This is a genomic window from Cupriavidus sp. CP313, assembly GCF_054072015.1.
This window is the reverse complement of the sequence record NZ_JBSVZB010000010.1, coordinates 112293-168514: the sequence shown is the minus strand read 5'-3', so window position 1 is coordinate 168514 and position 56222 is coordinate 112293. Positions and strand designations below refer to the sequence as shown.

The 56222-nt window shown below is 61.9% G+C and carries 53 protein-coding genes (1 of these 53 only partly in view); 14 read left to right on the top strand and 39 right to left on the bottom strand.

Annotation, left to right across the window (positions count from 1 at the left end; genetic code table 11):
* Nucleotides 1–23 precede the first annotated feature (23 nt).
* The 5 genes from ACW4E8_RS16300 to ACW4E8_RS16280 all read right to left on the bottom strand — a co-directional run bounded on the left by ACW4E8_RS16300 (nucleotide 24) and on the right by ACW4E8_RS16280 (nucleotide 5782).
* Nucleotides 24–263 carry a hypothetical protein gene (locus tag ACW4E8_RS16300; RefSeq protein ID WP_456805451.1) on the bottom strand — a complete coding sequence of 80 codons (240 nt, stop codon included), beginning with the start codon at nucleotides 261–263 and terminating at the stop codon, nucleotides 24–26.
* 17 nt (nucleotides 264–280) lie between these two features.
* Nucleotides 281–829, bottom strand: coding sequence for a hypothetical protein (locus ACW4E8_RS16295; protein ID WP_456805450.1), 549 nt, complete (start codon nucleotides 827–829; stop codon nucleotides 281–283).
* An 11-nt stretch (nucleotides 830–840) separates the two neighbouring features.
* Entirely contained in the window at nucleotides 841–2547 is a 1707-nt protein-coding gene (locus tag ACW4E8_RS16290) for a hypothetical protein (protein ID WP_456805449.1), read from the bottom strand.
* 141 nt (nucleotides 2548–2688) lie between these two features.
* A complete protein-coding gene (locus ACW4E8_RS16285; protein WP_456805448.1) occupies nucleotides 2689–3675 on the bottom strand; it encodes a hypothetical protein in 987 nt (328 codons plus the stop codon).
* 79 nt (nucleotides 3676–3754) lie between these two features.
* On the bottom strand, nucleotides 3755–5782 hold the full coding sequence (locus tag ACW4E8_RS16280; protein WP_456805447.1) for a UvrD-helicase domain-containing protein: 2028 nt from the start codon (nucleotides 5780–5782) through the stop codon (nucleotides 3755–3757).
* 330 nt (nucleotides 5783–6112) lie between these two features.
* On the opposite strand from ACW4E8_RS16280, the gene ACW4E8_RS16275 reads away from it, so the two are divergent.
* Complete coding sequence (locus ACW4E8_RS16275) at nucleotides 6113–6571, top strand: DUF6884 domain-containing protein (protein ID WP_456805446.1); 459 nt, start codon at nucleotides 6113–6115, stop codon at nucleotides 6569–6571.
* Between the two features lie 119 nt (nucleotides 6572–6690).
* Here ACW4E8_RS16275 and ACW4E8_RS16270 read toward each other — a convergent pair whose 3' ends face one another.
* The 12 genes from ACW4E8_RS16270 to ACW4E8_RS16215 all read right to left on the bottom strand — a co-directional run bounded on the left by ACW4E8_RS16270 (nucleotide 6691) and on the right by ACW4E8_RS16215 (nucleotide 15942).
* Nucleotides 6691–7710, bottom strand: a complete 1020-nt coding sequence (locus ACW4E8_RS16270; protein ID WP_456805445.1) for a hypothetical protein — start codon at nucleotides 7708–7710, stop codon at nucleotides 6691–6693.
* A 163-nt stretch (nucleotides 7711–7873) separates the two neighbouring features.
* Nucleotides 7874–8236 carry a hypothetical protein gene (locus ACW4E8_RS16265; protein WP_456805444.1) on the bottom strand — a complete coding sequence of 121 codons (363 nt, stop codon included), beginning with the start codon at nucleotides 8234–8236 and terminating at the stop codon, nucleotides 7874–7876.
* 273 nt (nucleotides 8237–8509) lie between these two features.
* Nucleotides 8510–10138: a DNA sulfur modification protein DndB gene (locus ACW4E8_RS16260; RefSeq protein WP_456805443.1), complete on the bottom strand. Its 1629-nt coding sequence runs from the start codon at nucleotides 10136–10138 to the stop codon at nucleotides 8510–8512.
* A gap of 37 nt (nucleotides 10139–10175) precedes the next feature.
* Nucleotides 10176–10610 carry a hypothetical protein gene (locus ACW4E8_RS16255; RefSeq protein ID WP_456805442.1) on the bottom strand — a complete coding sequence of 145 codons (435 nt, stop codon included), beginning with the start codon at nucleotides 10608–10610 and terminating at the stop codon, nucleotides 10176–10178.
* A gap of 143 nt (nucleotides 10611–10753) precedes the next feature.
* The gene (locus ACW4E8_RS16250) at nucleotides 10754–12784 is read right to left on the bottom strand and encodes an H-NS family nucleoid-associated regulatory protein (protein WP_456805441.1); all 2031 of its coding nucleotides are present in this window, start codon (nucleotides 12782–12784) and stop codon (nucleotides 10754–10756) included.
* Between the two features lie 52 nt (nucleotides 12785–12836).
* Complete coding sequence (locus tag ACW4E8_RS16245; protein WP_456805440.1) at nucleotides 12837–13229, bottom strand: DUF551 domain-containing protein; 393 nt, start codon at nucleotides 13227–13229, stop codon at nucleotides 12837–12839.
* A gap of 98 nt (nucleotides 13230–13327) precedes the next feature.
* Entirely contained in the window at nucleotides 13328–13603 is a 276-nt protein-coding gene (locus ACW4E8_RS16240) for a hypothetical protein (protein ID WP_456805439.1), read from the bottom strand.
* A 212-nt stretch (nucleotides 13604–13815) separates the two neighbouring features.
* Nucleotides 13816–14022: a hypothetical protein gene (locus ACW4E8_RS16235; protein WP_456805438.1), complete on the bottom strand. Its 207-nt coding sequence runs from the start codon at nucleotides 14020–14022 to the stop codon at nucleotides 13816–13818.
* Complete coding sequence (locus ACW4E8_RS16230; RefSeq protein WP_456805437.1) at nucleotides 14012–14539, bottom strand: hypothetical protein; 528 nt, start codon at nucleotides 14537–14539, stop codon at nucleotides 14012–14014. Before ACW4E8_RS16230 ends, ACW4E8_RS16235 begins: the two co-directional genes overlap by 11 nt.
* Nucleotides 14524–15264, bottom strand: a complete 741-nt coding sequence (locus ACW4E8_RS16225; protein WP_456805436.1) for a hypothetical protein — start codon at nucleotides 15262–15264, stop codon at nucleotides 14524–14526. The genes ACW4E8_RS16230 and ACW4E8_RS16225 overlap by 16 nt, the downstream gene beginning before the upstream one ends.
* A complete protein-coding gene (locus ACW4E8_RS16220) occupies nucleotides 15261–15539 on the bottom strand; it encodes a hypothetical protein (RefSeq protein ID WP_456805435.1) in 279 nt (92 codons plus the stop codon). Before ACW4E8_RS16220 ends, ACW4E8_RS16225 begins: the two co-directional genes overlap by 4 nt.
* Nucleotides 15540–15576: 37 nt before the next feature.
* Nucleotides 15577–15942, bottom strand: coding sequence for a hypothetical protein (locus ACW4E8_RS16215; protein WP_456805434.1), 366 nt, complete (start codon nucleotides 15940–15942; stop codon nucleotides 15577–15579).
* Between the two features lie 226 nt (nucleotides 15943–16168).
* Here ACW4E8_RS16215 and ACW4E8_RS16210 point away from each other — a divergent pair, with 226 nt between their 5' ends.
* Nucleotides 16169–16627, top strand: a complete 459-nt coding sequence (locus tag ACW4E8_RS16210) for a hypothetical protein (protein ID WP_456805433.1) — start codon at nucleotides 16169–16171, stop codon at nucleotides 16625–16627.
* An 82-nt stretch (nucleotides 16628–16709) separates the two neighbouring features.
* Here the strand turns inward: ACW4E8_RS16210 and ACW4E8_RS16205 are convergent, their stop codons facing one another.
* The 6 genes from ACW4E8_RS16205 to ACW4E8_RS16180 form a co-directional block, all read right to left on the bottom strand.
* The gene (locus ACW4E8_RS16205; protein ID WP_456805432.1) at nucleotides 16710–17213 is read right to left on the bottom strand and encodes a hypothetical protein; all 504 of its coding nucleotides are present in this window, start codon (nucleotides 17211–17213) and stop codon (nucleotides 16710–16712) included.
* Nucleotides 17214–17315: 102 nt separating this feature from the next.
* Nucleotides 17316–17762, bottom strand: a complete 447-nt coding sequence (locus tag ACW4E8_RS16200) for a hypothetical protein (RefSeq protein ID WP_456805431.1) — start codon at nucleotides 17760–17762, stop codon at nucleotides 17316–17318.
* A 306-nt stretch (nucleotides 17763–18068) separates the two neighbouring features.
* Complete coding sequence (locus ACW4E8_RS16195; RefSeq protein ID WP_456805430.1) at nucleotides 18069–18281, bottom strand: hypothetical protein; 213 nt, start codon at nucleotides 18279–18281, stop codon at nucleotides 18069–18071.
* 55 nt (nucleotides 18282–18336) lie between these two features.
* On the bottom strand, nucleotides 18337–18498 hold the full coding sequence (locus tag ACW4E8_RS16190; RefSeq protein WP_456805429.1) for a hypothetical protein: 162 nt from the start codon (nucleotides 18496–18498) through the stop codon (nucleotides 18337–18339).
* Nucleotides 18499–18567: 69 nt separating this feature from the next.
* Nucleotides 18568–18756: a hypothetical protein gene (locus tag ACW4E8_RS16185; protein WP_456805428.1), complete on the bottom strand. Its 189-nt coding sequence runs from the start codon at nucleotides 18754–18756 to the stop codon at nucleotides 18568–18570.
* A 248-nt stretch (nucleotides 18757–19004) separates the two neighbouring features.
* Nucleotides 19005–20078 carry a CAP domain-containing protein gene (locus ACW4E8_RS16180; protein ID WP_456805427.1) on the bottom strand — a complete coding sequence of 358 codons (1074 nt, stop codon included), beginning with the start codon at nucleotides 20076–20078 and terminating at the stop codon, nucleotides 19005–19007.
* 427 nt (nucleotides 20079–20505) lie between these two features.
* Here ACW4E8_RS16180 and ACW4E8_RS16175 point away from each other — a divergent pair, with 427 nt between their 5' ends.
* Nucleotides 20506–20934: a copper resistance protein CopV gene (locus tag ACW4E8_RS16175; RefSeq protein ID WP_456805426.1), complete on the top strand. Its 429-nt coding sequence runs from the start codon at nucleotides 20506–20508 to the stop codon at nucleotides 20932–20934.
* A gap of 796 nt (nucleotides 20935–21730) precedes the next feature.
* Here the strand turns inward: ACW4E8_RS16175 and ACW4E8_RS16170 are convergent.
* Both ACW4E8_RS16170 and ACW4E8_RS16165 read right to left on the bottom strand, forming a co-directional pair.
* The gene (locus ACW4E8_RS16170; RefSeq protein ID WP_456805425.1) at nucleotides 21731–22117 is read right to left on the bottom strand and encodes a hypothetical protein; all 387 of its coding nucleotides are present in this window, start codon (nucleotides 22115–22117) and stop codon (nucleotides 21731–21733) included.
* Nucleotides 22118–22176: 59 nt separating this feature from the next.
* Complete coding sequence (locus ACW4E8_RS16165) at nucleotides 22177–22515, bottom strand: hypothetical protein (protein WP_456805424.1); 339 nt, start codon at nucleotides 22513–22515, stop codon at nucleotides 22177–22179.
* A gap of 502 nt (nucleotides 22516–23017) precedes the next feature.
* Between ACW4E8_RS16165 and ACW4E8_RS16160 the strand changes: the two genes are divergently transcribed.
* Nucleotides 23018–23599, top strand: a complete 582-nt coding sequence (locus ACW4E8_RS16160; RefSeq protein ID WP_456805423.1) for a hypothetical protein — start codon at nucleotides 23018–23020, stop codon at nucleotides 23597–23599.
* 260 nt (nucleotides 23600–23859) lie between these two features.
* On the opposite strand, the gene ACW4E8_RS16155 is transcribed toward ACW4E8_RS16160, so the two are convergent.
* Both ACW4E8_RS16155 and ACW4E8_RS16150 read right to left on the bottom strand, forming a co-directional pair.
* Nucleotides 23860–25203, bottom strand: a complete 1344-nt coding sequence (locus tag ACW4E8_RS16155; RefSeq protein WP_456805422.1) for a hypothetical protein — start codon at nucleotides 25201–25203, stop codon at nucleotides 23860–23862.
* An 863-nt stretch (nucleotides 25204–26066) separates the two neighbouring features.
* Nucleotides 26067–26534 carry a hypothetical protein gene (locus tag ACW4E8_RS16150; RefSeq protein ID WP_456805421.1) on the bottom strand — a complete coding sequence of 156 codons (468 nt, stop codon included), beginning with the start codon at nucleotides 26532–26534 and terminating at the stop codon, nucleotides 26067–26069.
* A 277-nt stretch (nucleotides 26535–26811) separates the two neighbouring features.
* Between ACW4E8_RS16150 and ACW4E8_RS16145 the strand changes: the two genes are divergently transcribed.
* Nucleotides 26812–27468, top strand: a complete 657-nt coding sequence (locus tag ACW4E8_RS16145; protein ID WP_456805420.1) for a hypothetical protein — start codon at nucleotides 26812–26814, stop codon at nucleotides 27466–27468.
* Between the two features lie 157 nt (nucleotides 27469–27625).
* Here ACW4E8_RS16145 and ACW4E8_RS16140 read toward each other — a convergent pair whose 3' ends face one another.
* Both ACW4E8_RS16140 and ACW4E8_RS16135 read right to left on the bottom strand, forming a co-directional pair.
* Nucleotides 27626–29863, bottom strand: coding sequence for a DotA/TraY family protein (locus tag ACW4E8_RS16140; RefSeq protein ID WP_456805419.1), 2238 nt, complete (start codon nucleotides 29861–29863; stop codon nucleotides 27626–27628).
* A gap of 74 nt (nucleotides 29864–29937) precedes the next feature.
* Nucleotides 29938–31221 carry a hypothetical protein gene (locus ACW4E8_RS16135; protein ID WP_456805418.1) on the bottom strand — a complete coding sequence of 428 codons (1284 nt, stop codon included), beginning with the start codon at nucleotides 31219–31221 and terminating at the stop codon, nucleotides 29938–29940.
* A gap of 263 nt (nucleotides 31222–31484) precedes the next feature.
* Between ACW4E8_RS16135 and ACW4E8_RS16130 the strand changes: the two genes are divergently transcribed.
* Nucleotides 31485–31721: a hypothetical protein gene (locus ACW4E8_RS16130; protein WP_456805417.1), complete on the top strand. Its 237-nt coding sequence runs from the start codon at nucleotides 31485–31487 to the stop codon at nucleotides 31719–31721.
* On the opposite strand, the gene ACW4E8_RS16125 is transcribed toward ACW4E8_RS16130, so the two are convergent.
* The 8 genes from ACW4E8_RS16125 to ACW4E8_RS16090 form a co-directional block, all read right to left on the bottom strand.
* Nucleotides 31695–32990 carry a hypothetical protein gene (locus tag ACW4E8_RS16125; RefSeq protein ID WP_456805416.1) on the bottom strand — a complete coding sequence of 432 codons (1296 nt, stop codon included), beginning with the start codon at nucleotides 32988–32990 and terminating at the stop codon, nucleotides 31695–31697. The two genes, ACW4E8_RS16130 and ACW4E8_RS16125, sit on opposite strands and share 27 nt — an antisense overlap.
* The gene (locus ACW4E8_RS16120; protein ID WP_456805415.1) at nucleotides 32977–33537 is read right to left on the bottom strand and encodes a hypothetical protein; all 561 of its coding nucleotides are present in this window, start codon (nucleotides 33535–33537) and stop codon (nucleotides 32977–32979) included. The genes ACW4E8_RS16125 and ACW4E8_RS16120 overlap by 14 nt, the downstream gene beginning before the upstream one ends.
* Before the next feature lies 1 nt (nucleotide 33538).
* Nucleotides 33539–34213 carry a hypothetical protein gene (locus ACW4E8_RS16115; RefSeq protein ID WP_456805414.1) on the bottom strand — a complete coding sequence of 225 codons (675 nt, stop codon included), beginning with the start codon at nucleotides 34211–34213 and terminating at the stop codon, nucleotides 33539–33541.
* A 14-nt stretch (nucleotides 34214–34227) separates the two neighbouring features.
* Nucleotides 34228–34464 carry a hypothetical protein gene (locus tag ACW4E8_RS16110; protein WP_456805413.1) on the bottom strand — a complete coding sequence of 79 codons (237 nt, stop codon included), beginning with the start codon at nucleotides 34462–34464 and terminating at the stop codon, nucleotides 34228–34230.
* A 42-nt stretch (nucleotides 34465–34506) separates the two neighbouring features.
* On the bottom strand, nucleotides 34507–36471 hold the full coding sequence (locus ACW4E8_RS16105) for a DNA topoisomerase (protein ID WP_456805412.1): 1965 nt from the start codon (nucleotides 36469–36471) through the stop codon (nucleotides 34507–34509).
* Between the two features lie 53 nt (nucleotides 36472–36524).
* On the bottom strand, nucleotides 36525–42917 hold the full coding sequence (locus tag ACW4E8_RS16100) for a strawberry notch C-terminal domain-containing protein (RefSeq protein WP_456805411.1): 6393 nt from the start codon (nucleotides 42915–42917) through the stop codon (nucleotides 36525–36527).
* Between the two features lie 122 nt (nucleotides 42918–43039).
* On the bottom strand, nucleotides 43040–43756 hold the full coding sequence (locus ACW4E8_RS16095; RefSeq protein ID WP_456805410.1) for a hypothetical protein: 717 nt from the start codon (nucleotides 43754–43756) through the stop codon (nucleotides 43040–43042).
* A gap of 51 nt (nucleotides 43757–43807) precedes the next feature.
* A complete protein-coding gene (locus ACW4E8_RS16090) occupies nucleotides 43808–45181 on the bottom strand; it encodes a YqaJ viral recombinase family protein (RefSeq protein WP_456805409.1) in 1374 nt (457 codons plus the stop codon).
* A 184-nt stretch (nucleotides 45182–45365) separates the two neighbouring features.
* Between ACW4E8_RS16090 and dnaG the strand changes: the two genes are divergently transcribed.
* From dnaG to ACW4E8_RS16050, 8 genes are all read left to right on the top strand, one after another.
* On the top strand, nucleotides 45366–47117 hold the full coding sequence (gene dnaG / locus ACW4E8_RS16085) for a DNA primase (protein ID WP_456805408.1): 1752 nt from the start codon (nucleotides 45366–45368) through the stop codon (nucleotides 47115–47117).
* A 99-nt stretch (nucleotides 47118–47216) separates the two neighbouring features.
* Complete coding sequence (locus tag ACW4E8_RS16080; protein WP_456805407.1) at nucleotides 47217–47636, top strand: hypothetical protein; 420 nt, start codon at nucleotides 47217–47219, stop codon at nucleotides 47634–47636.
* The gene (locus ACW4E8_RS16075) at nucleotides 47636–48124 is read left to right on the top strand and encodes a hypothetical protein (RefSeq protein WP_456805406.1); all 489 of its coding nucleotides are present in this window, start codon (nucleotides 47636–47638) and stop codon (nucleotides 48122–48124) included. Before ACW4E8_RS16080 ends, ACW4E8_RS16075 begins: the two co-directional genes overlap by 1 nt.
* The gene (locus ACW4E8_RS16070; protein WP_456805405.1) at nucleotides 48121–48663 is read left to right on the top strand and encodes a lytic transglycosylase domain-containing protein; all 543 of its coding nucleotides are present in this window, start codon (nucleotides 48121–48123) and stop codon (nucleotides 48661–48663) included. The genes ACW4E8_RS16075 and ACW4E8_RS16070 overlap by 4 nt, the downstream gene beginning before the upstream one ends.
* Nucleotides 48663–50069 (top strand): secretion/conjugation apparatus DotM-related subunit, encoded by a 1407-nt coding sequence (locus ACW4E8_RS16065; RefSeq protein ID WP_456805404.1) that lies wholly within the window; start codon nucleotides 48663–48665, stop codon nucleotides 50067–50069. The genes ACW4E8_RS16070 and ACW4E8_RS16065 overlap by 1 nt, the downstream gene beginning before the upstream one ends.
* Before the next feature lie 205 nt (nucleotides 50070–50274).
* The gene (locus ACW4E8_RS16060; protein WP_456805403.1) at nucleotides 50275–51198 is read left to right on the top strand and encodes a thioredoxin fold domain-containing protein; all 924 of its coding nucleotides are present in this window, start codon (nucleotides 50275–50277) and stop codon (nucleotides 51196–51198) included.
* Nucleotides 51195–51674: a hypothetical protein gene (locus tag ACW4E8_RS16055; protein WP_456805402.1), complete on the top strand. Its 480-nt coding sequence runs from the start codon at nucleotides 51195–51197 to the stop codon at nucleotides 51672–51674. The genes ACW4E8_RS16060 and ACW4E8_RS16055 overlap by 4 nt, the downstream gene beginning before the upstream one ends.
* A gap of 249 nt (nucleotides 51675–51923) precedes the next feature.
* Nucleotides 51924–54620, top strand: coding sequence for a TraM recognition domain-containing protein (locus ACW4E8_RS16050; protein WP_456805401.1), 2697 nt, complete (start codon nucleotides 51924–51926; stop codon nucleotides 54618–54620).
* A gap of 190 nt (nucleotides 54621–54810) precedes the next feature.
* On the opposite strand, the gene ACW4E8_RS16045 is transcribed toward ACW4E8_RS16050, so the two are convergent.
* Entirely contained in the window at nucleotides 54811–55836 is a 1026-nt protein-coding gene (locus tag ACW4E8_RS16045) for a hypothetical protein (protein ID WP_456805400.1), read from the bottom strand.
* Nucleotides 55837–56066: 230 nt separating this feature from the next.
* Nucleotides 56067–56222: the 3' portion of a hypothetical protein gene (locus ACW4E8_RS16040; protein ID WP_456805399.1), read on the bottom strand. The gene runs 891 nt beyond the window's last position; the window shows 156 of its 1047 coding nt (coding positions 892–1047); the start codon falls outside the window, past its right edge; the stop codon is at nucleotides 56067–56069.

Below are 56222 nucleotides of genomic sequence, written 5' to 3'. Positions count from 1 at the left end.
GGTTCCCATGATTAATGCGGCCATCAGGCCGCCACCTGCTCGTAGGTTCTTCGCACCCATTTCAACCCCAATTCGTTCCAGTTCTTGGTATCTGCAGACCCAGCTGGTACCTCAATGGTCTTCCGCCCCTCGAGTACTGCGGAACCTATCAGGTGCGCGCACAGCAGGACGTATTCCTCAAACCCCATTCCGAGCCGGTCCGCAGCGGAGCGAGCACGCTTCATGTCGGCGGCATGCATGTTGACGGTCAAAGCCTGTTTCATCGTCTGGCTTCCTATGCTCAAGCTCGTTGGCGCTCTTGGCGGCAAAGAGAGTCCTCAGTCGAAGCCTGCACGGATGGGCCGAACCTGAATCTCCCAACGTGCGTAGCCTGGTTTTGCCCGCCCCACCGCTGCTGAATGGCGCCGATGTCTCGATCAGACCAGCTCGCGTCCTTGGCGTGCTCGACGAGTTTGTCGACGTCGGGTACCACCACCATCGAGCCGCCGGATCGACGCTCCGATCGCACGGTATATCCATTCACATTAGGCAGGACGTATGTGCCGGCGGGATCCAGCAAGATCAGGCTGTTGCGGCCAGCCAGATCCATTGCCCAGTTTGTCTGCGCTTCGGTCAGGTATCCGGAGCTGTACCACCTCGCAGTTGCCTGCCGCACGAACCTGGATTCGGTTTCGTTCAGGCGGCTCGCCGCCTCCGCGTGCCCAAGCGCAGCGAGGGCGGCTCGTATCCTGGCGTCACGGGCAGCTTGCACCCGTTCCTGCTCCGCACGTATGGTTTCGGCTTCGCGGATCCTCGCGGGATCAAGAAGCGCTCGGAAATCGATTGGCATCTACTCTCTCCTCAACTACGCGGTCGCCCGCCAAACGCAAAGCGAGGACTCCGGGGCGGCTCGGCAACGGCATCGGCGCCCTCTGAATTGGCCGGCAGCTCGCCGGTGGCCTCGACCCGGCGGATCTCACCGGGAGCCCCACTGGATCCACCAGGTGACGGTGCATCAGAGCACTGCGCGCCGGCATTGAACGGCTCCTGCAGGAACGCCGGCCGGGCCGACTCCGGCAGGCCCAGCTTCACTCTGCGGTGCTCATACAATGCCCAGATCCCGGCCTCCTCCGCCTGGACAGTCGGTGTCCCGCCGGCCAGCAGGCGCTCGACGGTGTCCAGCACGAAGTCGCCTTCCGCCTCCGACCACTTGGCATCGAGCGATGAACCCGGCGCCGGGTTCGGTGGGGCCACAGGTGGCAATGCCTGCAGACCAGCATTCTCGTCGGCGAGCCGCAGCTCCGGACGGCCGCCGGCAGCAAGTATTCCGTTATGCCAGATGCCAAGGGTGCGTTGCCTCGGCTCGATCTGTTGGCGACACCCCCTTGCTGCCAGGCGACGGACCGTATCCTCCGGGAGCACTACCCAGAACTCCCGTTCGGTCTGACCGGGGGAGTGCGGTGAACGCGGATCGGCCGCAATCTGCACCGTCGCATAGAAGACGCGGTCGGTTGCCCCGCCCAGCTCACGCTTGAGCGCGGCGAGATCGGGCCGCGCGATCTCCACAGTCCCCATTTCTTTGTGGAATCCAGCGGTGCCGACCCGGACGCTCCGATAGCCTTGCTCCGCGTAGCTTCGATGCTGGACCTCAACGAGCAGTGCGCGGTCGATCTCGGGCCACGGGCTGAAGTTGCTTCCGTGGGTAGAGCCTGCCTGGCTCCAGGGCACCACGACCATCGCCGCGCCGCCGTGGGCCGTGCGAATCTCAACAACTGCGTGCTCCGGCCCCGCCTGACGTGTTGCGCGTGCCCAAACGGCCCGCGAGAAGGCCGTCCCGATCGGAAGGTCGGAGGGATATCCGATAAACGCACTACCAGGTATGCCGCAGGGCTGGTTCCCACCCTCTTCGCCGCGGTCCTGGTAGCCAAAGTACGCCGGCGGCGAGGTCTCATTGCGGGCAGCCACACGCGCGTCGAACCGCGCGCGACAGAACGTCCCCGTCGACTCGACCTGCTCAAATGGTGCATCGAGATCTTCCCCCTCCATCGCCGGCGGCGCCTCAAAGTTGCCAACCTCTGTGACTTCTTCGCTGGCTTCCAGGTAGGCCCCGGCTCGCGGCGGCTGCCCCTCGGCGGAACCGCTGTCGCACGAGTGCTCGGTCGGCCGGGCGTCCCTCGCGGCGCTATGTGCGACCGGCGGACGTGCAGCAAAGCTGAAGCTGGGCCGCGCGCCAGGCAGCCGATCTGCTCCGCTACCTGGGATCTCCGCGGTGGTCGTCGCATCAGCGCTCACAGGCGGCTCCTGCGCCGGCTCGGTAGCTTTGGCCGTCTGGCCAAAACGGAATGACGCTCGCGCTGCGCCCTCCACCTTACCGCCGGCCGCGGCACCCACTGAGGCTGTCGCACCTCTGGATGCGAGCACAGCAGGATCTGTGTACCGCGGCCCGTTGTCATGCGTACCAATTTCTGCGTGCCCGCCATCGCCAATCAACGCCGACGGCAGGTCGGCCGGCATCGACCGCAGATCCTTCCGAATCTTCATCAATCGTTCTTTGGCTTGCGCGCTCATTGGTTCAAAAAGGTATCTTTTAACTTCGTGTTGATATGCTGCGCCGAATTATATAGTGCTATACTGCAATCCACTTCCGAGCCCGACTGACCCCGGGCTTTCTGCTTAGGCGCTCATCCGGGCGCCTTCTTTTTTTCCTGCTTAGATTCCCCACCCGCCTTCGCGCGATCGCTCCCGTGCGCGATTGATCACGTCGTCAGCGGCTTCCGTTGCGGTCTGCCCGGCCCACTCGCCATCATTCGGCGCCTGGTCGACTCGGTAGATCTGGTCTGCGGCAAAGTTGATGTTGTTGACGAACATGTGACGCAGCTGCGGATTGCTGAATACGGCCGCCGCGATCTCTGCGGCCTCTTCGGCGCTACGTGCCATGACCCGCATGGTCGCTCCGACATCACCATAGGCCTCGCTCGCACCGCCGGCGTTGATCGCAGGGGCGGGGTTTGCCAGGGCAACAAACGGGGAGAATCGCTCGTCCGACCAGCCAGCCGTAACGGCATCGGCCGCGGTCGATACAGCAAAGTGCTCATCGGTGGGCTGCTCCAGGAATCGGTAGATCGTCTCATCGTCCGCATCCAGCCGGTCTTCGCTATCCGGGTGTTCGTCCTCCCGCCAGATGTCCACGCGAATGTTCTTCAGCGCGACACCGACTTCGAACGGCTGGCAGCCAAACCCCTCCAGAGCCTGGCGCACGCCCTCCCCCGCAATCTCGCCCTCGCTGGCCAGCGCCTGCGCCATCACCGTCGGGGAGCTCGTGATTGCCTGGATCTGGCCCGCCACAGCAGGCGTCACGCCGTCGGTGAGTTGCGCTACTTCGTTGCCCGGAATCGGTCGGCGGGCGGCGACTTGGCCGGCGCGCGCGTATGCCTCCTGCCAGCGCTCGCCCAGGCTATGCGTCAGCATGGCTTTTACTGCGTTGACGACGGCGTCGCCGGCCTCGATGGTGGTCACGTCGCCGGGCTGCACCGCAACACCATTGCGCATCAGAGAGAAGAAATAGGAGGCGGGCACCAGCGCGGGGTCAATGTGGAACTTCCCGGTGGTGTCGATCGCGCCGAACGTGCCGGTCAGGATCTGGTTGGCGTGGGCATGCATGCCGCCAGCGTTCTGCAGAATGGTGAGCGTGGTCATCTGATCTCCCTCGAACAGGTGTGGATGGGTGGTGCTGGGTTAAAAACGGGGTGACTGGCTGGCAGGCGCCCCAGAGAAATTAGAATCGGGGCGGCGTCAGGTGGATGAAGGCGTTGTCCGTCACCTCCAGGATCTCCCTGCGCACTCTCACGGCCTCCGCGCCGAGACGCTGCCGGGCAGCTGCTGCCACCCGCATGTCCGCTTCATCTCGCCGCTGTCGATGCGCGGGAAGATCGGCGATCCACGCCAGGGTCTCCGTGTTGAGCTGGCAAGACTTCATCGCGCGCGTGACCGCGACATAGAGCAGGTTGAGCTCTTGGTCAGTGCCATCTTCACGCATTGCCTCCTGCGCGCCGATCCGACCGAAGTCCACCATGTACTGCTCCGCCTTCTCGAGCACCGTGAAGTCGTCCGCGAGCTTCACCTGGTCCCACTCGAGGCCCTTTGCCTTGTGTCCCGTTGCGACAACCAAGTCGGCGAACTTGTCGCTCTTCTCTTCGTTGGCGCGCAGCTCCGCCACGAGCTGTGGAATCTCATGACGGTACTGGTCGACCAGTTCAACCAGGATCTTCACCTCAGGATCCTTCGTCTCCCCGCCGTAATCCTCGAATTCCTGCCAGGACGTGAAGTTGTCCCGAATGAACGGCTCCCTGATATCGGTGCGCTGGTTTGAGCGCAGGCGCCAGGCGTCCTCGAGAATGTGCACTTTGTAACCCTCGATCCCGCCAACCCAGTGCACCCCGCGTCCGCGACGCGCAACTGCTTGCTTGATCAGCTCCGCATTCGTGCGAGAAAGCAACGCATACGGCGCGCCCTCGCGCCAGGGTGCGTCGCTGCCTAGGCCCTCGATCTGATTGGTCTCGCCCTTCAGCTCAGAAAGAATCAGGTTCGCAATCCCCGCAGTCTTCGGCCCGAAGCGCCAGGACTGAGTAAGCGGCAGCACTGTGGCGTTGGCAGGCAAACCCTCCATGGCATTGGTCGCGCCGCGGAACGCGTAGATCGACTGGTGGCGGTCTCCCAGGTACAGCAGTTTCGTACCGAACTCCCGCTGCAACTCGACCAGCTGAGCGGTGATGGGGTTTGCGTCCTGTGCCTCGTCGAAGACGAGCAGCTGATAGCCCAGATTGGGTTTGCTTTGCACGAACATCTTCAGGTAGGCGTCATGCGGAATCGTGATCCGGCTACTCTTGTCCTTCATGGCACCCCACACGCGGTTCGCGTATCGCACGCATTGCTCGACCGTGAAGTCCTGTGCGTTCAGGACCTTACGGGCTTCATCCGCGTGTGATGCAGTGGGCTCAGCATCCCTGCTGGCGAAGAAGCTGGCCAGGATGCGCTGGGTGATAGCCGCCTCGCGGTACCGGACATCGAGACCGATGACGGCCATGTCTTTGCGCATGGTCGCCGGCTTCCAGATGTTTTCCACACGCGAGCGCTGGTCCTGCGTGAGCACGGAGTACGCAAGGGCATGCGTAGTCATTGAGGTAACGTGGCGGGGAAACCTGCCTTGCGCGGCCTTGGCGTTGGCGCGATTGAATGCCAGGTACAAGGTCCGCAGGTCGGGGCGTGCCTCGGTAAAGCCGACGGCAGTGGTCGTCTTGCCGGTGCCGGATTTTGCCTCCGCCACTACGATGTCAGCTTGCGCCTCGATGATCGCGCGCTGCTGATCGGTGTAGGTTCGCGCTGCCTGGGCAGCAGGGCGCAGCGAGGTCGACCCAAAGCTGAAGCCTTTGGCCGGTGCCGCTGCTCCAGCCGGTGCGGCGGCGCGCGGCGTGGCTGCAGTGCCGAAGGACGCGGCTTGCGGGGTTTGCTGCGCCGACTGAACCGATGTCGCCGCTGTGCGGGCAGCTCCAAAGCTGAACCGGGGCGGGCCGGAGACAACAGCGGGCTTTGGTGCCGGCTGCCGCGCCGGCGCAGCCGTGCTCTCACGCGGCTGTTCCCCGCTCGGTGCTGTCGGCGCGGCATTGCTCGGCGCCACATTGGCCGGTGCGGCGGCCGGCGGACGAGCGAAAAAACTGAACGATCGCGGACTTGCTGCCGGCGTCGAACGCCGCTGCTCCCCTTCATTGGTCGATGGCGATTTGACGGCGGGGAGAACGAACGGCATGGAATAGACTCCGGCTGGATCGGGTCTCAGCAGACCTCGAGGAAGCGCCGCAAATCGGCGCCATTTTTCTTTCGTTTTGGCATGGTACTCGCAAATATGATAGTGACTCAAGCCAGCTGAAGTGAGCTTGGGTTCAATGGTTTTGAAGGACGTTCGCTTCGCGCGGGCTACCTGTCAGGCGTTCCACTTAGTCCGGAATTGCGTACCACTCCACATTATCCCGGCCAGAAGAGAGGCTCAAATAATTTGACGGCGGAGTGTCGTGGCTCAGTTTGCGTGGGTGTAAGCCGACTTGCCATCCTGGTCGTTCCTATAACGGCAATCTCTGACATGTCCTTCTCTCTCGACAGCCCGCCCCGCGCGGAAGCATCTGCCGACACCCTGGTCCTCGTGGCCTGTTGTCGCAGGAAGCTGGACCGCGCGGCGCCCGCGCGCGAGCTCTATCAGGGCGCCCTCTTCAGGTTCTCGATGGCCTACTGCTTGCGCCACCAGCTCGACTGGGCGATCCTGAGTTCGAAGCTTGGCCTGGTCGCCCCTGACGACGTAGTGGAGCCATATGAGTCGCGGCTGTCCAGCAGCCGCACCGAACAAGCGCTCTGGGCGAACCAGGTGTTCATGAGCCTGCAACGCAACAGGCTGCCAAGGCAGGCAGTTTACCTGGCCGGCACCGATTATCGGGCTGAACTCACCAAGCGGCTGGCCGCCGCCGGCGTAGAGTGCCACGCCCCGCTCGCCGGCCTCGGGATTGGCCAGCAACTGGGCCGGATGAAGCGGCTGACGTCCGTCTAGTATGAGGCCACCCAGAGCCTCATTCGCACCGGTCAAATCTCAAGGTCGATGGGTTTGCCGATCAGCACTTCATCACCTCCAGGCCGTTACCAGCCTGGAGCCGGTAGCGCTCTCAGGACTTAGCCCGAGTTCCTGCACCGCTCGACAGGCTGGACGATAGCCTGACGATCATCCTTCTTTAGCATCACTGTGCCGCATCCAACTTGCAACGCCATCTCCGAAACCCCATAGTGCTCCTTTGTGGCGAAGTCCACACGGCTCATATGGCCATCGTCAGCAAGGATGTATGGCTCGACATCTACTCCCTGGCGGTAGAGAAGGCGGACACGGCCTGCTTCCATGGCGACCCCGATCGGCCGAAGGTCCGCAGCACCGGAGATAGCAAACCCCTTTGTACCGAAAGCCGGTGCTCGAGTTGGCGAGCCAAAAACAGCGACAGTCAGTGCAAACGCAAATCCCGCGCCAACACTACACAAAGCCGCGGTTCTCCCAGGCTTCCAGTAGAACAAACGCGATAGAAGCAAGCCGGCTACCAGCCCGGTACCACCACTGAATGCAAGGTGTCGAAGTGCGTGATCAAGCGAATTCCGTCCCGTGATTAGCTGCTCAACTTTCCAGACAACCTCCCAGTGGACCCAAATGAGGGCAGCCACCAACAGAATGACACGCAGCGGTCGCTCCTTGGCTAGCTGTACGGCACGCTGGTGATCCCAAAGGAGCCACGCAACGAACCCCAACCAAGCCACAGCGACAAAGAAATCGAGATGACTGTACCGCCAATCTATAGAAAACCATCCCGAGATCAGGGCAATGCCGGCAAGGCAAATTACGCGCAGCCGGTATCCGTCGCTAACCACCCACTGTACCGCCTGAACGACCCCGCGAGACAGCGCCTGCGCGAACCGAGGCGCTTTCCTGGTCATCGCCATGACCACGCCGCGGGCCCACTTTCGCCTTTCGGCTGCCCGAGGATTCGGCTGCAACGGGGTCACCGCATACAGCACGAGCTGCACGAAGAGAAAGCCAGTAAGGGCACAAAACAGCCCGAACAAAGCATGCTCGAGATTTGCAAACGCGTCACGACTGCCAAACAAGTCCGTGACGACATCTCGCGCCCGCATTGCAGCGGCAGACTTCATAACAGTTCGCGGCCGCTCCTCAAGTAGCACGAGAAACAGACACAAATACCCCGTGATGAAAGAACCCCACGCCAACCGGGAGAAGCCAGTGGGACGCGCGTGTAAGCGATCGCGCGGTCGATCGGAAGGAAGGTTATCGACAAGCATTCGGCAGTCGCCCGACTCATTGCAACTTGAACCCTGCGCGGTCGCAGGCCAGAATCAGCGAGTTATGCACCAGCACTGGCATTGCGTTGCTCTTGGCAGGTGATACGTCCTTCGTGCTTGCATCGACTACCGCGGTAACCTGAGGGATCGTTACGCCATTCAGACAGGCCGCGAACATTGGCTTCGTCTGTTCGTAGAAAACGCGATCCGCGTCCAGTACTCCGGCAACGTATACTTCGCGCTGAACCTGCGGCATCAACCGGTACTGTTCCAAGGTAATAGCCTGGCGAAGGTTGGTCGGAACCTGTGCGAAAGTGGCCGATGTCGTCGACAGCGCGACGAGTCCGAGGAGAATCCTTACGGATTTGATCAACTGCATCTATTTAGCTCCTAATAAGCTTACTGACAAAGAACGCCCGTCGTGCCCTTCCCCGAAGGCGGCAGTGCTGGGCCCAACCTCGTCTTATCGGCTATGAATGGGGGAAATTGATGATTGCGATTACCTTAGACCCCCTCCTTTCGTGGGGAGCGAAGCCACACCGACGCGCCGGTGTCGCCGATCAGCGGCGACAATCGCCCTCCAATGCCTCCACTGGCCAGCTTCGGGATTGGCCGGCACCCTCGGAACGCCCGCCACGATCCCGCGAACCCATTAGGCAGCCAGCCGTGTTTCAAGCGCCCGCAAGTCCGCCGGCAACGAAACGTTGGCCAGCAACATAAGCCGAGCTGCAGTGCCCTTCACCCCGTCGGAGGTCTTCTGCATCTTCCCTAGCACTACGCATCGCCCCGCCCACATACGCGAGACCTTGCGGGGGTCGACCTTGGTCAGCGCCTCAAGCTTGTCCCAGGCTGCCAGCTCGGGACGAATCACGCTCTCTTCCGGACTACCACGGTCCATCCAGGATCCCGTGATCAGTGCTCGCCGGGCAAAGATGGCGAGCGCCTCCAGCCAGACCGCGTGTCCGATTACGAACTCCTCGCGCACCTCAAAGGCTGCCAAATCGCCCGCCACCATCGCCCGCCACTGGGGGATATGCCGCGCGCATTCTTCGAAAAACCGCACGAGGAACCCATCGATCCCACGCAGCTGCGGCTCGTCCAACTCGCCCACGTTCTTCTCGGTGACGCCAGTGAGCAGCGAGAGGAATTTCTTAAACGCGATCAAGCTCCACAGCTTGTACGACCTGGCCGCGACGGTGGCATTCTCCACGTCGACGCGCGGACCAATCTCGGGCAATAGGTCCATCACGGACAGCACCCAGGCATTGAACGGGTTCCGGCGATCATAGAGCGCATTGATGGCCGAAGAAGGCTTCACCTGCTTGCCATTGATGTCCGCGAACATCTGCTGGCTGCGGGCCAAGCCCTGGTCGAAGAAGATCGTCACCGTAATAGTCTCTTCGCGCAGATTCGGATTGCGTGCGAGCGCGTGCTCAATACCCTTGCGGCGGTGCTGGCCATCGTTGATCAACAAGGTTGCATCCATCGGGATATGCAACAGCCCAATGCGCCCGGCGGCACCGGCCACCGCAACCGGCTCAAAAGACATCTCAGCCGAGACGCTGGCCGTGATGGCGGGCAACACGTAGTCGGCCGGGTTGTCGATCACGTATTCGCCGATTGCCTCCGCTCGGCGCTCATTGAGCATGCGCTGCGCGCGAAGGTGGGCCGGCACGACGTCCTCCTCGTCAAAGCGGAAGAGACGCACTAGGGCGCCGTAAGGCACTTGCGCTGCGTAGTAGGCTCGGCCCGACTGCATCCCAGCCACCGCCGGGAACGTGTAGGTGAACTCGCTACGCTCCCCAGCCAATCTCTCGCCGACGGCGCGCACTCGTGCCTTACGCTCCGCGAGCTCGATCCGATTCACGTGCATGGCGTCCAGCTCATCGCGGGCCCGGTCCTCGAACCGCTCGCGCAGTGCGTCCACGCCAATCCCCAAGGCTTCGAGTTCCCAGCCGATCCTTTCGTCAGTCACGTCCGGGCCACCCTGCCAGCCAGGCTGCAGGACGCTCTTCATCGTGTGGAGCGCGTCGGCTTCAAACTTCTCGGCAAGGAACCGATCCGCGAGTTCGGGACACACTTGGCCCTTACCGGCCTCGGCTTCGACGACACCGAACTCCGGCTTGGCAACCGAGGCGCGGTTGAACTTGTTGCACTTCTCGGCCCGGTCGCGCGCAGTGTGGCCCTCGGCGTGCGTAGAGACGATCCGGCCCATTTCCACGTGGCCCTCCTCGGACGTGAAGGAAGGGCACAAGGCGATAACGCAGAATTTCTTTACCATGGTGTTCTCTCGATGCCGTAGCAATTGCCGTGCGGCGTTAGCGCGCGCGGGGCGGAGCCGGCGCGCGGCGGGGCATCCAGTGCGTCACCGCATCGAAGCTGAGCTCACCGTCCTCGGTCTCCCAGAAGTCTGGACTCCACCCTTGGCGCCACCGTTTGGTCCCGGTGATGACCTCCCCGCGGCTGATATGCAGCCAAAGAGGGTCGCCCTCCTCTGGCATACCATTGGTGATCGCGGTCCACGAGTCCTCCTGGGCGCCTGAAACTCCGTCGGCTCGTACCGGGCGTTCAAGGAGTTCTAGCGCCACGTCGATCTCTCGCTGCTGCCGACTAACGTCTTGGTCACGCGATCCCACCGCACCGAATTGGGGGCGGATCGACTTGAGAAGAACAACTAGGTCCGTCGCCCCTGCCTGCCGAATCAGGTCTGCGACGGTCTTGCGCGCCAGGGCTTCCTGCTCAATTTCACTCATGCTGAACTCTCGTGGTGGCTTATCTACTGACCCACCATACAGAGCCACAGCGGAACCGCGCAAACCCGATCTCGCCCACCACGTCAGTCTCGTGCGCCGAGAAGTCGGTTGGGGTCATTGCCCGCCCCATGGACGCTGAGCCGTCATGCCCCTGCGCACTCGCCAACCAGGAACTCATCCAAAGCATGGCCGTTGGCGAGAGCTTGCTCGAGCCACGCCGGCCGCTTGCCCCGCCCTGTCCATGCATTGCCTGTGGAGTCCCGGTATCGCACTGCGATCTTGCCGGCGCGAGAGGACGTATCCTCCGGGACCTTTCGAACTAGCATGCCTGGCAGCCAGCCCTTACCGGCGAGGACCGATTCCGCATGCTTGTCGAGCTCGCCCTTCTTCAGCTTGGCCAACTTGTCGCAGTCTTGGGTCGGATCGACCTGCTTGACGACCGCGATCGCCGTCTCTTTGCGAACATGCTTAAAGTAGCTGCCAGCGCTGGCCTCCCACCAGTCCGCCATATCGAGCCCCGCCGCCACCTCAAGCGTGGCCAGCGGCCGGCTGCCTTCCTGGTGCTGGACACCGTCCACGCAGGAGGCAGTGCAGAACGCGAGGATCTCAAGTACCGTCTCGAGCGGCTGCTCCTGCAGCCAGCCACGCAATTCAGCGGGGCGCTCGGGTAGGAGCTCTTTGAGACCGACCCGACGCTCGTCCATCTGACCCCAACCCTTCGACTGCTCGATGTCGTCAGCATGCGAGCGCAGGTTGAAAGTCTGGGGATGGGCGTTGATCCTGACGCCACCCTCGCCGTGATATGCCCCGCTATAGAACACGGTGGCGGCCAGCGAGTAGCAGAGCGTGTCCAGGGCAAGGCGATGGTTGTCTGCGAGCGTGGCCTGAATAGCAATCGTGCGATGTGCGGATAGCTTGCGTACGAGCGACTCGGGGTGTGCTGGCTTGCCGGACTCTGTCACAGTGACGCCAGGCTCCACCATCTTCGGCTTGTCGGCCTGCTTGATAAGGCCACGGTGGATCTCCAGTCGGCCGGAGTAGTTAAGGCCAAGGACCGCACCAGCCTTCTGCTTCTGCCGGTCACTGTAGACGGCCGTGCGCGCCTTGATGGCCTTGATTCGGTACTCCACCTCATCGACCTGGTCGGATGCCAGCTCATACTCGTCCGAAGCGTCATCTTCCTCAAGCGCGTTGGCCCTCGCTTGGAGCTTTTCGAGCTCGGCCTCGAGCGCGGCAATCTCAGCCTGCTCATCCTCTGAGAGGGGACGTTCGGTGGCCTTGCTCTTGCTCATTTGATGAATATCGCTGCTGCGAACCTGGCGCTGGACCTCCACCCATGCCCAGCCTTCAGCGCGGACCTGATCAGCAAAGGCCTCGAGCTTGGCCACGAACAGCTTGTCGAGCAGTTCCCGATCCGACATGTACCCGTCACCGCGCGTCGAGAACAGGTCACGTACTACCGGGCCGCCGGCTGCCTCATAGGCGTCGAGACCGACAAAACGAGCAACCGAATCGTCTTCGGTCGCCACAGCGCCTTGGGCAAGGCTGGCACGAAGTTCCCTGGCGGTCTGCTTCCAGTAAGGAGCAGCTTGGGCTTGCTGCCAAACCCGCTCTTGCGCATCGTGCCGGTCCGTGAGCGCTAGTGCCTGCAACTGGTCAAGTTTCAATTCACCATTGCGGTAGGCCTGCAGCAAACGGGGGGAGATATTGGCGAGCTTCAGGCGCCGCCGAACGACCAGAGGGGTGACACCAAAGGTGGCTGCAATGTCCTCAATCGGAATGCCGGCGTCGCGCTGACGCTGGAAGGCCTCGAACTCGTCGGCAGGGTGCATTGCCTCCCGACCGCTGTTCTCGGCCAGGCTTGCCTGCTCAGCGGTGTCTGCCGCCACGATCTTCACCGGGACCGGAGAATCCGCCGGAATCTCCCCGCGCTGAGACAGATAATTGAGTGCGCGTAGCCGACGCCCGCCGCCAATGACACCATATCGGATGTTCTTGCCGTCAGCCACCTCCGGCACGACCAGAAGGTTCTGCAGCACGGACTGCGAGCGGATCAGGGCGGCCAGCTCGGTGATATCCGTGGTGTCGTTGCGACGCACGTTCAGCGGCGAGATGAACAGGGCGCTCAGCGGAACTTGCAGGGTTTGGCCGGGGGGGAGTTTGATTGCGGTCATTTCGGAGTCCTTGGAATCGTCGTCGGGGTACTTGCGGGCAATAGCGTCTGCCTCAGGCGGTCTGAGCATCGCGTTCGGGCGTTGCTGCTGCGCCTACAGCCCGTTCATCGATTTGAGGATCTGCCGGACGTGGCATCCAATGCGTGGGCGTGCGCTCTTCCCAACCGGGCTCTCCGCACCTGCTGCCGTCGTAGTAGTGGTCGACGTACACATGACCGTTCCAGAAGCACAGGCACTCGACGCCGTGTCCCACGGGCAGACGATCACTGACCGAGATCCAACTATTCGCGCGGGTCACTGCATCGGAGTACGCCTTGCCCGCATGCCAAGCATGGTCCCCAATCGCACGGTATCCCACGTTGCCGCGTCCAGCTTCCCCAAACATCCTGTCCAAGTACTCGGTGACGGCCTCGGTGACGACGGATGTGGTGTTCTCGGTTTGCATAGTGACCTCACGAATCATTGTTCAGTGAGATCAAGGTACCGAGTTGGATGGGAACCACGCAAACCCTCTACAAGTTTGCGTCTTCCGCAATCTTGGCCTCAGGTTCGTGAGGCTCTACCGGCGGCAAAGAAGTGCCGGGCTGCCTCGTAAGCGAAGGTGATTTCATACTGGCCGCCGCCGGCCCGAAGGTACTGGCCGTGGTCCCTCCACCAGTGATCGAACGCCGCTGGGTCGAGCTTGTGATCCTCTGGCGGCGATGCCTCAGGGGCATCGGTTGAAAGCTTCGCCGTGTCGAGCGCATGGGCGAAATGGCGGGCGTAGGTCGAAACTGCGCGCCAATACGCGGCCATCGCCGCCCCTTGCGGCGCTTCCACGCCAGCTCGGCCTCGGTGTTCGCTTGGTCGCGCATCCCCCTTAGAACCTTGGCCAGCGCGCGGCGCTGCAGCTCGGGAAGCGCCAGCAGGTGGCGCGCGGCAGGCAACCGCAGGAGCGGATTGATGTAGCCCATCAGCGAACCTCTGTTGCGCAGGAGAGGCCGGGTTGCAGGCCATAGCCCAACAGGATCTGCGCCACCAGATCCGGCTTGTCAGTCATTTCCATTCTCCGATTCCTTGCTTGCGCGCTCCAAGTGCTCAGTGCTGCAAAACGCCTCGTTGCCCTTGAACAGCCAGCCAGCGGCGGCGGCGTCGGCTTTCAATTCGCGGCGCGGCAGGCGGCCGTTCGTCGTGTACTGACCGGCGGCCGTGCGCGCGCAGGATGCACACACCAACTCGCACCAGATCTCAGTTGCCATTGCCGCTCCACCTGCTTGCGCGCTCATCGGACTGCGGCGCAACATCCAGTCGAAACGCGGCCACCCGAAACAGTCCGTTACTCCCCGGCTCATCCTCCCGCGCCCGTGCGGGCGGATGGTCGACGGAACCGATGTCATTTTGGGCCAGCAGCTTCTCGTACTCGACGGCCACCGCTCTCGTGCAGTGCATGTCGAGAAAAGCACCATAGATCACCGAGGACATGTGCCTGGGAACCTGGCGACCTGTGTAGAGGTAGGCAAGCTCGCGCACATGTTTGGCAAGGTCCGGCTCGGCGTCCCGCCAGTTCACCAGGTCGTAGGTCCCCTGGTAGCTCGCGCCGTTCTCCCATTCGACGGTGAACTCGCACTTGTCGTACCCGCCGTCGCGGGCGACCGACTCAGACCAACGCCGCAAAACGGAGTCGGCCTGCGCCCATGACGACACTCGCCAGGTGATAGCGCCACTTGGCGCCCCTTCGAGGCGGGTGAGAGAAATGGTGGTCACCTGGCTGCGCATGGTTGCTCCTCGTTGTTGGATTCCGTGTCGGCCGGCACCGCTGCAAGCTCGAGCTCGGCGGTAGCCCGTACCAGCTTCTCAGCGATGCCGTAGAACAGCGGGTGGCCAGCCAGCGAAGCCGGCACCTCGATGTAGGGGCTGGTCCGGTAGCCCCCTTCCTGTGTGCAGTCAACTCGGTACGCGTCGGCATCGCCTGCTGACTCGAGGGACTGCACATAGAGCTCGGCGCTGGTGCCGCCCTCCTGGATCACAATGAAATGCGGCTCCGGCTGGTCGCCGGCCGTCGGCTGCTGCGCCTTGTCGTAGAACCACATCGCATAGGTGCAAGCCGCGATGCCGTGGACGGTCGGTGGGCCAATGACCCCCTTGCCATCCGGGTCATATCCCGCCTTCAGGACCGCCTCCCGGACGAACTCCAGGAGCGTGGCCGCAGGCGCTCGGCCACTCTGGCAAATAGCTTGGACATACGGCCCCGGCGGAGCGTTAAGCGGTGCCGAGAAGACCGGTCCCTCGGAGATCGCCAAGCGGGGCTTGACTGCGCTAGTGGGATCCTCGGTGAGTCTGTGGGCCAGCCACTGCCAGTACCCGGACACCGTATCCTGCAGCGCCACCGCCTCGCGGCACATTGCTCGAGTGATCTGCGGGTGCTCGCCGTCGCCTTCTGGGTTGTAAAGGTCGTCGAGATGCTCGGCGCTCAGGCCGCCGCCCTCCACTGCTACGGTCATCGTCCTTTCTCCTTGTAAGACTTGTTCTGCTGCTGGGATGGGAAGTACGGCAGGGCTGCCCGGATCCGCGCCCACAATGGCCCGCGTCCCGCCCGTGCTTCCTCATAGGCCTTGGGGTTTGCCGTCCGCCAGGCGGGATCAAGCTCCTGCGCGATCAGCGTGCGCACCGCGCCCGCCGAGGCATTGAGCCGTTCGATCTCGGCGCTGAGCCTTCGGAGGTCGGCGCACACCTTGTCCGCCGCTACCGCGTCCCGTTCCCGTAGCGCCTCTGCCATCCGCCACTGCATCGAGTTGGCGAGCTGCCGAATTGAACTAGCATGCATGGCTGCCGCCCGCCCGGCTATCGGCCATCACCATCGCGCTGCGCTCTGCCTCGCACAGATCCGCATGCAGCCCCTCGAAGGCGACCTGGGTGATAAGCCGATTGGCCCATCGCTGCTTGCGTTCGAACGGTGAGCGCGTGGGATCGCCCACCTCAGTAATCATTCGACCGAGACTGCCAACCATCGCATAGTGACCCCCGCTACCGTTGTACGGCTTCCCATTGAGCGCAAAGACGCGCGACGCGAGATCCGGCAGCCGACGGGCCGCTCGCTTGCGCCACCTCTCCCACTCGCGGTCGGCTTTGCGTTCCGCCTCCCACTGCTCGATCTCGGACTGTGCGATTTGCGCTGTCATGTCTGATCTCTGTGATGCTCTCGATGTCTTTGAGACAACCATACTGAAGCGAAAGGGAACCCCGCAAATATGGTTGACCGTCACTCAGCGGCCTGTGGCTGCTCGGCGGCCGTCCGGGGCCAGGTGCTGGCCAATCCTCGCCGTACTTTCACGCGCGTGCGGCATTTCCGCAGGTGCATCCGATCCTGTATGCTCGTCCCGCTGTCATGACCACTGGAGCAAAAACGTGATCGAAGAGTTTGCTTACAAGGACGAATCAGGCCGCTGGATTGGCGGGTATCCGACGCGCAAGGCCGCGATGCACGCCGGCTCAGAGCGCAGCGGCAGGAAGCAAGTCGTTACGGCGCCCATCGACCCGGAATCGCCTTCCTATTTCGCCCGGTTCGAAGCGCGCGCGGTCCTCTCTGCAATGATTTCTGGGCTTGAACGCGGCGTCGAGCTGGGGAAGGTGGTCGAAGTCGAGAGTGCTGTAGCGCGACTGCAGACGGTACTTTCGGCCAGCCCCCTGGACGCCAAGGATGAGCCTAATTCCGCGCTCCATCTTGATTTGATGAACAGACTGCAGGCGGCTGTGGAAGCCTGGCTGTCCGAGAATCGGGTCGAGTTTTCCCCGCCGAAGATCGTTCGCTACATGGCCGAGGAGCTTCACCTGGTTGGAACGAACCTCGATATACCGCTGCCATAGCCGAACGCCCGCGACCCCGTCGGCTGCAAGCCAGGCCAGTCAGCAAACAAGCCTGGTTGCACTCAATCAGTCACGCCCAATATCAAAACTCGGTCGCCGTCATTGTCTGGACGATGTCGCCCCCGCCGTCGGCCACATCAATTGCGACTCCGTCGTCCTGGTAGTTCGCGACGACAAACCCGAGGCTGCCATGCACCACGGTCACTCGGTCATCGTCCGTGTTTGGTCGAATCTCAACTTGAACCTGGTCCCCATATCGAATCAAAACTGGCTCCTGGCTAACCTGGCGCAATCGCTCTAGATCAGCTTCGATGCGAACACGCAACTTGTCCGTCTCGGCTCCTTCCGTCTCAGCCGGGGTAACCAGCCAACCGCGCTTCCGCATGATCTTTGCCACGATTTCCAGCGTGTAGTCAGGCACGTCTTCATCGGCAACAGAGATCAGATCGCTGCAACTGGGGCACTCCCCGGCAGCCATCAACTCGCCCGTCGAGACACGGTCATGGATGTCGTCAATGCGGAGCATCTCGGCTTCAATGCCTCGCCAGCCGCAGTTCCCGCAGTGGTATTGCGTCGATGTAGTCATGGTGTCGGTTCCGTGTGGATTCTGCTTCGGTTTGGTGAAGAGTGGATTTGGTGGCGGGGCGGGCACTTCGCCCGTCCCTTCGGTCTTTGCCCTGCCCCCAAGCTATCCCTCTGCGGCGTCAAGGACCGCGTCCTCAACGCCGCCCTTTACGTCCTCGGTCTGATAAACGGTCAGCTCGCCTGACTTGGCCAGTGCTGTCAGTGTCGAGAAGGCGGTGTATTCGGTCGCCATTCGGTTGCCTGCGAAGCGCGTCCGGCCTTCCCACCGCACATCGCCCATCCGATTGACGACAAGGCGATCTGATTCGATCCGGAATTCCGAGCGCGGATCGTGCCATTCGACAGCCAGGCTTGGATACAGAATCGAAACCGCATAGAGGCCGTTGTCGGCACAGGCACGCCTCAGGCGTTCGACCTCGCGGCGCAGTTCCCAGATGTCGCCTCGAAATGTCGCGTACCGGGGTCGGTCGAGGTCGTCGTTGTCCGACGAAACGGACATGTGGTAGCTGACCACCATTGCTGCTTGTTGTTCCGGGGTTTGCGTTTGCATCGTTCGCCTCTTGGCTCATTGGATAAAGCCAGACTACGAATTTGTTGGGGAACCAAGCAAACCCGGTAGCGCTTTGCGTGGGAAGCACGGCCCGCGCGATTGGGGCAAGGAGGTCAGGCGACTTGACGAAGGTACGCCCGTTGGGTGAGTGGGCCTGCCCACAGGCCGCCCCGGTATGGGACTGCGGCAGGCAGGTTATCGACTCGCTACTGCCCCGAGCACCGCGATAGAACCTCGGCCGGACCTGCCGCCGTATTCACTTCGGAATTGTTGGGGGTGCTCCGCCCGGTCGCGGACCGGAGTCGTCTAAATGCTCGCCGGCGTTTCGCGAGAAAGCGCGAGGGTGGCCAGGGCGCCGGCCCTCTCGTAGCCTGGGTTCTCGCTGTTCGCGGCGATGACCGCCAGGATCTCTCGTGCCACCAGGGCATCGAACATCAATGTGCCGATTACAGAGGCGCCTCCACCTAGACGCTTAGCGACGTCCGCGAGCGCCCGTTGGTACATCTGTTCGTGAGTCATTTCAGTTGCCTTTCTCCGCTATGGTGGCCAGTGCCCCGGAAGAAGCTGGTACGTCTTACTGTGGCTGGCCCTTATTCAGACGCGCGGCAACGTCATCGGCAGCCTCTTTGGAGCCATACACCTTGACGTAGGGTGCGCCGGCTTCAGTCTCGGAGTTCTCGTCAAATAGCAGCCATGCGTTGCCATCCATACCTTCCACGATCCAGTTCTCTTTCATTTTCATCCCCTGTTGTATCCGCCCGCGCACGGTCAGATACCGGCGCGGTCCAGCCACCGAGCAAGCCGGTCACTGGCTGGCGGCACGAGCCTTGAGTCGACGAATGACTGCGCGGGTTTGCCATTTCGCGACGTTTAGAGGCAACCTGGTGTGCAGGTAGCCCAAAGACAGGACGCGGACGAAGCCGTCGATGACAGTCGCGGCCCCGAACGCCATATTGCTGATGCGCCCTGCTGCGTGGCGATTTCGTTCGATCATGTATCACCCCTGGTTTCATCATCGATACGTATAGCCTATCGATCAGTGGCGGAACCCCACAAATCTCGCTGGGGTTTTGCCCCGACGGCAGGAGCATCAAGCCATGTGGACAGGCCGGCGAGAGGGCTGCGAAACGGCCGGCCTGGCGCTGCCTTGGGAGGTGTGACGCGCAAAGGGGGCGGCACCACCGTTCGGGGCGGCGTACCCTGTCCAGGTACTACCCCCCGCCCCGGCCTACCGGACGGTGGCTAGGCCCCTGACCCCAGTGCGCCCGTGGTGAACGACCAGGAGAAGCTCACCGGTTTTCCGGCCCGCGTCCCCGAGAAGGTGGCGGTATAGGTCTCCCGGTCGGCCAGGGGCGAGATCGGCAGCAGGAAGACCGCGTTGTTGCGAATGTATCCGTCGGCCACGCCGTCAGACCCGCCGGCCTTCGCGGCCTGGGAGACAAGAACCCGCGCCGGCACCTCCGCTCCGTTGCTTTCTACAACCTTGAATGTGGTCACGGACAGAACCTCAGCGAGCGCGCCATTGGCATAGACCATCAACGGTCGACCAGGTGTAGGCAGGTCAGGGGCGGGATTAGGTGACTCGCCTGCGAAATTGAATCCCGCCTGTACATCCCTCTCGCCATTTCCGGGCACCGTAACGAAGGTTCCGGCGTCGAAGTGCTGACCGCCTCCATAGGGCACGCCGTTGGGCATGGGGTGGCCTTGCGCGGCCGCCTGCGTTCCAAAGTTCAAGACGCACAGATTCAACCCCAACGCCCCCGTAGCGCTGAATCCGATGCCAACCGACTCCTGGTTCGTCACGAGCGTCTGTAGATGGTAGACGGTGTGATACCACTGGTTGAAGCACCTGAGGCCGATCTCGCTGTCGTCCGGCCCCCGTGCCGCTCCGACGACTTCGCCCACCCATTGGGAGGCAGCGGCGCCGGCTTTGCGCGCCCGCAGCAGCGGCGTGGCCTCATAGAAGTCCTGGTCGCCAGGCGTTTGGTTGTGCTGCGCCACATTGTGCGTATTCAGATAGGCCGCGTGCGCCTGGGCGGCGGCGTCGAGCGCCATGTCCTGCGCGAGCAACCCTACGCCGAGCTTCTGGCGCAATGCGTTGACTGCCCTGAACAACGCGAGGTGACCCGATCCTACCGCATAGGTCGGCTCCGGCACGCTCGTCTGCGGAGCGCGGAAGGAAGAGGCTTCAGGGGTTTGAGGCGGTGGCGGAGCGTCGGCGGCCCCACCCGCGGCGAGCCCCGACCAAAAGACGGTTGTGGCGAGCACCGCCGAGCAGATCGTGTTCTTGTTCATCTTCTTCTTGTTGTTGACCAAATTGGATCGCCGCCCCTGACGTAACGGCTATTCGGGCTGGCGACTTTATACAGTCAAACTACCAATCTGCCGTGGAACCCCGCAAACCCTTGGGGTTTCCTGCCTCTGGGGTTTGCGGCTCCCATTGCCGCCCCTGTCCATGCCGCTGGCCAGCTCGTCGGGCATGCCGGTGGTGCCCGTGCCCATGAGCCCGCGCCGCGCGCGCGAGTTCGACCGTCCGGTGGCGCCAAACCCTACGATCCGCCCAATGACGTGCGCCAGCTACGCCGCGAACAATACGCACGCGAGCGCCGCACGCGGCCCGTGCTGTCGAAAGGGAAAGGGCGGGTTTGACGCGCCGGTGATATGGTGCTTCGTATGGTATGTTTTTCCATATGCAAGCCGGCACCGCGAGGCACGACTAGACCCACAAGGGGAGTGGCCATCCATGGACGCACAGATCTACCGCACCCGCGCGGCCAAGGCGCTGGCCGCGTTGGACACCGCCACTGGCTACCACCAGACGGCGCACGCGACCATGCGCGGCGCGCTGCGGGCGTCCGCCATTGATGACGCGCTGACGCTCTCAGGCCAAGCCGGCGCTCGCGTCTCTGCCATTGGCGCCGCGCTCGCCGAAATCCAAGGCAATGAGGCCGCCGCGTCATTCGCCGAGGCGCTGGCGCTGCGCGGCGATCCCGACGCGCCCGTCGACCTCGATGACTGGCTGCGCGAAACGCTGGAGGGCGCCGGGGGGGCTTGTGGGCGGTTACCTGTAGGCGCATGCTGGTGGGCGACCATCGCCCCCCGAAATGTCAAAGCCCGCATCGCGCGGGCTTTGTCTTTGGGGGAGGCCTTCCGGCTTGTTTCACGAACGTGAAAGTTCGCCTGGATCGGATTTCTCCACGGTGAGGCGGAACACGACCGCACGTTTGCTCATGTCCACAAACGCGTCATGGCCCACTACTTTGCCCGCCGCAGCAGGCTTGATGTTGTTAGGCGTTGAGAACCTGGCCAACGCGGATCAGGTTGCCGAAGTCATCCACTACGCCAGATACGGGCCGCCGTAGTCAGCGCGCTCAAACACATAGTTGAAGCGGCAATCCAGCTTCCACTTTTCGATGGTCGTTTGGGTCAGCCAGCTGTCCATTTCTCAATCCTCTTGTGGTTTTGGGTGCCAGAACCCGCAGTGCGGGCACTTTCGAATCCTTGCGCGCAGTCCACACCAGCCGCATGAGGGGCAAACGTGGGTGCGCTTCGGGCGATGACGCGTTGGCCTTGGTAAGCCCGAGCGGCGTATGACGCCTTCGCGGCTTCCGGTTGCCACGCTCAACAGCAGCAATAGGCGATCACCGTCTTGCAGCCTCGGCAGATCTGCCCCGTTGCGCGTTGCTCCGCCACAAGTGCGGCATCGCAGGCTGGGCACCGATGGGGGACAAAGAAGCCGCGTAGCTCGCCGGGCTGGACTTCAGTGCCGCAACACCTGCACACATGACGCCAGGCTCCGGCAACGTGGAAGCCCCCGCACCGGGAACAATGGTCGGTCGCGCCCGCAACCCGGTCAGGCGCAACGGACAACGGGTAGACGGAGTGGTATCGCTCGCCGAACTGCTGGATCTCGCTGACGCACCGCGGCGTGGCGCATCGAATTGAGGAGGTCTCGCTCACGATCAGCCTCACGTGCAGGTTTGAGGATCCACGACCGCCGGCTTTGCCAGCAGCGCGTCGATGCCGGTAAGCGCCGCCGTGTACTCGCAGTCTGGGCCGGGCATGATCCCTTCCCGCTCGTTGTAGACGTGGTCCCACATCGTCCTCTCGACGAGGTCACGCAGCTTGCGCAACTCGTTCACCAAGTGGGCCTTCCTGCCGCTGAACGTGGCGACGGAGCCGGGATGCTCGCAGTGGTCGCAGGTGATGTCGGCAACCGGATCCCATGCGTAGCCGCCCTGGAGGGTGACGCCGCCCGGCATGGGTTGTACGACAGAGGTGGCTAAAACCCGAAGGTCATCGTCACGGCCACAGTTCGGGCACGCCAGCCCGTGGCTCTCGAATACAGTTGTCATCGCAGGTATCTTCTTGTCTGAATGAGGGAGGTGCCGCCCGCAGCGGGCCACCCGACGAATCAGAGCGCCGCAAGCGGTCGGCGCGTGGAGGTGGTGCGGGAACTGCGGACTGCCCGTGCGACCATCCAGAGAACCGGCGAATAGGCAGTGGCCACGCACAACCCACCTACCCAGGCCGGCGGCGCGACGGCCTCGGCGCAGTACCCAACCGTTGTCAGCAACGCCAATAGAAAGGCGGAAACAACGTGGGCCGCTTGCTCGCCTTCGAATGCCTCACCCTCGCCAAGCATCTGCTTGAAGTGGCTACCGAGGTATGCCGCCAATGGCGCAACCACGGTCGAAGCGATCAGGAGAAAGCTGACAAGGGCGAAGGTCTGGGTTTGGTACGTAGGTTGCATGGGGACTCCCCGGTGGCTTAATCGGCAAACCCAGACTACCCATCGCGCCGGAAACCCTGCAAATATTTCGTTGCAACCAGTCTTTGCGAAACATGCTCGCTTCGCGTCAGGTCTCGACACGGTCACTACTTGGCGGAAGCGCGTGTAGCGCTTCCAAGAGCGCGGCCCCCTAGATGCGGTCATCCTTTGCTGCAACAGGTCCGGCCAACCGGCCTCATCGGAATCGACGCTGTCCACCAAACCTGACCCCTTCGACTTCGCCTTCTGAGGAGCCCCTGCATCCCCGCAGACCGTAGTACCCGAAGTCACTGTGCACGAGCTGGGCGCGCTGCTCGGCGTGCAGCCCTATCGGCAGCGTCGGCATCGGTACGATCGGGGGCGCAACTACTCACAGCGGGATCAGGTTCCCACCGTCAGGTGCGTCGGATACGTGCGGGTTTGCGCGGGTACCCGGCCGATCCATAGGATTGACTCCACCAACAAACGATTTGTGGAGGCACAGATGGAACTGAAAGAGATCGAACACGCCAGTATCAGCACGTCTGGCTGGGCCGTCGTTCAAGCTTCGCGGCTGGAGGCGCTGCGCAAACTCGCCGCGGCTGCGCAAACTGTTGTGCAAGACTGGCCACAGGTGCTGACCGACGAAGAGATGAATGGGGGTGACGCGGTCGACTGGATCGGGCGGCTCTACCGGATGGTGTGCGAAATCCAGGGTATTAGCGTCGAACCGGTTGACCAGGATGCCGTCGCGGAATGGGTCGGGCTGCACTACGGCAAGAACTACGATGCCGAGACGGGCGCAGCGAAGGCGGAATGGATCCGTCGTTATCAGGAGTCGCACCAGGAAGCTGCGGCGCTGGCCACCAGCTCAGCGCCGCCCGGTGCGCCGAGCAAGGCAAACCCACTATGCCTGCATCTGTACCGATTCCTGTTCCCGGTTGCGAGCTGGACTCGAACCGGGCAGGACATTACGCCCGAGCAGATGCGCGATGGTATCCAGAAACGTCTCGACGCCGCCTACTCCGAGGGGACGCTGCTCGAAATGATCGGCAAACCGGAGCAAACTGCGGAAGTTTGCGCCTGATTTCGGAATCCCCGGCCCCACTAAGGATCGCGGCCGGGGGAGGGCGCCCACCCGCAGCCGGGAATCTCGAGCGGGGGGCTCCCGATTATTGCTGAATAGTTCCGTGGTCCTCGCACCAAGATTTCAGCGAAGCCAGGGCCGCCCCGCCCCTTTATTCACCGCCGAGTGGAGCGAATAACTGCCCCACTCACTCGCTGTCTCGCCGAATTGAAAAGTGGTCGCCGGAACAGCCTAGAAATGATCCGGTTACGCGCCCAGTTTTATTCGCGCCCACTAGCCTTTTCCAAGTTCCCCGCTCGTTCACTATCCGAAGCTGCCTGCCGATCAGCAGGTTTGTCTCCGCCACCGCGACCTGAACGATGGGCATATATGGCCTTGCCATAATATGAACTCGCTTTCAAAGCCGAATTACCCATTTCCGCCGCAGTAGCGGCGACTCCCTGCCTTGCCTTTCGATTTGCCCCAAACTGGCCGCGCATTTGGTAGAGCGTGAACTTAGGGCCATCCTTGCCGAACACCGCCCGTGACGAACTCCATAGATAACGGCGTGCCCGCATGTAAATCAGATCGAATTCCTCGCCAGCATCCATCAGGCGGCGCAGTGTCATCATGAAATCATCAACGGCCGCCCTGTCGCTTTCGTCTATCGACACCAAGCGGTATTTGGGCTCCCCCTGCTCCATCACCTCACTCACCGGTTCGACCTCAAGTCGGGCGAGGCCCGCTGTCCAGTCGGCTTGTTGCCGTCGCTGCTTTGCTGTCTTGACCTGCAGGGAGATCTTTTCTTCATCAGCCCAAGTTGCGCCGACCCACTCAACTGGACGCAGTCCCGAAGCCAAGCCGGCTCGTAACCAGGCACCGACCAACAAGCCAACGCTGATTTCCCTGGATGACACCTCGGCGCGCCGGTCAAGGTACCGCAGCAACCGGTCGAAGTCCCGCTTTGCGAAAGTGCGTTTGCGTTGGGACTTCGAGGAGTAGCGCGTCGCAGTGGTCCCGGGTTTGGGACCCTTGAATCCATCCTTCGGGCAACCTGCCAGCAAGATTACCCTCGCCTGCATCTTCTCGGGGTCGTCTGGCAACCCCTCCAGCCAGTAGAGCACCGCAGAACGGCTCGTGTTCCATGTCGACGGCCGCAGTTCCGGTACGCGACGCAGCAGTAGATCCACGATCTCCAACGGGCCGACAGCTCGGTGTCTCGCGTCGTCTTCATCCTCGGCGACCACCTGCCGCCACAGCGAGTCGACCGCCTCCCGGTAGCGAATAAGGATCGGGTCAGAAACTCTCTGCACCGTGGGCCCAAAGGCGGTGCCGGCAGTCGCGCTGACCGGATGCGGCCGCCGCCCTGTCTTCCCATCTGCCGGGTCGAACTCCTTGGCACCGGCTTCAGAATATCGGTCCAGCCCTGTCTCAGGACCACCCGCTCGATGAGACATCTCCGACAGAACGTAGCTCGGGATCTGCCCCTTCTCCGCGGGAGACTTGAACATGGCTAGTGCAACCTCTAACCCAATCTTCGGACGCTCATAGGAACCTTCCGCTGCAGTTCCATCGTTCATTTCGGCTCTGTAATGGCCCTCGGATTTGTCGTTACGGTCAATCATCTTCGATCAGGTCTGAGAAGGTCGCAGTTGCACCGTCGAGTATTCTATACGGGTGATGTGAAGCGCGTTTTCCGTATGGTGAATATGTGATCTTTGTTATCGCACAAATGTGAACTTTTTTCACCCTCCGGCCGCAGGCGTTCTCAACCTGGCCCAACTCGGTGCCCGCTCGCCCGTTACGCGCCGGTGGGGACCTCGGAAGCCCGCTGAATTTGCTCGCCCACTCGCCAATATCCCCGGTCCAAAGCCACCACTGCTATCACGCACGAATCGCTGAAGGCCAAGGCCATCCTGAAACTGGCTATGTGATGTTGATGTGAAATAGTTCCCGGCTATATGTGAGTTTTTTGAGAGCTAATGACACTCATTTTTCCTTTTTATTTCAATCACCTAGCCGTACTCGTGGAAAGCCGCCGTGCGCCATGTATTGAACCGCGCCGGTGGTGTATTGAACCGCGCCGTTGATGTATTGAACCGCGCCGGCCGATTTCTCCCAGGCGCACCGGTCGAATTCACGGGCGATAGGGCCCAGCACTGTAAAGGACACGATTGGGAATTTCGGGGGAAATTGGGTAAGGGTCGGAGCAGCAAGGCTACTGACGCGCTTGAAAGCGCTTGAACGCGCTTGAATGGCGGAAGTCGGACGCCACGCCTCTGCGCCTCCGTGACGGCTGGGTGCTTAAATGCGATTGAAAGCGCTTGAAAGCGCTTGGGCGCGCTCGAACGCGCTTGGAGGCGCCTCCCCAACCGGTGAATCTGACTGCCGCCGTTGGGAGCGAACTGGCCTAGAAGAATACGCGTGAGGGAGGCCGGCTGCGCCGGCCAGTGAAGAGAGCCGAGGAATGCCGGCTCAGCGAAGCTGCTTACATGGAGCGTTGGCGGCTTTCCTGTTCGCCGAAGCGGGCACGGGCATCCCGAAGATCGCTGTAGATTGAGGCACTGTTTTCCTTGGCAGCGGCAATCAGTGATGTGATCCGGCTAGACGCAACAATCGGCGCGACCGTGTCGCCGGCGGCTTGGGCCTGTACCCTCGCCTGGTGCACGATGGTCATGATCCGGCGTTGAGTCGCTTCTGCCTCCTTCCTTTCGCGGTGGCCAGCGTACACGAGGAGGTCCAAGGCGGTGCGGCAGCTGTTCTGCAACCCGCTCAATAGCCATTCGCAGTCTGCGCCCCAGCTCACCCGCCGCGGGGACTGGAGATGCAAGTCGATGTCCGCAAAGGCCCCGGACATTTCGTCGGCCAGGCGTTCTGAGCTTGCCGTTACCGCGGCTTCCAGGCGCTGGAGATATTGCTGTTGCTGGCCGGCATGGGCAAGAGTCGGTGAGATCATCGGGATAGCAAATATCCTATAGGGTTGGATGCTACTGCGAAATATACCTCTCCGGCCGACTGGAGTCTAACTCCCCTTTGGCCGCCGGAAGAGGAAGGTGAGAAAGATTTGCGTGGTCCCCCCCTTGACATGGCATCATCGAATCATGGCTCTAGAAGAACGACATTTTTATCGGAAACCTACTGCCAGAAGACCGCCTAACAATCGGCCCTCAACCCGAGGGGCTAAATCGGATGCCCCGCACCGACGTTGGGCACCGGATAACAGGACGAAGACCATGAAGTTCACTAATCACAACCTATCTGAAAAGGGATTGGCGCCCTTTACAGCTGTGATGGCTGCTATCGGCCCTGGCGTGGTAGCGGCCCAGACTGCTGCAGTCCAGGGCGTATTGAATTCCCGCACTTTGACGATGGCTACTTTGGTGCCCGCGTCGCTATTTTCGGTGTTCGCTTTGGGCTATGTACCCTTTGAGCTTGCACGTGCGCTTCTCACCGGTAATGTAACGAGCCTGAATGCCGCGCACCTTGAGGTGATGGGGTGCGCGCTCTGCATTTTCACCCTAGTGACGACTGCTCTTTACATGAAGGCGTACAAGTTCGGCCCCGGCGTTTTCAGTCTCGCTAGCGGGTGGATAGTTCGGCTCGGCATAATAGGCGGTTTTGCGCTGGCGGCCATAGCTGGCTTTCTCGGATATGAAAAGACCGGTTACTACATAGCCGCTGCGCTTGTCGCTTTCTATCCCGTTAGTGCCGCCGAGGACCTGGCGGCAATGATTGCCAAACATCCGGTCGCTGCCGGGCAGCCGATCGCCGAGGTTGAAAAGTACCTGTGGCACGGTTTTCCCGGCCTTGTGGCAAAGATATGCGGCTGGACTGGTTTTGCGATAGTCACCCTGCGGGCCTTGATTTGGTTCATTCACCTTCGCCACTGATGATGTCTCTACTTAGACGCCTAAGTTTTACGCACAGAGAAGCCCCGCTATGGGGCTTCTTCCATTCTGGGCATGACCACCTCCGAAGCACCTTGCTGGTAGGTCGCCCCCTCCAACGAAAAAGGCCCGCGAGCATCGCGGGCCTTTCTCACTAGGACTAACCAGATATCTTTGCGGCTTGCCCGCCCCAACGCGCGAAGCTCTGCACTGTCCCCTCAATCTTGTGGTCAAGCTCCTTAGCGAAGCGCGCCTCCATGCCGCTCCCGAACCATGCGATCACCCGATCGGCCAGCTCGTAGATAAGGTTGAATAGAACCTGAAGCATCAGGATCAGCAGCATCAAGAGGATGCAGAAGAAACCGATGATGCTCAGCACGCCGGTGGCGGAGTTGCCTTGCACATTAGCCAACGCCGGTCCGAACATCTGAAACAGCAGGGTCCCCACCAGTACAGACGTCGCTGAAGCGAAGAAGAACGCGAGCACCATCAGGCCGGGCCGTAATAGCATGTTCAAGATGTAGAGATACCCCTTTTCGGTCCGCTGGCCGAGACCCTCACCCTCTGCGTGAAGGTGGGAAAAAGCCCAGATCTGCGCCGCGATCAAGCCCTCAATGAAGCTCGCGAAATAGCTCACCAAGCCGGTGAACCAGGTGATAAACGGGATGAATGGTACATAGAACGAAAGGACCATCCCGATCACCATCAGCGCACCGAGCAGCATCGGGGCCATCCCAGCAAAGTCTGCCAAGATTGTTCCGAAGATTCCGCCGCTCAGCTTCAGCAACTTGCCACCCAGCCCCTTGGCGCCGGGGCTCTCAGAGGCGACCTGCCCTGCAGCTTCAGCGGCGGCGCCCACCGGCGTGCTTCGTGCCACTGCGGACGCCAAGTATGCACCCTGGACGCCAACGAGCAACCAGTCTCCCAGATTCTTGGCCGCGATCAACGGGTTGACCATCCCGGTTCCACCAGAATCGGCGGCCACACCGTTAGTAATCGCCATGATGATGGACTGTCCGACGGAGCAGTTACCGGTCGCGGTCCCGGCGCCGACAGCGTTTCCAACCTTGTTGCTCACGCTCGACAATAAGCCCGGCTCGTCGCAGAAATCACCCGCCCGGCTGGCCACCGCTGTGTTCGCCTTGATGCCAAGTGACTTTAGCCCATCGGACACGGACTCGATCCGCTGGCCTCCGGCGGCCGCAAGCGCCTCCTCTGCGCCTTGAACTTGCAAGGTCGTCTGGGTCATGGCGGTTTGAATTGCGGCGTTCATCTCCGCGAATGCGCTGTACCAGGAGCCAATGGTCGCCCACCCGCCCTGCTTCATATTCTGAAGCGCCCGATCCTTAAGCGAGTGGTCTTCCTTCGGGTCGCCACGAACGGCCGTCAGAAACTGGTTCTGCGCCTCAATCATGGTCTTCGCCACGTCCATGTCCGGGTAGGTCGGCACGGGGTTGATGCGCATATGGGTCTGACCGTCTTCCGCCGCGTAGATATCAAACCACGCCTTTGCCAGCTGCTGGATACTGCCGTTCACTGACTGCAGCATCGCTGGATACTGCTGGTTTGTCCTGGCGGCAATTGCCGCGATCTTGTCATAGTCCACTGCAGCATTGCGGAATCCACCCAAGCTATACCCCGATCGAGCGCCATTTCCGTGCGTGACGATGGTGACGCTGCCGCATGAATCCGGTGCCACCAATTTGGTGCCGTCAAAGGTTATCTCCTGCGTTGCCTGGCCGGTCTTGCTCCGATAGTCGTTGCTGAGCATCGTGCACACGTGCATCGAAAAGAGTTCACGGCCAAGCTCCCCAGTAAAGCCAACTGTCCCGACACCTTGAGCAATCGCCGGTGGCGGGACGATTGCCTCGAAGTCGGCCGCACGGTCAATAGCCGTGTTGGAGAGCAAGTTTGCGATGCCGATCCCGAGAATCCCCACCATCATCATGACCGATTGCGCGAGTGAAAAGCCCCCAAACACCGGCAACATCCCCCCAACACCAATCGTCATACGGATGGGCAGCCAAAGCGAGCTCAGCCGCTTGCCGAGGACCTCGCCTTCGTGCGCGGTCTGGGCGATCCCTGACAGGACGTGGTAGCCGACCCAGGACGCCCCGACGACGAACAGGCAAGCATTGAAGATGAAGAACATGCTGCCGAGCAACTCAGTGGGAGGGCCAACAGCGGCGAACGGGTTTTGTCCGAAGTCGCCAAGCATGTTGTTAAGGATATTCCGAGCCTTATCGTCGGCTCCCGACCCAGCGGCCTCGATTTGGCCGTACGTCGGCATGTCCCCCACAGACTGAGCCCACGTTTGTGCCGACCACGCGACAAGCACGAGGCACAGCACCAGCGTAAGCATGAGCATCGGCTGCTTGCGCCAGATAGAGCGATCCATTGTCGTTCCCCTTTAGAAAAAGGTATGCCCGCACATTCGGCGGGCATGGCTTCGGTGGTATTTTGATAAAGCGACTATCGGTTCGCAGCGGCGTTCGATTTCAGGCTATTCAGGTAGCCCTGGAGCACCGGCCGAAGATTCTGCTGCAGGAACGCAGAGTAGATCTGGCCAAGGAGCACATTGGTCCGCTTTTGCTCCTGCAGCGCCAGAAAGTCGATCCGCTTGCCGAGCGCCGCAACGTAGAGGTGCTCCCGCGCCTGAATCTCCGGCCCGCCAGCGGTCATCAGCTTGTACCAGTCCTCATTGCCGACCCGCTTCTCGATTTCGAGGTTCAACAAGTCAGCATCTGACACACCCTTTGCGTTCCAGCTCGGGAAATTCGTGTCCAGGTACTTTTGAACCCACGCGCCCGTGTCCGCGTCCTTGGTCATCTGCTGCGCCGCAGCCTTGTTGCCGGTCCGCGCGAGCAGCCATGCCGCATAGTCATTCGCCGGCTTTTTCGCGAGCGACATCCTTGCCTCATAGATGTTTTTCAGACCAAGATAGGCCTGGCCGTTCAGCGTCTTCAGTTCCTCCGCGCCGACCATGCGCGGGGGTAGCGGATCACCAACATTGTTCAGATACGCAGACAACGCCTCACCCTCGTCGCCAACGGGGTCGAGTGTCAGGCGGCGCTTCTCAGCGCCCAGCTGCTGCGGGCCGTCAAACAGCGTGTCCGCTCGAATGTCTGCGTCGATAAAGCGGTTCTTGTTCGAGGGGCTGACGCCGGCGCCGCGGCAGAGGAAACGCCGCACCTGGTCGCCAATTGATCCACCGCCGGCAAAGGTGCCGCACGATCCGATACCAATGTCGGCCGCCTGCTTGTTCGGGTCCGAGGGAGGCAACTGCTCCTTGCGCGCGACTTCCGCGGCCGTGACCTGGCGGGGACTGTAGGTATTCTTGGCAGTCGGTGATGCTGCCGAGCCTTCGCCCACGCCGGTACCTGCGGAAGATCCACCACCACCGCCCCCGCCCCTTGCTGTTGAGATCACGCCGCACTGGGTTGAGGGGTAGCGGTTCTGGGTACGATTGCGCTCGGTCTCGCTTGCAGAGCCGCGAGTTGCCGTGCTCACCTGGTCAGCGGCCTTTGCTGCCTGGGTGGCAAGCAGCTTACCTTGCTCACCGATTGCCTTAACCATGTCGGAGCGCATGGTGTCGATGCGGTCTGACACGTAATCCCGACTTGCCTCGATGCGGTCGAGGATCTGCATCTTCCCAACGACATCAACGCTGCACACCATCACAGCAGACGCAGGACCGGCGGCGATCACCATCGCCGTCCCGACGCACACCTTCATGGCCGATTGTCTGTACTTCATACCAAGAACTCCTTTACAGGCCGAGTGCGCCGCTCAATCGATCCCAGAGCCCGCTAAGGCCAGATCCGGAAGCGGACGTGACCGTCTGCGTAGCCCCAGTTCTCGCCGAGTTGACCGCGGACGTCGCAGCGCTGGTAGCCGCATTCGTCGCGGTCGTGCCTGCATTCTTTGCGATCTGAGTAATGTCAGGAATACTGCGGCTCGACAGCGCGCCGCATGCGGACGACTGCAAACTCTTCACCAGGCCGTTGAGGATGCCGTCGATGGTCGATCCCATTCCGATGCTGGCGCCCCCCCCGATCCCGAAATCCAGCATGCACTTCTGTGCCGCCTGGCTCGACTCTGAAATCTTTTCATCGGATGTGTTGATTTTCTCGGTTTCGCGGTTTATTCCCGCCTGCCGTGCCGATTCCAAGTCGGCGCACGACTGGTCGGCGAATTCAGCGCGGGCGACCCCAGTTACCACTGCCAAGCTAACCGCGCTGGCGAAAATTAAATGACGGCCGTTGTGCCTGATCCGATTGATTCTTGTGCTGTGCATGGTCCTGATTTGATTCCTTATCTGCGGCGGGGCTCGTATCTGCGGCCCGGCGCGGGTTTCTGGCAGCTTGCTTGGCCGGAGTAGCGTCTTTCACGAACTCCTTGAACAGCTGCACATCGAGCTTTTGCATCGCCTCCGTTTCTACTTTCACAAAGACATTTCGAGCACGTACCGTCGCCTTCTCGATTAGCGCCTGATAGAGGCCGGTGGCCGATGCCAGCGCCTGCTGGCTCAGCAGCTCATTGCGATGCGCGTTGTCCAGTACTCGGCCTGTGAGCAAGCGGTACTCGGCGCCGACCAACGTCGACGCCCGCCCCATGGCCCCCTGCATCCACGAGGTGGCCATATCCACGTCCGCGACCTCGACCTTGTTCTCATTTACGATCTGAAGTACCCCGGTCAGCAAATCAGACGCGACGTTCTCGGGGGAGCGACTGAAGGAGAAGACAGCATCCGGCTGTGCGTTTGGATCCCATTTGACGATCCTGACGGTGTTCACATCGTCCAGGAGCGACCAAACCGCCTTAGTAGCCGACACTTGCAGCCGGCTTCGCGCCACCTCCCGCTCATCTACCTTTCGATAGTCCGCGGCGTGATGAAACAGATCGACCACCTGCTGATCGATCGCCGGTACAAATCCGCTGAAGATGTCTTCGCTCAGAGCCAACAGCGGCTCGGCATCGAGTTTTCCGGTCTTGGACCACTGGTCATGAATATAGAAGCAGGCCTGCTGAAGCAACCGCGCGCGCAGGTAGTCGGGAATGTTGCGGTTAGGGCCGACCAATGTCCGCGCCAGCCTGTCCGCCGTTACGTGCGCGCCCTCAACGAGCTTGCTCAGCGCGGCGACTCGCACTTCGCGCGGCACCTCTGGGCCACTACCCGGATCCAGGGAGACGGCGGCCGCGAGCTGGGTGAGGCTCTTGGCTGCAGCCGCTGTAATCTGGAGTTCCTTGCGCGGCAACACGCTTGCCCCAAAGGGCGTAGCCTTGGGCGCGTATCGGTCCTTGTTCAGTGCCGGCAACGTCTCCGGAGCAGATTTTCCTTTCACGCGCACAATCGGCGTTGCCGGTGGGTCCGAGGCAAGCCCGCTTCCGAGTTCAACGCCGGTCGCTGCAGCCAGGTCTGCCGACGGCATCCCCGTCGGCACTAGACCTCGCTTGGCCATCTTGGCGATTGCCGATGCAGCGATGCCAAGCCGCCCGCTGCCCTCACCTTCAGGTACGCTCATGTTCGTTGTCGTTGGCGCTGGCATGGTGGCTTTCCTTTTCCGTGCGGGGCGGGCCGGCTTCGCGCCTAAAGTCAGGGTTGAAGTCCTGCGGCATTGGGATTGCAGGGAGGCCGTCGGCGTACCAGTTGATCTGGTCGTACGCCTGGATATGTTTGGCAAGATCGAGGTCCGCCCCGGCGGACAAGCCGAACACCCTGGTTGCGCCCTCCAGAATTGCGAGAATCCGCATGGTCGAAGCGACATCGGTCCCGATGGCAGGAAACGAAGCGTTGACCCCAAACATCGCCTCTTCATCTGCACTCAGGGTGATACCCAAGGTGCCACCGTCGTGGCACCCGCCCTCCATCCGCTGCCAAACCCTCTCCGACTCAATGGCGACCACCGGGCCAAACGATTCGGGCTGAAATACCGCTGCAGCGGAAATCTCCGCGTCGCCGATATGGAACCGGACCGACATTCGCTCCGAATACCGCGCAAGCAAGCGATACGGGCAATGCCGCTGCATCGGCACCACGACTTCGGCCTTAGCGTCGCTGAGGGCGTCCATATCACATCCCTCGCAGGCGCTCGAATGGAGCTGACCGGTAGGCATCCGCGCCGGCGAGATGCTCCAGCTCCTCTTCGCTATCGAACAGCGGCAGCAGGTACTGCCCGCCGGCGAGCACCCGCACCTCGATCGTGTTCGGCACTGGCAACGGAGGCAATTCGATCATCATCTCGTGGGCGCCAGAGCTCGACACCTGATCACCCTTGCCGGAATCAGCCGCTTGCACCTGATCTACGTTCGCTTGTGGTTCCGCGTCGTCGACAGGCGTGCGCTGCATGAAGCTATACCTTGCCGCTTCGTACTCGGCTTCGCGCATAGCGTCTTCCACCAGTGTAAGAACCCGGGCGGGCTCGGCCTCAATGGCCTCGCGCAGCTTACCGGCCAGGTCGGGAATGTCCGAAGAAAATAGGAGCTCGACACACATGTCGAAGGTCACCCGGCAATCCTGGGCTCCGGCAATCCACACGCGAGCGTCGTCGGCGAGCTCCTGCTTCTCGGCTGAGATCCGGCGCCCGGCGGCACCTGCCTGTTCGACGGCTACGACGTCCATCAGGGCGGACCACAACAGGCGATTGGCGAAACGGGCTGCGCCCTCGATGCTCCATGCGTCCAGGCCGGCAGCTTCACATTCCGGCGGCGTGTCCAGCGCGTAGGCTTTCTGAATAGCGGCTTTCATTTCGGTGTCTCCTATTACGCCGAAACTTCTTTCGCGATGCGGAAGCGACGCATCATTGCCAGGTGCTGCTCCTGGTATTCCTGTTCGGAGAGGTTCAAGTCCTTCCGGACGGCCGCGGAGGGCTTCCCGTCAACAAAGAGGGCGGTAAACATTGCTTGCTCCTGCGGCCGTCCGGCCATGGACGACAGAAGGTCGTTAAGCAGGCTCTTTGCCCGCCCTTCCTGCGGTCGAGAGTTGTTTCTGTCGTGCACAGCCTTCTCCAATGTCAGTGGTCGGTATGGATGGGCAGCGCCTTAAGCCGCCCGTTTTGCGGGCCCGGCGCCCTTTTCATTCGCTGCAAATCGTTGGGGTGCGAGTTGCATCCTTGCACGCTCGATCACGGTCTTGACGTATTGGACCTGGGACTCGATGACGCTTTGCATGTCGGCTTCCCCCCGAGCAATTGCGCTCAGCATGAGTTCCCACTTTGCAGTGGTGGTCACATCCGTCAGCCACGGCGGCAGCCGGCCAATGGTCTCCTTGCCAAAGGGTGTGGAGGTGATCTCATGCCGCTTTCCCTTCTTGGTAGACAAAAGGAATCCACGCTTGAGCAAGTTCGCGATAATCGGCCCCCGAGTACGGGATGTACCGATACCTTGCGTATCCTTAAGCAGCTCACGGTCTCGATCAGTCTTTGCGAACTTGTACGCCGAGATCATGTCGTCCATGAGGCTCGCCTCGTCGTAGCGGCTTGGAGGCTTGGTCTGCCCAGTTTCCAGGGTAACGCCCGATGATACGATCTGCTGACCGACTTCCAGCTTCGGCAGCTCTCGGCTGCCAATAGGCGCCTCCGCTTCCGCCTCGTTGGCATCGGGCCTCTCCAGCTCACGCCAACCGAGCACCAAATCTCGACGCGCGGATGCGCGAAACTCATCCGGACCGAACATCACCACCAGACTGGTCTTCTGGTACTCATAGGCAGGATAGAACTGTGCAAGGTAACGGCGCACGACGGTTTCATAAACGGCGCGCTCAGCGTACTCAGCGTCCGACAGGGCCGGCAAAGTTCCGGTCGGAATGATCGCAAAGTGCTCGTCCACCTTCTCGTCGTTGAAAGCGCGCGACTTCCGGGCCGGGTTCGCCTTGGCGCACGGGCCCGAAAACACAGATGCGAGTTGCTCGATTACCTTGCCGGCGTCCGCATGCATTGCGGTCGGAAGGTATTCGCAGTCCGTGCCGACGTAGGTGATCGCCTTGTGCTTCTCGTAGAGATTTTGGGCCGCCTTGGTAACCTGCTCAATAGACAGTCCATGCTGCTTGGAGGCAGTCGCCTGCAGCCGGCCCATGGAGAAGGGCAACGGAGGATTTTCCCGCTCGACCGTCGTGGACGCCACCGCGACGGAGCCGCGCGCGCCCGCCTTGATCGCTCCTACCAGGCCTGTCGCCAAGGCCTTGTCGATGAGGCGCCCTGCCGCGTCAAACCCCGCCGTGCCCGCGGCGTCCTTGCGCTTCTCCCAGCGCAGGGTCGTCCCGTCGGCCAACGTCACAACTGGAACGAAATAGGTCTGAGGTTTGAACGTTTGAATCGCTAGGTCCCGCAACACCACCATGGCCAGTACCGGCGACTGGACGCGTCCCACGGACATGGTCTTGACACCGGTGAGCTGCTGATAGGCCATTGATCCATTCATGCCGAGCAGCCAGTCCATGACCTGGCGGGCAATAGCGGCCATCCGCTGGCGAACCCAGTGCTCAGAGCCGTTCTTTTCCAGGGTGGTGACCGACCGGTCGAGGTCCGTTTCCGCTTTCGAGGTGATCTTGGCGCGGAGGAATCGACTGCCCGCCGGATCGAGACCCCAATAGAGGAACATCTCATCAAAGATGAGTTGCCCTTCCCGGTCGATGTCACAGGCATTGACGATCTGCCCAGCCTTCTTCGATAGTTCCCCGACCAGATTGAAGCGCTTGGGCGGATGCGCCTTGCCCTTCTCGTCCACATCCGGCTTTGGCTCGTACTTGAATGGCTGCGGGACGAGCGGAAGGAAGTCGAAGTAGTTGCCGGCGTTCTGCTCCTTGGTCAGGTATGCCGCCGGCGGCAACATGGTCAGCATATGCCCGAACAGTGGACAAATGACGTCGCCGCTGTCGAGGGCAAAGTATCCATCCGCCGCTGCGGATCTCGCGTTGAGAACCCGGGCGCGCTTTGTTCGGACCAGGGCTTGAACGATGTCCTTGCCGACACTCGGCTTCTCAGGGATCCAGAGGCGCTCGATTCTCAACGGTGTTTCCTTTTCTTATTTCGTTTTCATATTCTACCCCACAAGATAATAGCTTAGCCAAGCTCCCGCGGGGATGCGACAACCCGAGCCTGATCCGCCTCCTCGTAGGGATCACCGATACCAACCGGTCGCGCTGACGGCTCGCCGGACACAACGTCCAATACCTCTGCATTGGCTACTGGCTGGGCCAGTTGCGCCTCGTGCGCGGCGGCACCCGCCTCCACGCCGGCCGCCAGCAACTGCCGGACCTGTTGCCGGCGCTCCTCCTGCTCCGCCACGCGCGCGGCACGCTCCTGCGCCAGCGGGCCGACGAGCTGCTCGTAATAGCGTTGCTCCGCCAGGCGGGCAGTCCGGAAGGAGCCTCGGTTGCGGCGGGACACATAGAGCTGCAGACCTTGGCTCTTTACCATCGCGTGGATCAGGCGTTCGCGGCCTTCCCATGTCTCCGGCAGTCCGATATACATCACCGTTCGGCTCTCCGATTTTGCGGTCTTCGACGCCGATAGCGCTAGGGTGATCGGATATGGCTGGTCAGGGTGCGTCGCCTCCCAGGCCTTCTGGTCACGCTCGACAGCCTGGCGCATCGTTTTCACAAACTTGGCCTTTTCGGATTTCTCCAGGTCCATTTCGATGCGGTTGTTGGTCAGATCGATGTTGAACCAGTTCTCGTTCTTGGCACCAACTTGGCCGGACGACAACGCCGACTTGAACGAGACGTAGGCATAAACGCGCCCGGAATCCACGTGATCCGGGTCCCCACGGCCGCTTACAGCCGCCTCAATAAGATTGACGATCATGCCTTTCTGGTGGAGACGCAGCGGCATCGACATGACGCTGAACTCCGACTCCCCGCCCCACCCGCGCTTATGAATGGAGATCGCCCGATGACGCTGCCCCGTTTCGTCGGTGTAGGTGATGGCCGTCCCTTTCTTGGTTGCAGCCGCCCACTCAGCAGCTTGGAACAGGTTGCCGACCAAGAGCGACCGTGTCATCCGGACCGGGCCAGGTTCAAAGTCGTTGAAGCGACGCGCTGCATCGCGCAACTCGTAGCGCTTGGATTGGCTGAACAGGCTACCGTCGATGTGAATGCGCGGAAACTCGGGGGCGGCGCCGGCACGGCGCAGCAAGTGTGAAGCAGACAGGATGACTGGCTTCTCCTCGCCAGGGCTGGCCAAGTGGAACCGCCACTTGGACAGCATGCTCTCTTCATTGGGCGGAGGCATGTCGACGCCCACGATTACCATCCGGCGGTCAGCAAAAAAGTGCGCAAACTTGCTGCCCTCTTCCTCCCGCACCCAGATCTGGGTACCGGGAGTCAGGTACGGGAGCACCGATTCTGCAAATAGCTTGCGCTGATGGGATTCCTTGACGGCATTGTGCTCACCGTCGGCCAAGGCTTCCTCGATCGTCCCGAACTTGGTTTGGGACAAGCCAATCAGCTTTTTCGCCTCCAGGACTTCGGCGGCTTTGCGGGCTGCCGGCATGAAGGTGAGCGCCTCGAACTTGGGATCGTTACCCCACTCACGGCGGAAGCGCTCGACCCACCAGGCGTCGCGGGGCATGTCATCGGCGCTCCAGGTGTTTAGCTTGCGCAGAGCCGCGGCACAGGCCTCTCCGTCGCTCATCACAGCCGCTTTCACGTTCATCCGCCACTGCATGCCGGCCGGCTTGCCTTCCATCTGGGCGGCCTCCGGGTTCGAGTGCCAGATGGTGGCGGTTTCGCCGGAGCGAGACATCAGCGCCATCAGGCGCAACTCCATCTCGGAACCAGGCACGCGAGCTCCGAAGGTCAGCATCTTCCCGCCAATCGAGGCCAGACCCTTCAGCTTGCCAGCTGCCTCCTCCTCGGTGCCGGGGATCGCTTCCGCCGGGATTTCGTCGAGGATCTCTTCAAAGATGGCGCGCGCGAACTGCTCTGCCCGCTCGGCCCCGCTCCCAGCCGCTTCGCGGTCAAGGGTACGCAGCATCGGGGCGGTCATGGAACGCACCACGCCACGCACCGGCACGCGACCGGTCCGGTCGGAGTCCTTGAGCACGGCGATCTGCTCCGCAATCCGTGCCTCGAGCTGCGCCCACTGCAGCGGCTGATAGTCCTTCTCATACGCAACGTCGCGCAGGTAGACCGGGCCGTCGAATGCGCTCAGAAGCTCGAGGTTCTGGTCGGTTCCCCATGCCAGGACTTCACGTTCGGTGCGGGCGCGCCAGTCATTGTCCTTGATCCCGGAGCTTTCCCCGGCGATCTCGTTCTGAATCACCGCGTCCTCGTAGGCCATGTACAGGTCGTCGTAGACCTTCTTCTGGTCACGCGGCGACAGCAGGGCGATGCGCTGCGTGACCTTGTTGGCCAGTCCGGCAGCGTCCTGGGCGCTGCGCAGCTCGATGGACATGCGCCCGGCAACTCCTGGGTTCTCGAGCAGGTAGTCACGGCAGACCTCGTCGCCCAACCGGTTCAGCAGATCGGGTACATCTTCGATCAGCGCGGCGTTGTCGCGCGATGAGCGGATGTTGGCCGACAGTCCCGCAAGCTTGCGGTTCTGCATCATCAGGGTGCGCATCTCCCCATAGAGGCCAGTGGTCAAGATAGAGATCCGAGGCGCCACCACTTGGTCGAAGCGGTTCACCCGACCGAACAACTGAATACGCTCGGTCGGATTTTCCGGAATCTGGAACTCGATTAGCTCGCGTTGCTGGGTGTTGCCAAAGCGCGGCGACGCGTGCAGCGACAAACCCGTGGCGGCTGCGCGATTGATCGTCAGCACGTCCAGGTGGCCCCAGTTGAAGTCCCGGACCGTACGCATGATGTCCGTCTTCTTCCGTGCACGCTTGCTGATCTTGGCAAGCCCAGCCGGTCTGGCGGGGTCGATCGGGGTGAGCTGCAGCCCGCGGCCAGAGATCTCGCCGACACGCTGCCCAGCCTGTTCCAGCCCCACCCGGATGACGTCCGCCGGCATGATCGGCATTTCCGGCAACGCGGCGACCTTCTCCATGATCTGCTCGATACCGTTGCGATACGCCGCGAGCTGATCTGGCGTAACACCAGGGACATCCGCAATGGCCAACCCACCGAGGCGATCCTGGTCGTCATCGGCCCGCGCGCCGCGACCATCCTCATCGTCCGCGCTGACCTCCAACGACCGGATGGCGCCAAGGCGGCTCACCAGCGCCTTCATCAGGTCGCGCAGCGTCGGCATCCGGATGGTATCGACCTGCGACTGCGCACGGATCCGCTCGTCAAGGATCCGCGTCGCCTGATTGACGAGCTCGGCATCCTGGCCAGCCTCTTCCTGCGTGGCGTTCTGGGCCACCCGCTGCATCCGCAGCGTCTCCTCCTCGATGAGCTGACGCACCATCGCTTCGCCGGTGTCTTCGAAGACGATCACCGGCCGCCGGCCAGATTCAATCGCCTTCAGGGACCGTTCGATGGCATGGTCTGCGGAAAGCGCCGCCAGGGTGCGGCGCATCGCCTGATAGATGGCGCCGCCGGTACCGAATCGAGAGGCGAAGAGCCGTCCCGCGGCCTGGGTGGCGCTGGCGCGCGCGCGGCCCACGCGTGTGCGTGCGTTCTCCCGCGCTGTCGCTTTTGCCTGTGCCAGTTGGCCGCGCAGTCCCTCCAAGGTGGCGTCGGTCTCCTCCAGCCCCGCCGCGTACTGATCAATGCGGCCCGAAACAGCCAATTCCTCTTGCGACGGTGGGTCCGCTGGCGCGCGAGCGGCGAGCAAGCTTGCCAGCTCAGTTTGTGCTGCTTCACGCTGGGCTGCGGTATTTGCGCGCGTAGCACTCCACTGCACAATCCGTTCCTCAAGCGCATCAATCGCCTCCAGTTCCCGCTTTTCCTCCGCTGCTTCAGCCCTGCGAATCCCCTCACGCGCCGCCTGCGCAGCCAGCAACAATGACTTGGTTTGCGAGTTGGCCCGCTGCAACAGGTGGTCGATCTCGCCGGAGACCATGGCCATCATGCCCAGGATTTCAGAGACCTGGCCGGCCACAGCCGTATTGCGGTCCGTCCGCATTGAGTCGACTTCCACCACGAAGTCAATCTTGGACAGGTCGTGCTCACGTCGGATAAAGCCTCCGTCGCGCGCCAGCATCGCCGAGAACACCTCGCCAAACTCTTCGCCGCCGCGGTTCATCGCGTCAGTAACCTGTTGAATATTCACAGATTCCGGGAAGGCGCGTGAGTAGATGTGCAGGTTCTTGGCGGCCTTGGCCCACGTCGCCGACGAATAAACGACGCCCCAAGCGCTTTCCGCGATCTGGTGCACACGCTCAGCGGTATTCGAGTCGGAGCCGGCCGCAACGTGCGCTTCGTCGAAGAACACCAGGGCGTCCTGGCAGTGGTTGAGCAGCCAGTCGCCCTTGGGGGAGTCCTTGGAATTGACCTGCGAGTAGGTCGTGAAGACGATGTTGGCCCCGATTTGCTCAGGCGACAGGTTATCCGCAAGGACCGCTTTCATCCTGGCGGCCGGCACCGGCTCGGCGAGGAGTTGGCCTTCGCCGGCTATATCGAGGATCTGGCCATCCTGGTTGGTGATGAACGGGCGGAAACGGCCCCACTCTTCAATATCGATCAGGTCACGTGCCAGGTCCGAGAACAGGTTCGCACGGTCAGTGAAGAAGATCACCGGCCTGCCCTGCTTGTTCGCCCACGCAGCCAGCGCACTGAGGCTGCGGCCTTTCCCGATCCCGGTTTCGTCGCCAAGGATTGCACCGCGGCCCTGCTGGACTCGATTGATCATCAGCGCCACAGCATCGATCTGCTCCGGCGAGAATCGCTCCGGCAGGGTTTCGTAACCCATGCCCAGCTCGTGCGCGACGAATTCGTCGATCTGGCCTCGCTCTTCCTCAAGCTTCGCCAAGGCGTAGCTCAGCGAGGCCTGCAGGTTCTTGGGCACCATCGTGCTGCCAGCCCCGGTGCGGGAGAAGGCGGTGTAGGGGCGCTGGTAGCGGTTCTCTTCCCGCAGATCACCGACCTTGATGGCCTCGTCGGGGTCGACTTCGAGCTCAGGCGCGTTCTCACGCAAGGTGAGCGTTTCGTCGACGATGGTCTTGACGCCGTCCCAGTCGAAGCAAACGGGCAGTTTGTCGGCTTCCGCGTACTGGCGATCGTCGGCACGCCGTGGCCGATTCCGGAAGACGATCACCCTGGTACCGTTCGGGGCGCCGCCGGCTTGCGTCAGAGCGCGCGAAACGTCAAACGCGTACTCAATGGTACCCACGACCTCCAGGGAGGCTAGATATTGCCGCATCTCGGGCGCCAGCCGCCCGGAGTCCGACTGCATCTCGCCGGCGTCCAGGGTGAGCACCGCGCGCGAGCCCGGCTGCAGCGAAGCCGACAGGGCGCCGGCGGCCGCGATGCCTTCACCCCGTGTACCGGCCTGCCAGTCCACGTTGTGGGCGAGAATGCCATCGTGTCGCGCCTGCGGGTCCACACTGTCGGCCCACGTTACGCCTAGGTTCCAGTGGATGTTGGCCTCGGCCAGCGCACCGCCTGCCTCGGATCGGACAGCCAGGATCTTCACGCCCTCCGGCAAATTGGCAAAGCCGGCGCCATTGCCTGCCGAGGGCACAAGCACGCTAGGTTCCGAGGCGCCCTCCTGCGCAGGCCCGATGGCCAGGAGGCGCTGCGTGGCCAAGGCAATGGGCATAGGTACCGGGGCCGCACCCACCTCCCGCGTGACCGCCCCCCCGGGCATGGATTCGTAGATGTGAACGGCATCACCCCACGCAGCGGCCGCACTCTCATGCTCCCGCATGAGGTATTCAACAAACGCAGCTTCAATGGCGCTCCAGGCCATCCGCATGCTCGCGGCATCCGTGGGCGCGTCGGGGAACGTAGCGCGCACGAAACGATTAAAGTCCGCCTCGCGCTGGATCTCACCCAGGCTGACCTCACGCAGGAAGCCCTGCGCACAGGCGATCAGGTCACGTTCAGTCGAAGCGCGCAGAAAGGACGTTGGGGCCATGCCCGCGCCCTCGCGCATCATCGCGCCACCATCAGTCACCAGGGATCGGCCAGTAATGTCCTCGAAGATCCGTGCGCCGTCGGCGTTGCGGCCGAGGAAGAGCCCCGATTCGATCAGTCGCGCGAGCTCGGTGGCCTCCTGCTCTCGCTGTTGGTTCGCCGCCTCGTCACGGTTAGCCCGGGTGCGGCGCGCCGCGTCGAGGTCGATGAAGAACTCGCTGCGGGTCATCACCCGCGTGGCGGCATTCGGCCAGATGGATCGAAACTCGCTGGGACGGGCCTGCTCGCCTTCGCGGAAAGGGCGAATGAGGTAGGCGCCAGTCGGGCTCGAGCGGAACTTCAGGTCCTCAATAACCCTGTTGAATAGCCGCGTTCCAGCCTTGATGCCGGTGATGACATAGAGCAGGCGGTTATCCAGCGAGGCAACGCGCAGGCGTACTCCAACGGGGTCATTCAGGTCGATCCACTTGGTCGTGGCAGACATCGCGCACTCCGATGCAAGGTTACGGCTCCGTGCACCGGAGACCGATCAGGAAAAAACGGGCCCGGCACCAGGTGGCGCCAGGCCCAAACGGGCGCTGTGATCACCGCGCCCTGAGAGGGCGGTTAGGCGGCTTCGCGCTGCTGAGCAGCACGTGCAATGTCGTCCGGATCGATAAAGTCGTCGTCAGTCGCACCTTGCTGCTCATGCTGATCCGGCTTCTTCGCCGCTTCTCGCATCTTGTCGACGGTCTCCTTGAGGTAACCGGTCGCGCCCTCGAGCCACTCATTCAGCGCGCTGTAGTCGCGTTGGTTCGAATCTTGGCCGTTCGCCAGCTTGTGGAACGGCGCTGCTGGAAGACCCTGCAGGGGATTTCCCTCCGCGTCGACGCCATAGTTCGGGGCAACGGGCTCCCCGTCCTGTTTGACACTCACCCATGCCATATCCGACTTAACCACCTGTTCGCCGATCTTCTCGCCGGCCTTGGTCAGACCGGGCGTAATCGACAGCGGCCGGCTGAGATCAGAACCGAGTAGCTTGGCAACCAGGCGCGCACCGAAGTAGGTTGCATCGCCACCGGACTTCAGCGAGAAGCTGACGGCGGTGTTGTCCGCAAAGTAGATCGTCGCAACGGTTTTGTCCTTATATTGCGGGTTGTTGCTCGGTTGCTCGCGGATCTGGAAGCCGTTGATTTGGCCTTCGATCGTATCGACCGGTTGGTAGATCACCTTACCGGTCGCCTGATCGCGGTCCCCTGTGTTCACCTTCATGGTGCCTTCTTTGGCGTTGATTTCTGCAAAGGTCACCTTACCTTGACCGGGACCGCGTTGGCTGAATGCCATGATGAGCTCCTTTAGAAGAGATGATGGGCTTGATTGGGTTCGATCGGCCGCTTAGGCACGCTCGCGTTGGATGGCGGGCACCTCATGCTCCGACTGCCCGTCGTCTTCCTCGCCCTCACTTTCTTTCGGAGAAATGAGCGGGGCAAAGTTCGATTCGACCCAGGCTTCCGCCTGGGCCTTGAGGTTCTTATCCGCGGCAAACTTGATCGTCTCGGTTTCCACGGCGTCGGCGTCGTGGCCATGCTCGGCCAGCGCCTGGTAGATCTTTGAGCTGTCGTACGAGGGCACGATGAACTGGTCGAGCCCAACCCGCTGCTCCGTCAGGAAGGCGACCATCTTCTCGGTGTCGTATTTGGGTTTGCCGCTGGCCTTCTTCGTGCAGGTCGACAGCACCGCTTCGCCGAGAAGCTCGCGTGCCTTTTCGAGATTGACGGATGCGCTCGCTGTCACCGACAAGTCGCCAGCGAAAACCAGGCGCTCGCCGCCAAACCGCCTGGTGCTCAATTCCAACCCCGTCACAAGGCGTTTGCGCTCGGCTTCTGCCGCGTCTCCAAGCGCCTTGGAGAGTGCGAGCTGGCGCGCGATCCGGGCCGCTTGGGGCGCCCAGGCCTCGCGCTGCGCGTCCTCAATCTCCATGCGTGGGGCTCGGATGTAGGGCGGAATTTCGCCGCGCAGGACACATGCCCAATAGTGATCGCCTGTCTCGCGGATCAAGTCGCAGAGCTCCGGCCGGATCGGCACAAAGTCATTGCGAAGCCGCCAGTTGGCCCAGTCAAATTGGGAAAGAATCGCGCCGTTAATCTGTATGCCTTGCTCTGCGCATAGGATGGCGCCTTGGTGGAGCTGGGCGGTGTACTGGAAGGAAACTGCTTCGGATTCGTCGACGGAAGTCGGCGACTTGTAATCAGTAAGGTAGCGGCCTTGGACCAAGACTTCCCCCGCGGCGGTCTCCATGGTCTGCCGAGGCAGGACCACAAGATCATCGGGCGAGTAACGCATCCACGGGCGGGTACCTTGTGCTTTCGCCAGCTTCCCGTAGGCAACCGCGTCCCGATTGGTGCCGAACTGCTGGTAGAACCGGCCCCGATGGTTGTCCTCGTACTCCTTACCACGCAGCATCGCCGGGGTCGTGGGCGTCGGCACCTTCTTGAGCAGCTTCTCCATCGCCCAATCGTGGGCGCTGAACATGAAGTCCGCCCGGTGGCCAAGGTAGTTCCTCACCAGTCCGCCAATCTCGCTCCCGCCAATGCCACCCGCTCTGGTCATGTGCCAGGGCGCCTCATGGGGCATTGTCGCGATCACGTAGTCAATCCACTGGTTGGCATCGGCCAGGTCGATTGCGTCGCGTTGCGGCAGCCGGTCGAGCTGTGCGACAAGCTGCCGGCGCAATTGCTGCAGAGCGGACGGATCCGGATTAGTGGTCATCGATGGTCCCCGTAGGCCCTCGCCTACAGATCAAAACAGTCCGGCGGACTCGCCGTTATATTTTGCGTTTCAATATGTTAGTTCGCAATTTAATTACATGAATTTGCAGTGTCAAGGGTTTGAGCCCAAGCACCCATCATGTTGCGTGGTAGTATGGTGATACACAATAGTACGGCTGCCCAACATGAGCTTCTCCTCCCGCAAGCCCGGGCCTCGTTTCGAGCCCCGGCCACGCCTGACTGACGCCTTTATCAACAGCGTCAATGAAGCCACCAACCTGGAAGACCTGGTTTCCGAATCGGTCGATCTGCGGCGCGGCGGGACGACCGTGATGGGCAAATGCCCTTTCCACAATGACAGCACGGCTTCCCTCTCCGTCTCGGCGGAGAAAGGGTTCTTCAATTGCTTTGGCTGCGGGGCGGGAGGCAACGCCGTCAAGTGGGCACAGTTGACCTACGGCTTGACCTTCCCGAAGGCGGTGCAGTTGTTGGCAGAGCGAGCCAGTATCCCTTTTCCGCACTCTGGAACCACCCCAAACCCGATTCCCCGGCCGGCACCGGTGGTAAAGGCCAGACCGACCGACAAGCAGGAGCTGCCGGCGGTGCCGGCCGAGAACCTTTACCAGGTCACCCGAATCGCAGCCGATGCGTACATTTCGGCACTTACGCGCGCGCCCGAGGCAATCGCGTACTTGGAGAGTCGCGGAATTTCTCCCGATATCGCGCGGCGCTACGTCATCGGCTTCGCTCCGGACGAGTTTGGCTTTCTGAAGACAGCCTTCGGCGACTATGCAAAGAACCCCGACCTTATCGCCGCCGGCCTGTCAAAAGAGAAGGTCACCCCTGATCGGACGACCCGCTGGGACTTCTTCCGCAAGCGGATCATTTTTGGCGTCCGGGATAAGGAAGGCCGGCCCATTGCGTTCGGCGGGCGCGTCCTCCCCGGGGACGAGGGCCCCAAGTACCTCAACACACCTGAAACCGAAATCTTTCACAAAGGTGAGGTCGTCTACGGCCTGTATGAAGCGGTCAGTGCCATTCGCGGGGCTCAGCGTGCCTGCGTAGTCGAAGGTTATATGGATGTGCTTTCCCTGGCCGCCAAAGGCGTCAAGAACGCGGTGGCCAGCATGGGCACTGCGCTCACCGAGATCCAGATCGAGCAGATCCTGGCGCACACCAAGGATGTACTTTTCATCATGGATGGAGACGCGGCCGGACGAAAAGCCATGCTCCGCGCCCTCTTCCTTGTCATTCCCTATGCGGCCGCCAATCGGTTTCAGTTTCTCCTGCTGCCCGATGACCTAGATCCGGACGAATACGTTCGTGCCCATGGCTCGGCAGTCTTCAGGGAGGATCACCACCTTGGTATCGGGGAGGCCCTGAGCAAACTGCTGGCCGAACAGGTAGAGGGGGCGGACGAACCAGGCAGGCGCAGCCTACTACAACGCGCCGCGCGCGTGATAGAGAAGCTGGATCCCTCAAACCCTCTCGCGGTAGACCTGAGCGCGCGCGCGAAGAGGATTGAGGCACTCACCGCCCATCCCCTGCCTCACCAGCCCAGCCCGCCAACAGCCAAACCAGTCGCCACGCCTGCAATTCCTTCCGCGGGTGAGCGGCTTCTGCACGCAGCCATGCGCCTACCGGACGAAGCCACACGGGCCCGAGTTACCGTTCGCTCGGTCTTCGCGGTCGGTGCAGGGCCGGATATGGTGGAGCGGGAGTTCCTCGCCAGGCTCGACGCTGCTATCGCAGCGGGGAAGGCCGTCCCCATGCAGTGCTCCGAGCAGGAGCGCCGCTCCTATGCGCGTGTCCTGGAAGCGAGTAGCGCGATCGCCGGCGAGATTCGACGCAGCAGAGAGGCCGCAGCCGCGGCGCGCCAGCTCGCGCGAGGGGAGATCTCGGATTCAGCCTACCTTGCCGCACGTACGCGCGAATGACGAATTTTGCCGGCCCGCGGTGCTCCCGAAAGAAGATTCCCTCCACATTTCTTATTTCGTAGTAATATGCTGCGGTGAAATATCAAGGACGCCGTTTCTATGAGTCGTGTAGAGCGTGAAACCCATGGGCTGTTCGCCGACGGTGTGGCCAGCGTGCTCTATGGCACTCAAAGCCCACTTGGCCGCGCGCAACTCGAGCGCGCTGCGTTGAACAAGCTGATTGCCGGGCTGCCGCAGATTGCGAGCCAGCCTGAACCCGCCCGCAGCCACGCATTGGAGCAGGTGAACGGGCTACTCAAACGTCTGTCGGGTGACTATCTCCTGGAGGCGGCCCGAGCAGTTCAGGAAATTGATCCCAAGCTGATTGACGAGGTCCCGGAGTTGGCTGCCATGCGCGTGCACGTGACAGCGAGCCGCTCGTGGGCCGCCCTCTTCAATCCACACAGCCTCGCTCGGCTCGCTGCTGCCATCCGAGACGAGCGCACACTGCCGTCCGGCGGCGAAAACGGAGAGCTCTGATGGGTGTTGCCAGCTCCCTGGCGAAAGTACTCGCTGCCCCGTATATCCGCCTTGCATCCGAGTCAGCGAATGCGGCCAAGGGCATCAAGGCCGCCTACCAGCGGCTCCATGAACTGAAAGAGCAGGCTGCCGCCTCAGCGGTTCTCATCGAGGCCGATGATGAGCGCACCGCTTTCGAGGAGCTGTTCACCCGCAATGGCTGGACCGCTGAGCAATTGGCAGACCAACGGCGCGCCGTTGTGCGCGCAAAGTGGGCAATGCTCGCTACCTCTTGGGTGTTCCTGTGCCTGATGTTCGGCGTCGTTTGGTTTTTCCCCGGTGTTATCGGATTCCTGATCGGCGTCTTTGCGTTTGGCCTCGGCGCACTGATCTGCGGAGCGCGCACGATTCAGTGTGCCCTCTACCAGGCTCAGATTGATCTGCGGGCCCTTATCACCTTCCGCGCCTTCCTGTCGCGCGACGACTTCTTCCACCGCTTATTCAAGTGAAGAACAGCTTCCCTCTGAAATCCGCACTCGCGGGCTCAGTGCTACTGCTTTCGGCCCTGACAAGCGCAAATGCACAACCGCAAGTCGGGGCGACGGTCGATGCTTCGCGCCAGATAATGTTGCCGGCGCACATCCCCGCGAAATGCGTCGCCGACGCTGCCGCTCGATATGACGTTCCCGCCGTTGCCCTCCTCGCCATCATGAAGGTCGAATCCGGTGGCCGGATTGGCGTCGTTGGGCAAAACACTGATGGTAGCGAAGATTGGGGGCCCGCCCAAGTGAATAGCCGGTCTTGGGGGCGCATTATGGTCGAGCGCTTCGGTATTCCCAAGTCCGAGCTCCTGACAAACATGTGTCAGGCCCTCATGGTCCAGGGCTACGCACTGCGCTCCGAATGGGACTGGTGCCGCCGGACCGGCCGGGGCGATATCTGGTGCGCCATTGGCAAGTACCACTCACCGACCGCGAAATACCAGGAGATTTACATCCGGAAGGTCTGGGGCGCATACCAGAGTATTCTCTCCCGCGGGGTGTTCTGATGGCACAGCCTAAGAAGGAAGAAGACGGCGTTCTGTCGTGGGGACTACTCATTCTCGGCACGATCGCCATCTTCGGCGGGTTGATCTGGATGGTCGGCTCCCACCTCGTCGTCTACTACTTCACCCCCGTTCTGGATCTGTTCGCGACTCCGTACCACTGGCTTCCGCGTTCGGTTGTTGGGACCACGCCTGCCGACCTTAACGCCACCTATACCCTATACCGGGCATACCCCAACCGGATTGGGCTACTGGATTGGATCAGCTACTGCAACGTTGCACTGCGCCCAGCAGCCATAACCTTCTTCGGTGTAGCGGCGGTTCTCTTCCTACGTCAAGTTCGCAAAGTCGAGCGGTCCCGCCTGAACGCGAAGATGACCCCCGAGCGGCTGGCAGAAGACATGATCACGGTCTTCACCGACATCGCCCCGGTAGTCAAGATCCAGAAGGCCCTGATCGACGATCGGTTACCCGGCTGGCGCCGTCAGACCTTCCCGGACGAGTTCCTGCGCGCCGCGCGAGCCGGTGGCAAGCCCATCCTCGTCGTGGACGAAGCGTCCGACAGCGTTGACATCCCGAACGCTGACCGCGACAGCCAGCTTACCGTCCACGCCGAGCGCCTCGAGCAGCATCTGCAAGCGGACCGCGTTATCGCGGTTGGCGGCGAGCAACTCGTTCAGAAGCGTTACCTCGGCCGCCAGATCGTCAATCTGATGAGCGACATGAAGCGCAAGCCCGAGGAGGTCGTGTTCCCAGACCGGCTGTCTGACGCCGGCAAGGTCATCTTTGCCATCATGGCCCCCTACGCTTTTGGCGGACCGACCGGTCGCACGGAGAGCCGTCGCCTCTACGACGCACTAAATCTGTCGGCGTTCGGCTCCGCGACAGGCATGGCCAACCTGTCGATCCCCCTGGCGCTCGAGACGTTCGAGAAATGGCGGGCGCACCCCCTCGTCCGCAACCTGGCCAAGATCCATCACTGGGAATATACGTTCCTCTTTGGCCTGCTGAAGCAGGCACGGCGCAACGGCAAGTTCGGCCCCTGGTCGTTCATCTGGCTCAAGCCGACCGATCGGGTGATGTTCTACGTGCTTGACTCGGAAGGCCGCGAGACTCCACACACCGAAGGTGCGTTGGCCTTCAGCCAGGCCGAGTTCGAAGTCCGCTGTGCCCGCCTCGGATATCTGCCTATTAGGCGCCGGGAAGACAACACCTTCGAGCACATCGTCCTGTCGAAGTACGTCCATCAGGGCCTGATTGAAGAATGGGAAAGCTGGCGGGCCGGCGCGGACGACAACGAAGACTGGTGGCAGAAAGCCGACACCTGGCACACGTCCAGCACAGCCATCCTGGACGCCTTTGCAGCGATTAACGCTTCCCCGCCGCCGCCACCGCCTGGCGATCACTGATACACGACCGACCCCTTACTTGCCCATGGACCACAACCACGTCTCGAATTCTGTCGAAGTTTGCCGCCTACCTGCCGGGAAGCGTGGTGCCAAGATCATTTCGATTTCAGCTGTCATTGCAGGAGGCGGAGCCGCCACTGCAGACCTACCCGCGGAATCGCTTACCAGCGGCTTCGCCGTGTCGATCGAGGAAACGCCTGGCCTCATGGACAACAAGCAGCGCCACACCATCAACCTTACCTTGATGGCGCCGCTCAGCAAGGAAGTTCTCAAGCTCTATTCACCCAACCGGGAAACGGCATTGGAGATCCAGCGCGAGCTTTCGAAGAAGATTCAGGCCGCGCTGTACGAAACCCAAGCCGCGGCCGTGCCGCCTGTGCGGCAGGCGCCCTCCCTTCCGCCCGCTGAGCCATTGCACAGCATCAGCCGTTCCCTCCGTCGCAAACGGCTTACTTATGGCGGGCTTGTCGCCGGCGGAGTACTCACCGCGGCGCTTGTCTTCGCCATGGGGCATCGCGGCAATGCTCAGCAGCAGGATGAGCGCGCTCCCCAGCCGGACACGGGCTTGGCTGCCACACTTGCGTCACCGGGATTCCCCCAGCCCCTAGCCCAGTCCACGCCGCTCGCGCCGTCCGGTCCTGACAAGGACATGGATGTCACAGGGAACCAGCTTAATGACGTTGATCTGGGCAACCTCAGGACGATGGGCGAAAAGGTCGGTATCCAACTGCGCGGCGGCGAGGTTCCTTTCTATGTCCTGGCGGATCCAGCCTGCGCGGCGTGTCGCGCCCTTGAGCCAATCTGGACCCAAGTTCCCGCGCGCTATAAGCCGATCATCATTCCCGTCGGGTTCCAGACCGGTGGAGAAGCCCTGGCCGTCAATATCCAATGCAGCAAGGACCCGGTCAGCGCATGGAAGAAGGCTCTGGAGGGGGATGAGCCGCCCACCCCAAAGGGGGAGGTCTGCAAGGATGGCACCACTAAGGTCAATGCTGGCAACCTCTTCTTCCACTACCTTCGCCTGACCGGCACTCCGACGATCATCGCGCCGAATGGCGTCATTGCGACCGGCGGCGACACGGCCGAGACCCTTACCGTGTTCCTGAAGCAAAACGAGGTCCGGAAATGAGCCTCGAACTCGAGCGACTCACTGACGCGGTCATGGCAGGCGCCGCGGGGGTTGGCATGGATCGCTTCCTCGTGCCAAGCGCCTTGGACAAGGTTCGTCAAGCAGTAACCCAAGGCGACGGCAGGCAAATCACCGCGATCCTGCTGGACGTTGCTGGCGGCGCCATCTCCCTCACTGCAGGCTGCTCACCTGGTGGAGCACCAGCGGTCAAGGCCTTGGCCGAAGCAATGGGGCCCAGCCTGAGCCTCATCCGTGAAAGGGCGCATCCCAGTGGAGCGTCGGCGGCCGCCATCCTGGCAACGTGGCGCGATGCATTGATCGACTGGTCCATCTCCGGGATCGCTACCGGTGATATCGGCCAGACTGACCTCTCACGGATCGGCGGATTGATCGGATCGCCATCCGGCCGCGAGCATGCCGCGGCGGCTTTCCTTGGCGCTATCGCCGTCTGCCAACACGTACTGCGAGATCAATAATCTCGCCGCCCAGAACGCCCGCAACCTTCCACATCGAGCGCTGTGACGAAGTTCATCGAGTCCCATCACGAAGTTCCAATCAGCCGGCGGATTGCCGACGTACGCCCTTGGACTGAGCGGGCGCAAGAGTGGCTGTCAAAGCCCTCCAACTTCCTCTTCGTTGCCGGCCCAACTGTGTATCTCTGCAGCTCAGCTCCGGTGCTCCTGCCGCTTGTTGCCCCAGCATTTCTGCTGGCGCATTGGGGCGTCATGAGCCTGAAGAGCGTTCTGCCTTACCGATATCCGGCTTCCAATGGCACGACGGACCCGGAAGGCAAGAAGGGGGACGGCATCCTGCTGATTGGCGATGTCCGCTCCGACTCGCCGTTCGAGAAGTTCAAGCAGTGCTGGCTGAGTGACGACGACCTGCGCAAGCATTGGTTGATCCTCGGCTCCACGGGCTCCGGTAAGAGCGAGACCCTGAAGGGAATCTTCTACAACGCGCTCTGCTGGGGGAGCGGGTTCTTTGCCGCGGACGGCAAAGCCGACAACAAGCTCCCTGCCGACGGCTACACGATGGCCCGAGCGTTCGGTCGCGACGATTCATTCCTAGTGCTGAACTTCCTGTTGGGCGGTAAGACCCCCCAGCAGGTCGCCCGATCCCGCCGGCGCCGCACAAACAAGATCAACCCGTTTTCCGGGGCCGATGCCGACACCATCATTCAGATGGGGGCGAATCTGCTGCCGAAGGCCGAGGGCGACGGCAAGGGATGGCAGGAGAAGGCGCTCGCGCTTTGGCGGGCGGTCATCACCGCCCTCTGCTATAAGCGCGACACCCAGGGCGCCGCCTTGTCGGTCGGGATGATCATCGACTACTTGGCGCTGCCCAAGATCGAGGAGCTGTACCTCGAGGGATACGACGAGGCGCAGGAACGCGCCGACCAATCATGGTCCTACGGCTATGTAGGCATTAAGAACTATCTGGATTCGGGCTGCCCGGCCTACCAGGTGGAAAAGCTTCTGAAGAAGAACAACAGGATTGTCGATCCGGGGGCCGCCCCCGGTGGGCCAGCTCGCCCCGGCGGCCGCGCCCCATCAAATGAGCAGGACAACGTCGCCTACGAGCAGCACGCTTATCGCACTGGCCAGCTGATGCCGGTGCTGAACCTGCTGGACAAGACGTACGGCTATATCTTCCGTTCCGCGTTCTCCGAGATCGACATGATCGACGTGGCGCTCCACAACCGGATCCTCTTCCTGCTTATCCCGTCCCTGGAGAAGTCGAGCCAGGAGGCAGAGAACCTCGGCAAGCTCACGATTGCTTGCTTGCGGGTGATGATGGCTAAGAACCTCGGGGCGGAGCTTGAGGGTAGCCGCGAGGAGTTGCTCGACTCCAAGGCAACGAATGCGCCCTACCCTTATATCGCCGCACTTGATGAACTGGGTTATTACTTCGCCGATGGCATCGCCGTGATGTTCGCCCAGGCACGCAGTTTGGGTCTGTCGCTAATGGCCGCCACCCAGGACCTTGAGAAGCTCACGGAAGGCAGTCGCGCCGCGGAAGCCGGCGCTATGCTTGGCAACACCGTGAACAAGGTCTTCATGAAGATCGACGATCCCAAGAAGACATGGGAGCTCGTGCGCGAGATCGTCGGCAAAGCGTATGTGAGTGTCTACAACCGGTTTGAACAGGTTGGCCAGAACTTCCGGCGCGAAGAGAATGCCTCGATCACGGAGATCGAGCGGGTCTCATTCAACGAGATGCAAACGATGAAGCCTGGTCAGGGCGTCATGAACGCCCTCGGGGTCACACGCCGCATCAGCTCGTTCTATATGGGAGGCTGGCTCAACAAGCTCAACAATCAGAAATTTCACATCAACCGCTTCCTGCAGGTGGCCCCGTCTACCGATGAAGACGTGGCCGCTTTGTGCATGCCGATTCGGACGACCAGTACCGGCGGTTCAATCGACGTACACCAGCGCATGCTTGACTACATGCGCTATGTGAGGCAGGTTCCGCACCTTTCCCACGTCGCCTCGGCTACGTCGGAACCGGTGCTGCCGCTCTTCCAAACGCTTGGCAAGGTAGCTAAGGCTCTGGATACCGTGGAGAAGGGTATCAATCCGATGGAGCGAGGGGTCGTGCTCTACCTGGCAGCGAAGCACGCACTGGGTTTGGGTGGGACCTTCCCTGCCGGCTACGCTGCGGAAGGGCTTCCCGGCGCCGCTCCCACAGTCCCTGCCCAGCCAGTTGACGAGTCCATCTCCCAGGACGAGCTGCTAGGCGAGCGGCATTCTGTTGCCGCCCGCGCGCCCGTGACTCACTTTGCCGCCGTCCTGGCGACGGAGGGTGCATTTGAAACGGTTGCCGGCGTACTGGACGAACACGGCCTCCCAGATCCGTTAGCGCTCATGCGCCGCCCGGTTGCGGAAGTACTCGGAGCGCCGCCCGTCGCTAACGTGCGCGAGGACTTCATCTTCGCCCCGCCTCCAGACCTCCAGTTCGAAGAAGAGGACGAGATTGTTTCTCAGCCATCTCCTGCTGGCGGCTCCGGATGGCCGAGCGGGCTGGATGACCTGGTCGACCCTAGCGACATGACACCCGATCAGCAGCTCAATGCCATTCTGGACAGCGAGGCTAGCGAGTCGCTGGGGCAATCGCCCGGATCGCCGCGGTGGATTGCGGATTCGGTGCTGGCGGCGCAGGGCATGGCGCATCACCCCCGCTCCGCAGACTCGACGGTTGTGGGCCTTTCCGAGGAAGCTATGTCCGAGCTAGTGAATGTCGAGGCCGAGCTTGGCAGCCCGACGCCGGCGGCGTCCGCCCACACGATGCAACAGATCCTCGCCGCCCAGGTCACCCCCAATACGATTGGCCAGGGCGAGTTGACGATGGAGCAGATTGACGCGTTCTTTTCGCAGTTTGCACCGCCGGTCGATGACGAAGCTGGGCCCGGCGGCGTCTAGGTCAAAATCAGGGTTCCCTGTCCGCTCCCGTCAATGCAGTTGGACCCGGAATTAGGTGGACTACAGCACTTTCGCCGGACTGGTAGCCCGAAATTAGCTGGATTGGGGCACAACTGATTTCGGTCTTGATGTTGACTCATAGTGTTGGCACCCGGCGATGCCAACCATCTCGGATGGAATGCCGTTCGTGCTATTCAACATCAGGTATCGTGTCCGCCGTAAAGGGGATGTCGATGTACAACTGGCCGGGTTCAGGGTAGCGGAAAAGGACGCCGCCCAAGTTCACCAAATTATCGGCGATGTCACCGATGGCCTCGAAGGGTGCTTGATCGGGCCAACGCCCGTAACTATTAGCAATGGCTTGGCAGGCCTCACCTAACTGAACGAAGTATGGCGCGAACCAATGTCCGGCCAAGGCCTCAACAGTTCTCGCTCTGTCCGCTATGGCGATGCCTTGCCCATCGAGGTTGCCGAGGTGATAGGCCGCGAACTTCAGCAGGTTGCCATAGGTGCCATAGACTTCTGCGAGCACGCGATCCACGCTGGCATGAATCCGGTACTGCTTGATATGGTTGTTAGCCACTTGGCGCGCTTCAGCCAAGTGCCTCAAGAACGTGTCCTCGTAGCCGTCTGTCGGATCTTCTCCAATTCCAGCGCTCAGACTAGTCGCGGCGTATTCGTCCCAACAGGCAAGGATAACCTGCTGGCGGAACGCTATACGCACGTCCGAGTACTGCTGCCGCAGCAATACGCCTGGGAATGCCGCCTCGAACGTGGTCGTGATCTCGACGTGCGCGCACTCATGAGCGATGATGTGCAGGGCAAGTCGGAAGCCCTCATGCTCCTGGTTGAGGATTGCTGCGACGAAATGGGCATTCAGGACTATGTGGCTTTTCAGCGCGCCATCGCGTAGCACGGAGGGTGTCATCGCGACGCCGACTGCATGACCCTCAGAAGGCGTCAGATGGTGCGACGTTTCGTAACCCCTGTCGAGGTCGCGCAAAGCTTGAGCATAGTCGTAGGCTACCGTCACTCCATCTAGGTGGCTAAGGTCGAAGCGCCGGCTGAACACGCGAACGTACTCGCCGACGAACTGCCCAATCGACCGAGCGTGATCGTCGCTTTCGAAGCCTCGGGAATAAACGGCGAATCGTTCCGGTGCCGTTGGCGGGCCAAGTTGGGATTGTGCGTTATCGGGTGCGGAGGCATCTTGCATAGACTATGTCAGCTTCGTGGTTCGGAACAATCAACGTCGGGGCACGGCAGCCGCTCTCATTCTGCCCAAGGAACCTGAACGGCGGCGACCAGTCTACACCGGACATCGATCGCGGCGGAGCAGCGCCCCAGCGACCGCGATAAGTTAGCAAGCCCTCTGAGAAGCCGTAGTCTCACAAATTCCGTTCTCTGACTTCGGCCCGGCAACCACCACGCACCGGTTCCGGGCCTTTAGGCAGCACGATCCCGGTTGGCCAGATAGGCGTCGTCCGGGTCTTCGATCGGTCCGCCCGCCGGGCGCTGGGTCGGCGGGCCGAAGGTCAGTCCCTTGGTGGGCTTGGCCGGCGCATCCGCTGCAGGCTTCTCAGCATCAGAAGCAATCTGCTG

Bases quoted from the DNA above. Each gene is read 5' to 3' on its own strand.
- ACW4E8_RS16300 (WP_456805451.1), bottom strand. From the start codon at position 263: ATGAAACAGGCTTTGACCGTCAACATGCATGCCGCCGACATGAAGCGT.
- ACW4E8_RS16295 (WP_456805450.1), bottom strand. From the start codon at position 829: ATGCCAATCGATTTCCGAGCGCTTCTTGATCCCGCGAGGATCCGCGAA.
- ACW4E8_RS16290 (WP_456805449.1), bottom strand. From the start codon at position 2,547: ATGAGCGCGCAAGCCAAAGAACGATTGATGAAGATTCGGAAGGATCTG.
- ACW4E8_RS16285 (WP_456805448.1), bottom strand. From the start codon at position 3,675: ATGACCACGCTCACCATTCTGCAGAACGCTGGCGGCATGCATGCCCAC.
- ACW4E8_RS16280 (WP_456805447.1), bottom strand. From the start codon at position 5,782: ATGCCGTTCGTTCTCCCCGCCGTCAAATCGCCATCGACCAATGAAGGG.
- ACW4E8_RS16275 (WP_456805446.1), top strand. From the start codon at position 6,113: ATGTCCTTCTCTCTCGACAGCCCGCCCCGCGCGGAAGCATCTGCCGAC.
- ACW4E8_RS16270 (WP_456805445.1), bottom strand. From the start codon at position 7,710: ATGAAGTCTGCCGCTGCAATGCGGGCGCGAGATGTCGTCACGGACTTG.
- ACW4E8_RS16265 (WP_456805444.1), bottom strand. From the start codon at position 8,236: ATGCAGTTGATCAAATCCGTAAGGATTCTCCTCGGACTCGTCGCGCTG.
- ACW4E8_RS16260 (WP_456805443.1), bottom strand. From the start codon at position 10,138: ATGGTAAAGAAATTCTGCGTTATCGCCTTGTGCCCTTCCTTCACGTCC.
- ACW4E8_RS16255 (WP_456805442.1), bottom strand. From the start codon at position 10,610: ATGAGTGAAATTGAGCAGGAAGCCCTGGCGCGCAAGACCGTCGCAGAC.
- ACW4E8_RS16250 (WP_456805441.1), bottom strand. From the start codon at position 12,784: ATGACCGCAATCAAACTCCCCCCCGGCCAAACCCTGCAAGTTCCGCTG.
- ACW4E8_RS16245 (WP_456805440.1), bottom strand. From the start codon at position 13,229: ATGCAAACCGAGAACACCACATCCGTCGTCACCGAGGCCGTCACCGAG.
- ACW4E8_RS16235 (WP_456805438.1), bottom strand. From the start codon at position 14,022: ATGGCAACTGAGATCTGGTGCGAGTTGGTGTGTGCATCCTGCGCGCGC.
- ACW4E8_RS16230 (WP_456805437.1), bottom strand. From the start codon at position 14,539: ATGCGCAGCCAGGTGACCACCATTTCTCTCACCCGCCTCGAAGGGGCG.
- ACW4E8_RS16225 (WP_456805436.1), bottom strand. From the start codon at position 15,264: ATGACCGTAGCAGTGGAGGGCGGCGGCCTGAGCGCCGAGCATCTCGAC.
- ACW4E8_RS16220 (WP_456805435.1), bottom strand. From the start codon at position 15,539: ATGGCAGAGGCGCTACGGGAACGGGACGCGGTAGCGGCGGACAAGGTG.
- ACW4E8_RS16215 (WP_456805434.1), bottom strand. From the start codon at position 15,942: ATGACAGCGCAAATCGCACAGTCCGAGATCGAGCAGTGGGAGGCGGAA.
- ACW4E8_RS16205 (WP_456805432.1), bottom strand. From the start codon at position 17,213: ATGACTACATCGACGCAATACCACTGCGGGAACTGCGGCTGGCGAGGC.
- ACW4E8_RS16200 (WP_456805431.1), bottom strand. From the start codon at position 17,762: ATGCAAACGCAAACCCCGGAACAACAAGCAGCAATGGTGGTCAGCTAC.
- ACW4E8_RS16195 (WP_456805430.1), bottom strand. From the start codon at position 18,281: ATGACTCACGAACAGATGTACCAACGGGCGCTCGCGGACGTCGCTAAG.
- ACW4E8_RS16190 (WP_456805429.1), bottom strand. From the start codon at position 18,498: ATGAAAGAGAACTGGATCGTGGAAGGTATGGATGGCAACGCATGGCTG.
- ACW4E8_RS16185 (WP_456805428.1), bottom strand. From the start codon at position 18,756: ATGATCGAACGAAATCGCCACGCAGCAGGGCGCATCAGCAATATGGCG.
- ACW4E8_RS16175 (WP_456805426.1), top strand. From the start codon at position 20,506: ATGGACGCACAGATCTACCGCACCCGCGCGGCCAAGGCGCTGGCCGCG.
- ACW4E8_RS16170 (WP_456805425.1), bottom strand. From the start codon at position 22,117: ATGACAACTGTATTCGAGAGCCACGGGCTGGCGTGCCCGAACTGTGGC.
- ACW4E8_RS16165 (WP_456805424.1), bottom strand. From the start codon at position 22,515: ATGCAACCTACGTACCAAACCCAGACCTTCGCCCTTGTCAGCTTTCTC.
- ACW4E8_RS16160 (WP_456805423.1), top strand. From the start codon at position 23,018: ATGGAACTGAAAGAGATCGAACACGCCAGTATCAGCACGTCTGGCTGG.
- ACW4E8_RS16155 (WP_456805422.1), bottom strand. From the start codon at position 25,203: ATGATTGACCGTAACGACAAATCCGAGGGCCATTACAGAGCCGAAATG.
- ACW4E8_RS16150 (WP_456805421.1), bottom strand. From the start codon at position 26,534: ATGATCTCACCGACTCTTGCCCATGCCGGCCAGCAACAGCAATATCTC.
- ACW4E8_RS16145 (WP_456805420.1), top strand. From the start codon at position 26,812: ATGAAGTTCACTAATCACAACCTATCTGAAAAGGGATTGGCGCCCTTT.
- ACW4E8_RS16140 (WP_456805419.1), bottom strand. From the start codon at position 29,863: ATGGATCGCTCTATCTGGCGCAAGCAGCCGATGCTCATGCTTACGCTG.
- ACW4E8_RS16135 (WP_456805418.1), bottom strand. From the start codon at position 31,221: ATGAAGTACAGACAATCGGCCATGAAGGTGTGCGTCGGGACGGCGATG.
- ACW4E8_RS16130 (WP_456805417.1), top strand. From the start codon at position 31,485: ATGGTCGATCCCATTCCGATGCTGGCGCCCCCCCCGATCCCGAAATCC.
- ACW4E8_RS16125 (WP_456805416.1), bottom strand. From the start codon at position 32,990: ATGAGCGTACCTGAAGGTGAGGGCAGCGGGCGGCTTGGCATCGCTGCA.
- ACW4E8_RS16120 (WP_456805415.1), bottom strand. From the start codon at position 33,537: ATGGACGCCCTCAGCGACGCTAAGGCCGAAGTCGTGGTGCCGATGCAG.
- ACW4E8_RS16115 (WP_456805414.1), bottom strand. From the start codon at position 34,213: ATGAAAGCCGCTATTCAGAAAGCCTACGCGCTGGACACGCCGCCGGAA.
- ACW4E8_RS16100 (WP_456805411.1), bottom strand. From the start codon at position 42,917: ATGTCTGCCACGACCAAGTGGATCGACCTGAATGACCCCGTTGGAGTA.
- ACW4E8_RS16095 (WP_456805410.1), bottom strand. From the start codon at position 43,756: ATGGCATTCAGCCAACGCGGTCCCGGTCAAGGTAAGGTGACCTTTGCA.
- ACW4E8_RS16090 (WP_456805409.1), bottom strand. From the start codon at position 45,181: ATGACCACTAATCCGGATCCGTCCGCTCTGCAGCAATTGCGCCGGCAG.
- dnaG (WP_456805408.1), top strand. From the start codon at position 45,366: ATGAGCTTCTCCTCCCGCAAGCCCGGGCCTCGTTTCGAGCCCCGGCCA.
- ACW4E8_RS16080 (WP_456805407.1), top strand. From the start codon at position 47,217: ATGAGTCGTGTAGAGCGTGAAACCCATGGGCTGTTCGCCGACGGTGTG.
- ACW4E8_RS16075 (WP_456805406.1), top strand. From the start codon at position 47,636: ATGGGTGTTGCCAGCTCCCTGGCGAAAGTACTCGCTGCCCCGTATATC.
- ACW4E8_RS16065 (WP_456805404.1), top strand. From the start codon at position 48,663: ATGGCACAGCCTAAGAAGGAAGAAGACGGCGTTCTGTCGTGGGGACTA.
- ACW4E8_RS16060 (WP_456805403.1), top strand. From the start codon at position 50,275: ATGGACAACAAGCAGCGCCACACCATCAACCTTACCTTGATGGCGCCG.
- ACW4E8_RS16055 (WP_456805402.1), top strand. From the start codon at position 51,195: ATGAGCCTCGAACTCGAGCGACTCACTGACGCGGTCATGGCAGGCGCC.
- ACW4E8_RS16050 (WP_456805401.1), top strand. From the start codon at position 51,924: ATGAGCCTGAAGAGCGTTCTGCCTTACCGATATCCGGCTTCCAATGGC.
- ACW4E8_RS16045 (WP_456805400.1), bottom strand. From the start codon at position 55,836: ATGCAAGATGCCTCCGCACCCGATAACGCACAATCCCAACTTGGCCCG.